55 protein-coding genes (2 of these 55 running past the window's edge) are annotated in these 55577 nt (G+C 72.4%); 28 read left to right on the top strand and 27 right to left on the bottom strand.

The annotated features are described in order from the left end of the window. Positions 1 to 389, bottom strand: partial view of an NAD-dependent succinate-semialdehyde dehydrogenase gene (locus tag WFK95_RS14895; protein WP_224649454.1) — the beginning only. 964 nt of this gene lie to the left of the window's left edge; the window shows 389 of its 1353 coding nt (coding positions 1-389); its start codon is at positions 387 to 389; its stop codon lies beyond the left edge, outside the window. An 81-nt stretch (positions 390 to 470) separates the two neighbouring features. Continuing rightward, a complete protein-coding gene (locus WFK95_RS14890) occupies positions 471 to 863 on the bottom strand; it encodes a VOC family protein (RefSeq protein ID WP_336671143.1) in 393 nt (130 codons plus the stop codon). 59 nt (positions 864 to 922) lie between these two features. On the opposite strand from WFK95_RS14890, the gene WFK95_RS14885 reads away from it, so the two are divergent. Beyond that, the gene (locus WFK95_RS14885) at positions 923 to 1585 is read left to right on the top strand and encodes a helix-turn-helix domain-containing protein (protein WP_336671142.1); all 663 of its coding nucleotides are present in this window, start codon (positions 923 to 925) and stop codon (positions 1583 to 1585) included. 64 nt (positions 1586 to 1649) lie between these two features. On the opposite strand, the gene WFK95_RS14880 is transcribed toward WFK95_RS14885, so the two are convergent. Together WFK95_RS14880 and ybaK are read right to left on the bottom strand one after the other, a co-directional pair. Next, entirely contained in the window at positions 1650 to 3761 is a 2112-nt protein-coding gene (locus WFK95_RS14880; protein WP_336671141.1) for an SDR family oxidoreductase, read from the bottom strand. 66 nt (positions 3762 to 3827) lie between these two features. Beyond that, on the bottom strand, positions 3828 to 4316 hold the full coding sequence (ybaK, locus tag WFK95_RS14875; RefSeq protein ID WP_336671304.1) for a Cys-tRNA(Pro) deacylase: 489 nt from the start codon (positions 4314 to 4316) through the stop codon (positions 3828 to 3830). A gap of 354 nt (positions 4317 to 4670) precedes the next feature. Between ybaK and WFK95_RS14870 the strand changes: the two genes are divergently transcribed. Together WFK95_RS14870 and rsrA are read left to right on the top strand one after the other, a co-directional pair. Next, positions 4671 to 5345 carry a sigma-70 family RNA polymerase sigma factor gene (locus tag WFK95_RS14870; RefSeq protein WP_224649466.1) on the top strand — a complete coding sequence of 225 codons (675 nt, stop codon included), beginning with the start codon at positions 4671 to 4673 and terminating at the stop codon, positions 5343 to 5345. Continuing rightward, positions 5342 to 5623: a mycothiol system anti-sigma-R factor gene (gene rsrA / locus WFK95_RS14865; protein WP_259142387.1), complete on the top strand. Its 282-nt coding sequence runs from the start codon at positions 5342 to 5344 to the stop codon at positions 5621 to 5623. The genes WFK95_RS14870 and rsrA overlap by 4 nt, the downstream gene beginning before the upstream one ends. An 86-nt stretch (positions 5624 to 5709) precedes the next feature. Here the strand turns inward: rsrA and WFK95_RS24765 are convergent, their stop codons facing one another. After that, positions 5710 to 5784, bottom strand: coding sequence for a 50S ribosomal protein bL37 (locus WFK95_RS24765; RefSeq protein WP_370452957.1), 75 nt, complete (start codon positions 5782 to 5784; stop codon positions 5710 to 5712). Between the two features lie 85 nt (positions 5785 to 5869). Between WFK95_RS24765 and WFK95_RS14860 the strand changes: the two genes are divergently transcribed. Then, positions 5870 to 7363: a sensor histidine kinase gene (locus WFK95_RS14860; RefSeq protein WP_224649468.1), complete on the top strand. Its 1494-nt coding sequence runs from the start codon at positions 5870 to 5872 to the stop codon at positions 7361 to 7363. Between the two features lie 61 nt (positions 7364 to 7424). Here the strand turns inward: WFK95_RS14860 and WFK95_RS14855 are convergent, their stop codons facing one another. Further along, positions 7425 to 7679 carry a WhiB family transcriptional regulator gene (locus tag WFK95_RS14855; RefSeq protein WP_013125780.1) on the bottom strand — a complete coding sequence of 85 codons (255 nt, stop codon included), beginning with the start codon at positions 7677 to 7679 and terminating at the stop codon, positions 7425 to 7427. 384 nt (positions 7680 to 8063) lie between these two features. After that, positions 8064 to 9059: a diacylglycerol/lipid kinase family protein gene (locus WFK95_RS14850; RefSeq protein ID WP_336671140.1), complete on the bottom strand. Its 996-nt coding sequence runs from the start codon at positions 9057 to 9059 to the stop codon at positions 8064 to 8066. A 40-nt stretch (positions 9060 to 9099) separates the two neighbouring features. On the opposite strand from WFK95_RS14850, the gene WFK95_RS14845 reads away from it, so the two are divergent. Beyond that, entirely contained in the window at positions 9100 to 9570 is a 471-nt protein-coding gene (locus WFK95_RS14845; RefSeq protein ID WP_224647903.1) for a hypothetical protein, read from the top strand. A gap of 6 nt (positions 9571 to 9576) precedes the next feature. On the opposite strand, the gene WFK95_RS14840 is transcribed toward WFK95_RS14845, so the two are convergent. Further along, positions 9577 to 10191 carry an acid phosphatase gene (locus WFK95_RS14840; protein WP_224647904.1) on the bottom strand — a complete coding sequence of 205 codons (615 nt, stop codon included), beginning with the start codon at positions 10189 to 10191 and terminating at the stop codon, positions 9577 to 9579. 37 nt (positions 10192 to 10228) lie between these two features. Here WFK95_RS14840 and WFK95_RS14835 point away from each other — a divergent pair, with 37 nt between their 5' ends. Beyond that, a complete protein-coding gene (locus WFK95_RS14835) occupies positions 10229 to 11032 on the top strand; it encodes a ParA family protein (RefSeq protein ID WP_224647905.1) in 804 nt (267 codons plus the stop codon). Between the two features lie 3 nt (positions 11033 to 11035). Here WFK95_RS14835 and WFK95_RS14830 read toward each other — a convergent pair whose 3' ends face one another. Continuing rightward, complete coding sequence (locus tag WFK95_RS14830; protein WP_224647906.1) at positions 11036 to 12274, bottom strand: Rv3212 family protein; 1239 nt, start codon at positions 12272 to 12274, stop codon at positions 11036 to 11038. 53 nt (positions 12275 to 12327) lie between these two features. Between WFK95_RS14830 and WFK95_RS14825 the strand changes: the two genes are divergently transcribed. After that, complete coding sequence (locus WFK95_RS14825; protein ID WP_224647907.1) at positions 12328 to 13191, top strand: DUF817 domain-containing protein; 864 nt, start codon at positions 12328 to 12330, stop codon at positions 13189 to 13191. Positions 13192 to 13200: 9 nt separating this feature from the next. Here WFK95_RS14825 and WFK95_RS14820 read toward each other — a convergent pair whose 3' ends face one another. Both WFK95_RS14820 and WFK95_RS14815 read right to left on the bottom strand, forming a co-directional pair. After that, entirely contained in the window at positions 13201 to 13428 is a 228-nt protein-coding gene (locus WFK95_RS14820; protein ID WP_224647908.1) for a DUF3107 domain-containing protein, read from the bottom strand. Between the two features lie 65 nt (positions 13429 to 13493). Next, entirely contained in the window at positions 13494 to 14165 is a 672-nt protein-coding gene (locus WFK95_RS14815; RefSeq protein ID WP_224647909.1) for a ferritin-like fold-containing protein, read from the bottom strand. Positions 14166 to 14369: 204 nt separating this feature from the next. Between WFK95_RS14815 and WFK95_RS14810 the strand changes: the two genes are divergently transcribed. Next, entirely contained in the window at positions 14370 to 15989 is a 1620-nt protein-coding gene (locus tag WFK95_RS14810) for a DEAD/DEAH box helicase (RefSeq protein ID WP_224647910.1), read from the top strand. A gap of 74 nt (positions 15990 to 16063) precedes the next feature. After that, entirely contained in the window at positions 16064 to 17227 is a 1164-nt protein-coding gene (locus tag WFK95_RS14805) for a DUF418 domain-containing protein (protein ID WP_224647911.1), read from the top strand. A gap of 64 nt (positions 17228 to 17291) precedes the next feature. Here WFK95_RS14805 and WFK95_RS14800 read toward each other — a convergent pair whose 3' ends face one another. Continuing rightward, on the bottom strand, positions 17292 to 17963 hold the full coding sequence (locus WFK95_RS14800) for a TetR/AcrR family transcriptional regulator (RefSeq protein ID WP_224647912.1): 672 nt from the start codon (positions 17961 to 17963) through the stop codon (positions 17292 to 17294). A gap of 103 nt (positions 17964 to 18066) precedes the next feature. Between WFK95_RS14800 and WFK95_RS14795 the strand changes: the two genes are divergently transcribed. The 3 genes from WFK95_RS14795 (at position 18067) to moeZ (ending at position 21401) form a co-directional block, all read left to right on the top strand. Beyond that, positions 18067 to 19050 carry an alpha/beta fold hydrolase gene (locus WFK95_RS14795; RefSeq protein ID WP_336671139.1) on the top strand — a complete coding sequence of 328 codons (984 nt, stop codon included), beginning with the start codon at positions 18067 to 18069 and terminating at the stop codon, positions 19048 to 19050. Positions 19051 to 19110: 60 nt separating this feature from the next. Further along, positions 19111 to 20124, top strand: coding sequence for a DUF3152 domain-containing protein (locus tag WFK95_RS14790; protein WP_224647914.1), 1014 nt, complete (start codon positions 19111 to 19113; stop codon positions 20122 to 20124). A 95-nt stretch (positions 20125 to 20219) separates the two neighbouring features. Continuing rightward, complete coding sequence (gene moeZ / locus WFK95_RS14785) at positions 20220 to 21401, top strand: adenylyltransferase/sulfurtransferase MoeZ (protein WP_336671303.1); 1182 nt, start codon at positions 20220 to 20222, stop codon at positions 21399 to 21401. On the opposite strand, the gene WFK95_RS14780 is transcribed toward moeZ, so the two are convergent. Together WFK95_RS14780 and WFK95_RS14775 are read right to left on the bottom strand one after the other, a co-directional pair. Continuing rightward, positions 21402 to 22928 carry an acyl-CoA synthetase gene (locus WFK95_RS14780; RefSeq protein ID WP_336671138.1) on the bottom strand — a complete coding sequence of 509 codons (1527 nt, stop codon included), beginning with the start codon at positions 22926 to 22928 and terminating at the stop codon, positions 21402 to 21404. Between the two features lie 121 nt (positions 22929 to 23049). Next, positions 23050 to 23640 carry a hypothetical protein gene (locus WFK95_RS14775; protein ID WP_336671137.1) on the bottom strand — a complete coding sequence of 197 codons (591 nt, stop codon included), beginning with the start codon at positions 23638 to 23640 and terminating at the stop codon, positions 23050 to 23052. Positions 23641 to 23678: 38 nt separating this feature from the next. On the opposite strand from WFK95_RS14775, the gene WFK95_RS14770 reads away from it, so the two are divergent. From WFK95_RS14770 to WFK95_RS14760, 3 genes are read left to right on the top strand one after another with little or no spacing between them, the layout of a single operon-like run. After that, on the top strand, positions 23679 to 24119 hold the full coding sequence (locus WFK95_RS14770) for a nitroreductase/quinone reductase family protein (protein WP_224647917.1): 441 nt from the start codon (positions 23679 to 23681) through the stop codon (positions 24117 to 24119). Positions 24120 to 24155: 36 nt separating this feature from the next. Then, positions 24156 to 25010 (top strand): TIGR02569 family protein, encoded by an 855-nt coding sequence (locus WFK95_RS14765; RefSeq protein ID WP_336671136.1) that lies wholly within the window; start codon positions 24156 to 24158, stop codon positions 25008 to 25010. Continuing rightward, positions 25007 to 25684 carry a sirohydrochlorin chelatase gene (locus WFK95_RS14760; protein WP_443081565.1) on the top strand — a complete coding sequence of 226 codons (678 nt, stop codon included), beginning with the start codon at positions 25007 to 25009 and terminating at the stop codon, positions 25682 to 25684. The genes WFK95_RS14765 and WFK95_RS14760 overlap by 4 nt, the downstream gene beginning before the upstream one ends. Here the strand turns inward: WFK95_RS14760 and WFK95_RS14755 are convergent. Both WFK95_RS14755 and WFK95_RS14750 read right to left on the bottom strand, forming a co-directional pair. Next, positions 25672 to 25962, bottom strand: a complete 291-nt coding sequence (locus WFK95_RS14755) for an MGMT family protein (protein ID WP_224647920.1) — start codon at positions 25960 to 25962, stop codon at positions 25672 to 25674. The two genes, WFK95_RS14760 and WFK95_RS14755, sit on opposite strands and share 13 nt — an antisense overlap. 4 nt (positions 25963 to 25966) lie before the next feature. Then, positions 25967 to 26728: an alpha/beta hydrolase gene (locus WFK95_RS14750; protein ID WP_224647921.1), complete on the bottom strand. Its 762-nt coding sequence runs from the start codon at positions 26726 to 26728 to the stop codon at positions 25967 to 25969. Positions 26729 to 26816: 88 nt separating this feature from the next. Here WFK95_RS14750 and WFK95_RS14745 point away from each other — a divergent pair, with 88 nt between their 5' ends. Continuing rightward, the gene (locus tag WFK95_RS14745) at positions 26817 to 30113 is read left to right on the top strand and encodes an ATP-dependent helicase (protein WP_224647922.1); all 3297 of its coding nucleotides are present in this window, start codon (positions 26817 to 26819) and stop codon (positions 30111 to 30113) included. Continuing rightward, positions 30106 to 33408 carry an ATP-dependent DNA helicase gene (locus tag WFK95_RS14740; protein ID WP_224647923.1) on the top strand — a complete coding sequence of 1101 codons (3303 nt, stop codon included), beginning with the start codon at positions 30106 to 30108 and terminating at the stop codon, positions 33406 to 33408. Before WFK95_RS14745 ends, WFK95_RS14740 begins: the two co-directional genes overlap by 8 nt. Here WFK95_RS14740 and WFK95_RS14735 read toward each other — a convergent pair. Continuing rightward, on the bottom strand, positions 33405 to 33812 hold the full coding sequence (locus tag WFK95_RS14735; RefSeq protein WP_224647924.1) for a DoxX family protein: 408 nt from the start codon (positions 33810 to 33812) through the stop codon (positions 33405 to 33407). The genes WFK95_RS14740 and WFK95_RS14735 overlap by 4 nt on opposite strands. A gap of 96 nt (positions 33813 to 33908) precedes the next feature. Between WFK95_RS14735 and WFK95_RS14730 the strand changes: the two genes are divergently transcribed. Beyond that, the gene (locus WFK95_RS14730; RefSeq protein ID WP_224647925.1) at positions 33909 to 35012 is read left to right on the top strand and encodes a potassium channel family protein; all 1104 of its coding nucleotides are present in this window, start codon (positions 33909 to 33911) and stop codon (positions 35010 to 35012) included. Here WFK95_RS14730 and WFK95_RS14725 read toward each other — a convergent pair. Next, positions 35009 to 35878, bottom strand: coding sequence for a TIGR03621 family F420-dependent LLM class oxidoreductase (locus tag WFK95_RS14725; protein WP_336671134.1), 870 nt, complete (start codon positions 35876 to 35878; stop codon positions 35009 to 35011). The two genes, WFK95_RS14730 and WFK95_RS14725, sit on opposite strands and share 4 nt — an antisense overlap. Before the next feature lie 84 nt (positions 35879 to 35962). On the opposite strand from WFK95_RS14725, the gene WFK95_RS14720 reads away from it, so the two are divergent. Further along, entirely contained in the window at positions 35963 to 36556 is a 594-nt protein-coding gene (locus tag WFK95_RS14720) for a TetR/AcrR family transcriptional regulator (protein ID WP_336671133.1), read from the top strand. A gap of 38 nt (positions 36557 to 36594) precedes the next feature. Continuing rightward, positions 36595 to 37362, top strand: coding sequence for an SDR family oxidoreductase (locus tag WFK95_RS14715; RefSeq protein ID WP_336671132.1), 768 nt, complete (start codon positions 36595 to 36597; stop codon positions 37360 to 37362). 4 nt (positions 37363 to 37366) lie between these two features. On the opposite strand, the gene WFK95_RS14710 is transcribed toward WFK95_RS14715, so the two are convergent. Next, entirely contained in the window at positions 37367 to 38161 is a 795-nt protein-coding gene (locus tag WFK95_RS14710; protein ID WP_336671131.1) for a sulfurtransferase, read from the bottom strand. A 23-nt stretch (positions 38162 to 38184) separates the two neighbouring features. On the opposite strand from WFK95_RS14710, the gene nudC reads away from it, so the two are divergent. Further along, the gene (gene nudC / locus WFK95_RS14705) at positions 38185 to 39078 is read left to right on the top strand and encodes an NAD(+) diphosphatase (RefSeq protein ID WP_443081551.1); all 894 of its coding nucleotides are present in this window, start codon (positions 38185 to 38187) and stop codon (positions 39076 to 39078) included. Positions 39079 to 39144: 66 nt separating this feature from the next. Next, positions 39145 to 39702, top strand: coding sequence for a hypothetical protein (locus tag WFK95_RS14700; RefSeq protein ID WP_336671129.1), 558 nt, complete (start codon positions 39145 to 39147; stop codon positions 39700 to 39702). 78 nt (positions 39703 to 39780) lie between these two features. Here the strand turns inward: WFK95_RS14700 and WFK95_RS14695 are convergent, their stop codons facing one another. Beyond that, positions 39781 to 40020, bottom strand: coding sequence for a mycoredoxin (locus WFK95_RS14695; RefSeq protein ID WP_068522052.1), 240 nt, complete (start codon positions 40018 to 40020; stop codon positions 39781 to 39783). Between the two features lie 77 nt (positions 40021 to 40097). Here WFK95_RS14695 and WFK95_RS14690 point away from each other — a divergent pair, with 77 nt between their 5' ends. Next, the gene (locus WFK95_RS14690; RefSeq protein WP_336671128.1) at positions 40098 to 42188 is read left to right on the top strand and encodes an ATP-dependent DNA helicase UvrD2; all 2091 of its coding nucleotides are present in this window, start codon (positions 40098 to 40100) and stop codon (positions 42186 to 42188) included. 3 nt (positions 42189 to 42191) lie between these two features. Here WFK95_RS14690 and WFK95_RS14685 read toward each other — a convergent pair whose 3' ends face one another. Next, positions 42192 to 43034, bottom strand: a complete 843-nt coding sequence (locus tag WFK95_RS14685) for a siderophore-interacting protein (RefSeq protein WP_336671127.1) — start codon at positions 43032 to 43034, stop codon at positions 42192 to 42194. Between the two features lie 647 nt (positions 43035 to 43681). On the opposite strand from WFK95_RS14685, the gene WFK95_RS14680 reads away from it, so the two are divergent. The 3 genes from WFK95_RS14680 (at position 43682) to WFK95_RS14670 (ending at position 47490) form a co-directional block, all read left to right on the top strand. After that, the gene (locus WFK95_RS14680; protein ID WP_224647934.1) at positions 43682 to 43978 is read left to right on the top strand and encodes a WhiB family transcriptional regulator; all 297 of its coding nucleotides are present in this window, start codon (positions 43682 to 43684) and stop codon (positions 43976 to 43978) included. Between the two features lie 213 nt (positions 43979 to 44191). Continuing rightward, the gene (locus WFK95_RS14675; protein WP_224647935.1) at positions 44192 to 45400 is read left to right on the top strand and encodes an acyl-CoA dehydrogenase family protein; all 1209 of its coding nucleotides are present in this window, start codon (positions 44192 to 44194) and stop codon (positions 45398 to 45400) included. A 107-nt stretch (positions 45401 to 45507) separates the two neighbouring features. Beyond that, the gene (locus WFK95_RS14670; protein WP_224647936.1) at positions 45508 to 47490 is read left to right on the top strand and encodes an acyl CoA:acetate/3-ketoacid CoA transferase; all 1983 of its coding nucleotides are present in this window, start codon (positions 45508 to 45510) and stop codon (positions 47488 to 47490) included. 4 nt (positions 47491 to 47494) lie between these two features. On the opposite strand, the gene WFK95_RS14665 is transcribed toward WFK95_RS14670, so the two are convergent. The 5 genes from WFK95_RS14665 to WFK95_RS14645 form a co-directional block, all read right to left on the bottom strand. Next, on the bottom strand, positions 47495 to 47845 hold the full coding sequence (locus WFK95_RS14665; RefSeq protein ID WP_224647937.1) for a VOC family protein: 351 nt from the start codon (positions 47843 to 47845) through the stop codon (positions 47495 to 47497). A gap of 75 nt (positions 47846 to 47920) precedes the next feature. After that, positions 47921 to 49237 carry an ABC1 kinase family protein gene (locus tag WFK95_RS14660; protein ID WP_224647938.1) on the bottom strand — a complete coding sequence of 439 codons (1317 nt, stop codon included), beginning with the start codon at positions 49235 to 49237 and terminating at the stop codon, positions 47921 to 47923. A gap of 14 nt (positions 49238 to 49251) precedes the next feature. Further along, positions 49252 to 50097 carry a hypothetical protein gene (locus tag WFK95_RS14655; RefSeq protein ID WP_224647939.1) on the bottom strand — a complete coding sequence of 282 codons (846 nt, stop codon included), beginning with the start codon at positions 50095 to 50097 and terminating at the stop codon, positions 49252 to 49254. 76 nt (positions 50098 to 50173) lie between these two features. Continuing rightward, complete coding sequence (locus WFK95_RS14650; protein WP_336671126.1) at positions 50174 to 50899, bottom strand: ferritin-like domain-containing protein; 726 nt, start codon at positions 50897 to 50899, stop codon at positions 50174 to 50176. A 48-nt stretch (positions 50900 to 50947) separates the two neighbouring features. Further along, the gene (locus tag WFK95_RS14645; protein WP_336671125.1) at positions 50948 to 52306 is read right to left on the bottom strand and encodes a zinc-dependent metalloprotease; all 1359 of its coding nucleotides are present in this window, start codon (positions 52304 to 52306) and stop codon (positions 50948 to 50950) included. A 96-nt stretch (positions 52307 to 52402) separates the two neighbouring features. Here WFK95_RS14645 and WFK95_RS14640 point away from each other — a divergent pair, with 96 nt between their 5' ends. Further along, the gene (locus WFK95_RS14640; RefSeq protein ID WP_336671124.1) at positions 52403 to 53446 is read left to right on the top strand and encodes a YlbL family protein; all 1044 of its coding nucleotides are present in this window, start codon (positions 52403 to 52405) and stop codon (positions 53444 to 53446) included. A gap of 25 nt (positions 53447 to 53471) precedes the next feature. On the opposite strand, the gene WFK95_RS14635 is transcribed toward WFK95_RS14640, so the two are convergent. Then, positions 53472 to 54068, bottom strand: a complete 597-nt coding sequence (locus WFK95_RS14635; RefSeq protein WP_224647943.1) for a PPA1309 family protein — start codon at positions 54066 to 54068, stop codon at positions 53472 to 53474. Positions 54069 to 54157: 89 nt separating this feature from the next. On the opposite strand from WFK95_RS14635, the gene WFK95_RS14630 reads away from it, so the two are divergent. Beyond that, on the top strand, positions 54158 to 55577 hold the beginning of the coding sequence (locus WFK95_RS14630) for a UPF0182 family membrane protein (RefSeq protein ID WP_336671123.1). Its footprint extends 1547 nt past the window's final position; only the first 1420 of its 2967 coding nucleotides appear in the window; it begins with the start codon at positions 54158 to 54160; the stop codon falls past the right edge of the window.

Here is a 55577-nt window from a genome sequence, read left to right as displayed (position 1 = left end):
AGCACGCCGATGGGGGAGCGGCGGATCACCGCGGTGCCGTCACCCTCGAGCAGATCCAGCGGCTGGTCGGCGAGGAACTTCTCCGCGTTGTCGGCGTAGTAGGTGTAGATCGCGGCGGAGAAGTCGACCTCGCCGAGCGCGTCCTCGAGCGGCTTGCCCATCTCCCGCTGGATGATCCCGGCGAGCATCTCGCGGCGCTCGGTGTGCAGCTCCGCGACGCGGCGCACCAGGGCGGCCCGCTCGGAGACCGTCGACTGCTGCGGCCACGTCCGCGCGGCGCGCGACGCCGCGTCGATCGCCGCCTCGACCTCGGCGGGCTCCGCGGTGGGGTACGTCTGCAGCACCTCGCCGGTGGCGGGGTCGGTCACGGCGTACTGGATGTCGGGCATCGTCGGATCTCCTTGTGGGGGACGGGAACGGTTCGCCTCCCACGATAGGCACCTTCGACGGCGCCCGCGCCCGGTCCGCGACTACTGCCAGGCGAAGAGCTGAACCTGGTAGCCGTCGGGGTCGAGGACGCCCGCGTAGCGCTGCCCCCACGGCGCGTCGAACGGGTCCATGGCGCTCGGGCTGCCCGCGGCGACGAGCTCGGCGTGCACCTCGTCGACCACGGCGGGCGACGCGCACTTGACGCACAGCGTCGCATTCTGTCCCGGCTGCTTGACCCAGCCGGGCTCCATCGTGCGGATCACCGCGACGGAGTCCCACATCAGCCGCATCCCGCCGGGCAGCTCCGCCTCCACGTGCGGCTGCTCCTCGGCGCCGTCGGGGATGTCGAGTCCGAGCCTCCGGTAGAAGGCGAGGGATGCGGGCAGGTCCTCGGCAACCATGCCGATCGCGTCGAAACGCAGTCGCTCTGTCATGCCGCCACGGTATGTCGCGCCGCGGCCCGCGTCTTGAACGTTTCGGACATACTCGAACGGTGTACAGCGAGTGGCCGTCGTCGGTCCCCGGGGCTATCCGGTGGACCTCGGTGGGCAGCGCGGCGCCGGCGCTGATCCTGCCGGACGGGTGCATGGACGTCATCGTCGTCGACGGTGCGCCGATCGTCGCGGGCCCGGACGCCGTCGCCGCCCGGACGACCGGATACGACGGTGCGCGGCTCGACGGCCTGCGCTTCCCCTCCGGGATGCTGCCGCAGCTGTTGGGGATCGCCGCCGACGAGCTCACCGGGCGGCGCGTCGACCTCGCGGACATCCTGTCGCCCAGGCGGATTCCGCGCACCGTCGATCCGGAGGCGATCGCGGCCGCGCTCCTCGACGGGGTCGAGTTGGACCGGCGGATCGGCGCGGTCGCGGTCCGGCTGCGGGCGGGCCGCACCGTCGGGGATGTCGCGGCGGAGACGGGGCTCGACGAGCGGGCGCTGCACCGCCTGGCCCGGCGGTCCTTCGGCTACGGCCCCAAGACCCTCGCGCGGATCCAGCGCTTCCAGCGGGCCGTCGGGCCGATCCGCGCGGGCCGCGCGCTGGCCGAGGTGGCGGCCGCGTCGGGCTACGCCGACCAGGCCCACCTGACCCGGGAGGTCCGCGCCCTCGCGGGCTGCACGCCGCGGGCGTTGGTGGCTCCTGACCGTGTGCACCGTTGACCACCTCACGTGTGGTCGACGGTGCACACGCGCCGGTGCGCAGCCGCTGTCGGCCGCGGAGCGTCTACCAGTTGATGCCGGGGATCCGATTGAGCGTCTTGCGCGCGATCCGGCGCAGGCCCTGATCGCCCGAGATGCCGAACAGGGGACTGACGGCGGCGGTGGAGATGTCCTTCGAGAGGTCCTTGGTCGCCGCGCCGGCCGCGGCGAGCCGGCCCCGCGGCGTGTCCACCTCGGCCACATCGACTTCGACGACCTTGGCCGCCCCCTCCGTGTCGCCCTCGGGCTCCGGAAACAGGAGGTACCCCTGGTGTTGCGCCGCGGCGGCGATGCGCGGGGAGAGGAACTGGCCGAACTGGGCCAACGTGCCGAGCGGGGTGTCGATGCGGCGGGGCCGCTCGACGATGGCGCGCACCACGATCTGGCCGGCCTTCTCCACCGACAGCGCCATCGCGTTGTCGTAGGCGTCGGTCGGCTCGATCATGCGCGTGCGGGTGAGCGGCATGTGGATGTTGGTGAAGGTCACGTGGTCCGACATCGTCTCGGCCGCCGTGATATCGCTGAACGCCTCCAGCGCCGATTTCGAGGCGATGTACGCCGCGAACCGGGGGCCGCGCACCTGCACGCCGATGGAGGAGACGTTGACCACGTGCCCCGACTTGCGGGCGACCATGTGCGGCAACAGTTCCAGGATCAGGTACACGGCGCCGAAGTAGTTCACGGCCATGGTGCGCTGGTAGTCGTGCGCGCGGTCCACGGAATCGACGGTGGCCCGCCGGATGGACCGGCCGGCGCTGTTGACGAGCACGTCCACGTGGCCGTGCTCGGCGAGGATCTGGGCGACGGTGGTGCGCACGGCCTCCGGATCGGTGACGTCGCACTGGTACGCCCGGACGATGCCCTTGGGTACGCCGGGCATCCCGGGTTCGGCCTCGATCCGCAGCACCGCGTCGGCGAGGTCCTCGGGCTTGCGCGCGACGATGAAGACGTTGGCGCCCTTCAGGACCGCCTGCTTGGCCGCCTCGCGGCCGATGCCGGAGGAGCCGCCGGTGAGCAGGATGTGCTTGCCCACGAGCGGGCCGCGCGGGTCGTCGCGGCGGTTGCGCGACGGGTCCAGGTGCTCCGCCCAGTAGCGGAACAGCCGCGGCCCGTAGGATTTCAGGCGCGGCAGTGCCACGCCGTACCGGCTCAGCGCGCGGTGCGTGGCCTCCGAGTCGAACCGGGTGTTGTAGAACGGGTGGTCCAGGATCATCGGCGGCAGCCCCAACTGGCGCGCGATCGTGTCGCGGAGCGCCCGCACCTCGCCCCGGCGGCCGATCCGCGCCGCGAACTCGCCCAGCGGCGCGCTGGGGACCGGCAGTGTCTTCGGGCCGGAGAAGGCGGGGGCGATCGCGTCGTAGATCGTGGCCATGCTCTGGCCCTTGGGGTCCGCCAGGTGGTAGACGGTGCCGGGCGCCGGCGGCGCGGTGACCAGCGCGGCGATGCCCGCCGCGACGAAGTCCACGGGCACGATGTTCGTGTATCCGAGGTTGGCGAAGGGCACGTGCAGGTGGTGCGGGATGGTGCCCATCAGGCGCAGGAACGGGAAGAAGTAGTACGGCCCGTCGATCTTGTCGATCGCGCCCGTCATCGAATCGCCCACCACGATGGACGGCCGGTAGATCTGCCACGGCACCGCCGACTCGCGGACCAGGCGCTCGGCCTCGTACTTGGTGCGGTGGTACGGGGTGGGGAAGAACTGCGCGACGTCGAAGTCGGCCTCCGAGAACCACCCCTCGTGGTTGCCGGCGACGGCCAGCGAGGAGACGTGGTGCATCGTGGCGCCGAGCCGGCCCGCCAGCTCCAGGACGTTCCGCGTGCCCCCGACGTTGGTCAGCTCCTGCAGCTCCTCGGGGGCCTCCATGTCGTAGACGGCCGCGAGGTGGATCACGTGGTCGACGTGCTCGGGCAGGTCGCCCGGCGTGATGCCCAGGCCCGGCTCCACGACGTCGCCCGCGACCGGCACGACCTGGGGGGCGAGCTGGTGGCCCAGATCGGCGATGAGCCGCTCGAACCGGGGGAGGGAGGCGTCGCGCACCAGCAGATAGATGGTGGCGTCCCGGTCCGCGGCGGCGAGCCGCGCCACGACGGCACGGCCGATGAAGCCCGTCCCGCCCGTGACGAAGTAGCTGGCCATACCACGAACCTACTTTCCGCTGCGTCCGCCGCCAAACCCGGGCGGGCCGCTAGTCACCCCTGATTATCACGGCGCGGCGAGCGGCGCCACCGTCGCCGAGGTCGCGGCGACCAGGTCCGACGGTGCCAACTCGACCTCCAGGCCCCGTCGGCCCGCGGAGCAGAAGACGGTCTCGAAGCCGAGCGCGGACTCGTCGATCGCGGTCGGCAGGCGCTTGCGCTGCCCCAACGGGGAGACGCCGCCGAGCACGTAGCCGGTCACGCGCCGCACGTCGGCCGGGTCGGCCATCGCCGGGCGGTGCAGGCCCAGCGCGGCGCCCGCAGCCTTGAGGCTGAGCTTGCCCGACGTGGGCACGATCGCCACGGCGAGCTGCTTCCCGTCGTCGATGACCAGCGTCTTGAACACCCGCGCCGGGTCGTGCCCCAGCGCCTCCGCGGCCTCGCCGCCGAAGGACTCCGCCCGCGGGTCGTGCGCGTACTCGTGGATCCGGAACTCGATCCCCGCGGCTTGCAGCGCCGCGATCGCCGGCGTCGCCGCGGCGTTCTTCTTCCCCATCCGTTCAGTCAAGCAGGTCCCCCTCGGGTTCAGCGCGATGCGCGCGGACCAGCGGCGCGACCCGATTTCGCTCGAGCAGCACCCAATACCGACTCGGGTATGCGAGAACCGCATGACCCGATTCCCCTGCGGGGCTTCTACCTGGTGTTTCGAGGGTATGCGTCGCCCGCATACCCTCGCGGGAAGGTCACCCGCCCCGCCGGTCCGGCGACGGCCCGGATCGCGGCGCCCTCGCGACACGGCCCGCGGCCCTCAGCGCGACCTGGGAACAAGCCGACGCATCGCGCTGTTGCAGAGGTCGTGAGTACAGGTAGCGGCGCAGCGGTCCTCGAGCGACCGGTAGCCTTCGACGGTATGACGGACGGGGACATCACGCACGTAGCGGATCTGGACTCGGCCCCCGACGAGGTGACCGAGACGCCGGAGCAGCTCACGGCACGGTTCGAGGCCGAGGCGCTGCCGCTGCTCGACCAGCTGTACGGCGCCGCGCTGCGGATGACCCGCAACCCCGCCGACGCGGAGGACCTGGTCCAGGAGACCTACGTGAAGGCCTACAGCGCCTTCCGCAGCTTCAAGAAGGGCACCAACCTCAAGGCCTGGCTGTACCGGATCCTCACCAACACCTACATCAACGGCTACCGCAAGAAGCAGCGGCAGCCCGCGCAGTACCCCACCGACGAGATCACCGACTGGCAGCTCGCGGCCACGGCGGAGCACAGCTCCACCGGCCTGCGCTCCGCGGAGATCGAGGCACTGGACGCACTGCCGGACGACGAGATCAAGCAGGCTCTCGCGAAGCTCCCCGAGGAGTTCCGCATGGCGGTGTACTACGCCGACGTGGAGGGATTCCCCTACAAGGAGATCGCCGAGATCATGGGTACCCCCATCGGCACGGTCATGTCGCGGCTGCATCGCGGCCGGCGGCAGCTCCGCGCCGAGCTCGAGGGCGTGGCGCGCGAGCGCGGCTTCCTCCGGGGGCAGGATTCCGACGGTGCCGAGGGCGCCGCGGCTCAGGAGGTCGAGAAGTGACGTACTCGTCGGACGGTAACCCGGACCTGGAGCTCGACTGCTCCGCGGTGATGGCGGACATCTGGCTGCTCCTGGACAACGAGTGCGACTCGGCGGCCAAGGAGCGCCTCAAGGCCCACATCGACGGCTGTTCGCAGTGCCTGTCGCATTACGGCATCGAGCAGCAGATCAAGTCGCTGGTGAACCGCAAGTGCGGCGGCGATCGTGCGCCCGAGGGGCTGCGGGAGCGGTTGACCATCAGCATCCGGCACACCGAGGTGCGCTTCCGCCCCGAGTAGCCGGTGCGGCGCAGCGCGAACATGACGAGGGCCCGTCGACGTGATGTCGACGGGCCCTCGTGCGCAAGTCACGTGAAACCTGAAGGTCAGGAGTTCGGGCGCTTGCCGTGGTTCGCGGCGTTCTTCTTCCGCGCGCGCTTCTTACGTCCACGCTTTCCCATGGCGGTCTCCTTCCTGTCCTGAAGCTTCTTCGCAGTACCGGCTATTGTTTCACGACGGCACCGACGACGACAAAAAGGCGGTCCCATGGCCTCCCTCGCCGACCTCCTGGCGATCCACACGGACCTCCCGGGGCGCGCCGCTCGGCACCTGCAGCGGATCGCCGGCGAGTGGCAGCTCCTCGCCGACCTCTCGTTCGCCGACCTGCGCCTCTGGGTCCGCAACGACCCCGAGGGCGACACCACCGATCCCGCGTACATCTGCATCGCGCAGTGCCGGCCCAACACCACCCCCACCGTGTACGACTCCGACGGCGTCGGCGTCGTCGTGCCGCCCTGGGAGGCGCCCACCCTGCACGCCGCGTTCGAGGGCGCCGACGTGGTCAAGGGCGTCACCCCGGCCTGGACCGGTCCCGCACGCGTGCGCCGCGAGGCCGTCCCGGTGCCGTCGAACGGCGAGGTGATCGCCGTGCTGACCCGCGATTTCAACGTCACACACCCGCGCACGCCGAGCCCGCTCGAGGTGGCCTACAAGGAGTGCGCGGACGACCTGTGCACGATGGTCGCCGAGGGCGCCTTCCCCGAGCCGGAGGACCTGCCCACGGGCGAGGCCGAGCCCCGCGCGGGCGACGGCTTCATCCGCCTCGACGCCCAGGGGCGCGTGGTGTTCGCCAGCCCGAACGCGCAGTCGGCGTACCGCCGGATGGGTGCTCCCACCGACCTCGAGGGCAGCATCCTGTCCGAGGTGACCGCCGAGCTGGTGGGCGACACCTTCGAGTCCGAGGACCTCACGATCGCGCTCGACGGTGCGCTCGAGCGCGGCGAGGGCTCCCGGATCGAGCTCACCAAGGGCGGCGTCACCGTCGTGCTCCGCGTGCTCGGCCTGCATCCGGGCGGGCGTCCCGGGGGTGCAGCGGTGCTGCTGCGCGACGTCACCGAGCTCAAGCGCCGCGACCGCGCCCTCATCTCCAAGGACGCGACGATCCGCGAGATCCATCACCGGGTGAAGAACAACCTGCAGTCGGTCTCCGCGCTGCTGCGGCTGCAGGCCCGGCGCACGCGCAACGACGAGGCCAAGCGCGCGCTCAACGAGTCGGTCCGCCGGGTCGCGTCGATCGCGCTGGTCCACGAGACCCTGTCGATGAGCGTCGACGAGCACGTCGACATCGACGAGGTGATCGACCGGCTGATCCCGATCATGGCCGACGTGGCCCCGGCGGGCGGTTCAGCGGCGGTCACCGTCGTCCGACGGGGCGACGTGGGCCTGCTCGACGCGGACCGGGCGATGCCGCTGGTCATGGTCGTCACCGAACTGATCCAGAACGCGGTTGAGCACGCCTACGAGCCGGGGGAGTCGGGCACCATCGAACTGCTGGCGCACCGGTCCACCCGGATGCTCGAGGTCACCGTCCGGGACGACGGCGCAGGCCTGCCCCCCGGGTTCAGCCTCGAGGGCTCGGACCGCCTGGGGCTGCAGATCGTGCAGACGCTCGTGAAGTCGGAGCTGGCCGGCGAGCTGAGCCTGACCTCGCGCGACGGTGGCACCGACGCGGTGGTGCGGGTTCCGCTGCAGCCCGTCTAGGCCCGCGCACGACGAAGGCCCGGTGGAGGATCCACCGGGCCTTCGACGAAAGCGGAACGTGTTACACAGCGGTGCGCGTGCGGGTGCGCGCGTTGCGGCGCTTCAGCGCGCGACGCTCGTCCTCGCTCATGCCGCCCCACACGCCGGCGTCCTGACCCGACTCGAGGGCCCAGGACAGGCACTCGGCGGTCACGGGGCAGCGGTTGCAGACCAGCTTGGCGTCCGCGATCTGCGCGATGGCCGGACCACTGTTGCCCACGGGGAAGAACAGCTCGGGATCCTCGTCGCGACAGATGGCCTTGTGGCGCCAATCCATGTCAGTACACTCCTTCAGGCGCGCTCGCGCGCCACTCATCGCAGGCGCCGATCCGGCACCGAATTTCCAGGCTGTTAACGCGGAGGGAACCGAACTGTTTCCGCGCTGTTACGTCATGAATATTTCCACGTTCCCAGCAGGAGTCAATAGATTCCGACTCAGAGGTGGGGGATCTCACAGCGGGGGCGGTGAGAACCCTCTTCCGAGGGGTGTACTACACTGCTGCCGGTTCAGCGGCGTGCCCGCAAATATATCCGCACACGCTGCAGGTTTGCAATAGGTTTCTGCGCGGTCGTGACGAATCGCTCACTTCGCCCATCCGAGCGGGTCACGCCGAGTCGGCGGGAATCGGCCCGGCGGAGGGGCCCCAGCGGGCGGCGGGGATCAGCGCACGCGAGGCAGCGGCGGCAGGTCGGCCAGCACGCGGATCCGCTCCGGCGAGTACCAGAACCGCACCTCCGTGCGGTCGCCGAGGTGGTCGCCGTCGACCTGCGCGGGCACCGGGACCGCGCTGCTCACGCGCAGCTCGGGCAGGTCGTCGTGCCGGACGAGGTGGCGCACCGTCGGGCCCTTGGTGCGGCGGGCCGAGAGCATCTGCCGCACCAGCATGAGGTTCGGGATCGTGCGCATGGAGCGCGACGCGAACACGCCCAGCCCGGTGCCGTAATCCGTCCCCGGGTTGGTGAACACCGCGCGATTGTTGAGGAAGGTCCACGGGCTTGCGTTCGAGACGAAGGCGAAGTGCACCCCGTCGATGTCCTGCCACGTTCCCGGCTCCTCGCCGGGCAGGTGGACGGTGAGCTGCGGCTCGCGCCGCGCGGCGGAGAAGAAGGTGCGGACGGCGGTGCGCACGTACCGCGACGGGGTGGCGGCCTTGCCCTTGTCGCGCAGCGCCTCCATGTTGGCGATCACCTCGGCGTCCACGCCGACGCCGGCGTTGAAGAGGAAGTAGCGCTCGTCGGCGCAGCCGAGGCCGATGGTGCGGAAACTGCGGCGCGCCAACAGGTCCGTGAGGTGCACGGTGGCCTGCAGCGGGTCGCGGGGGACCGCGAGTGAGCGCGCGAAGACGTTCGCGCTGCCGCCGGGGATCACGGCGACGGCGGGCAGGGTGTCGGGGTGGACGGGGTCGGGGCCGCCCGGCAGCCCCTCCTGGCCGAGGATGCCGCACACCACCTCGTTGACGGTGCCGTCGCCGCCGTGGACGATCACCAGCTCGGTGCCTTCGTCGCGGGCCGCGGCGGCGAGCTCGGCCGCGTGGCCGCGCCGTTCGGTCTGCGCCAGGGTGACGTCGAGCGTGGACGCCAACGCCATCGCCACGAGGTCTCGGCCCGCTGCGGTGATGGACGTGGCGTTGGGGTTGACGATCAACAGGGCGCGCACACCGAGCAGCCTACCCAGGCCGCCCCGATACCCTGGGGTCGTGACATCGACCAACGGAAGCGGCGGCGAATCCCGCCCGGCCGCCACCCGCTCCCGCAGCAAGCGCTCCGGCGACACCCGCACCGCCGCCCCCGGCACCGTCCGGGCCGCGGGCGTGATCGTCGCGCTCGAGGGCCTCGCGGCCCTGGTCCTCGGCGTGGTGGAGCTGATCCGCGGCATCACCGGCTCGGCCGACACCACGACCGGCGCCTACGGCATGGCCTTCTGGATGATCCCGATGGGCCTCGGCGTGCTCGCGGGCGGCATCGCGCTGCTCCGCGGCTTGCGCTGGGGGCGCACCGTCGGCGTGCTGACGAACCTCCTGCTCGGCTTCGCGGGCATCAGCGGCGCGGTCTCGCAGGGCCGCCCCGAGTTGTTCATCCCGCTCATCGTGGTCTCGGTCGCGGCGCTCGGACTGCTGTTCGCCCCGCCGACGGTGGCCTGGCTCGAGGGCGAGTACCGCCGGGACTGATCGGGCCTACCGCCCGGAGTAGTGCGCGGCCGCGTAGCCGGTCAGACCGAATCGGCTGATCTGCGGGACGTCGTCGCGGTCGAATCCGAATACGGCGGCCGAGGCGGGCAGGATCATCATGTGCCGCCCGAACTCCGGCGCCTGGCCCAGGAACCGCGCGGTGAGCACCCGGCCCAGGTGGCCGTGCGCGACGAGGACGACGTCACCGTCGGCCATCGCGGCCCGCGCCCGGGCCAGCACCCGGTCGGCCCGCTCCGCCACCTGCGCCAGCGTCTCGCCGCCGGGGGAGCCGGACTCCCACACCGTCCACCCCGGATCGTCGACGCGGATCTCCGCGCTGGTGCGGCCCTCGTAGTCGCCGTAGTCCCATTCGGCGAGGTCGGGATCGACCGCCGTCACCGTCAGGCCCGCGAGCTCCGCGGTCGCCGCCGCCCGCGCCCGCGGGCTCACGAGCACCGTGGGGTCCGCGAGCGCGAGGTCCGCGAGGACGGGGCCCAGCGCCTTCGCCTGCTCGACGCCCGTCTCCGTCAGCGGCACGTCGGTGGCGCCGGTGTGGCGTCCCGAGCGCGACCAGGCGGTCTCGCCGTGGCGGATGTACACGAGGCGGTGTCCGGTGCTCATCCGTCCATCGTTCCGTATCGGTGGGTACCCTCGCACCATGACCGGTGACACGCCCTTCGTCCTCGCCGTCGCCAATCAGAAGGGCGGCGTCGCGAAGACCACCACCGTCGCCAGCCTGGGGGCGGCACTCGTCGAACTCGGCGCGCGCGTGCTCGTCGTCGACCTCGACCCGCAGGGCTGCCTGACCTTCTCGCTCGGCCACAACCCCGACCGCATCGAGCGCAGCGTGCACGATGTGCTGTTGGGGGACAAGACGATCGACGAGGTGCTGCTCGAGACCGAGGACGGCGTCACGGTGCTGCCCGCCACCCTCGACCTGGCCGGCGCCGAGGCGCTCCTGCTCATGCGGGCGGGCCGCGAGTACGCGCTCAAGCGGGCGCTCGCCGACGTCGCGGACCGGTTCGACGTGGTGATCATCGACTGCCCGCCCAGCCTGGGCGTGCTCACCCTCAACGGCCTCACCGCGGCCGACGCCGTCGCCATCCCGCTGCAGTGCGAGACGCTCGCGCACCGCGGCGTGGGGCAGCTGCTCAAGACCGTCCGCGACGTGCAGGCGATCACCAATCCGGAGCTGGGCATGCTCGGCGCCATCGCGACCCTCTACGACGCGCGGACCACGCACAGCCGCGACATCCTCTCCGACGTCGCCGACCGCTACGACCTCGCCGTGCTGTCGCCGCCGATCCCGCGCACCGTCCGCTTCGCCGAGGCGAACGCCGCCGGCCGCACCGTGCTCGCGGGCCGGAAGAACAAGGGCGCCACCGCCTACCGCGAGCTCGCGCAGAGCATCAAGGCCCACGTGTCCGACGGTGCGCCGCTGGTCACCTGGGCGGCCGACTAGCGGTCAGGCCGCGCGGTACGCCTGGACCGTCGAACCCCACTGCGCGATCAGCGTCGTGCCCGCCTCGGCGAGCAGCACGGGACCGTCGGTGTAGCCGGGCCGGGTGACCGGCGTCGACCGGGTCCGGGCGCGCGTGGTCAGGTCGTACGCGTTGAGCGAGGTGGGTCCGGGCACCACGAGCTGTCCGCCGACGACTGCGCCGGGACCGAGCGTCCCCGGGATCACCATCTCCGCGGCCAGTGAGGAGGCGTCGATCACCACGGTCGCGGTGCCGGTGTAGAACGAGGCGATGCCGGCCTCGGTCACGACGGGGACGTCGCGCGGCGCGCCGCCCGGGCCGGTGGTCACGTCCACGGAGAACAGCGCGCGGCCCTGCGGGTCGACGGTGGTCACCCGCGCGGAGCGTCCCTGCTGGGCGGGCACGTAGACCACCGCGCCGTGCGCGGTCGCGGTGATGAGCCGGGCGCGCTCGCCGCCCTCGGGCGCCGCGTCCCCGAGGTCCTGGCTGACGGCCGAGGAGGTCTCCTGCGGCTCGGACGCCTCCTTCGGGGAGGCGCCGATCACGGTGAGCCGGGGGAAGGGCTCGGTGGGGCACGCCTCGAGGATCGCGATCGACGCGCCGGCCGGCAGCGCGGAGCCGATCGTGCACCCGGACCGCGGCTGGACGCCCGGGTTCACGGGCACGTCGGGCTTGCCGTACTCGACGGTGCGGACGAGGTCCGAGCGGAAGACGTCGACCCGCGTGGGTCCCTGCGCGACGGCGTAGTTGCCGTCGCCGGTGAGGGTGATGTCGTGGTCCTCGCGGCTGGTGCGGCTGGCGCGCCGCTGCCCGGTGCCGGGGTCGAGCGCCATCACCTCGCCGCAGCCGCGGACGTCGCGGTAGAACGCGAGCACGAGGCCGGCGTTGTCCGTGAGCCCGCACACGTCGGTCTCGCGCTGGTACCGCCACGTGCGCTGCCCGGTCGCGGGGTCGTGCCCGGCGACCTCGCCTCCGCGGGTGAGGACGAGGGCGCCGTTGAGCGTCAGGGCGGGGCGGTCGGACGTCGCGGTCCACGCCTCGGCCAGCGCGGCCGGCAGCTCGACGAGCGAGCTCGGCACCGTCGACGGGGCCGGCGCCGTCTCGCTGACCGCCTTGCTCGCGGAGCCGACGTTCCAGGCCACGAAGCCCGCGACGACGACCGCGACCAGGATCGCGGCCGAGACCGCGAGATCGACGCGGGTCCTGCGTTCGGGTTTCACCACGCGCCCGAGCCTAGCGGCGACGGCGCCGGGCCGGCCGCATGCATACTCGGGGCATGTCGACGGCGCGCCTCCCGCTGACCCGCGCGCAGGGCTTCCTCGGGCAGCTGCTGCGGTTCGCGTGGATCGAGCTGCAGTGCTGCGCGTTCGCGATCGCCGTCTTCGTGGGGCTGGCCGGGTCGGCGCTGATCTGGTCGCGCTGGGACCCGCCGCTCGCGCGCTACGACGCGCTGCTGCTCTACGTCATCGCGGTGCAGGTGCTGTTCGTCGCCACGAAGCGGGAGTCGTGGCGGGAGTTGGGGGTGGTCTGCGCCTTCCACCTGGCGGGCTTCGCCCTGGAGGTGTTCAAGGTCGCGGTCGGGTCGTGGGAGTACCCCGACGCGGCGCTGACGAAGATCGCGGGGGTGCCGCTCTACGCGGGTTTCATGTACGCCGCGGTGGGCTCGTACGTCTGCCAGGCGTTCCGGCGCTTCGACCTGACGGTGAGCCGCTACCGGACCGGGGCGGTGCTCGTCCTCGCGCTGGCGGCGTACGCGAACTTCTTCACCCACCACTTCCTGCCCGACCTGCGGGTCGTCATCGCGCTGGGCTTCCTGGTGGTCACCGTGCGCAGCCGGGTGTGGTTCACGGTGGGCGCGCAGCGCTACTGGATGCCGCTGCCGCTGTCGTTCGTGCTGATCGGGTTCTTCCTGTGGATCGCCGAGAACCTGGCGACCTTCCTCGGCGCGTGGCGCTACCCGGACCAGGGTGAGGCGTGGCGGATGGTGCACGCGGGGAAGTTCGGCTCCTGGGTTCTGCTGGTGAGCCTCAGCTTCGTGCTGGTGTCGCTGCTCGACCGCCGCGCGGCCGCGGGGACGTCCCCCGTCGCTGCGGGGATGCCAGACCCGCGGGCCGCGGCGGCGGAGCGAGCGGCGCCGTGACGGGCTGCGTCAGCTGGCGTTGAAGCCGACGGAGCGGCTCTCGTTCGTGCCGACCTCGACGTAGGAGACGCGGGCGGCGGGCACCAGGTACTGCTTGCCCTTCTCGTCCGTCAGCTCCAGCAGCTCCGTGCGGCCGGCCAGCGCGTCGGCGACGGCCTTCTTCACGTCCTCCGACGAGTCCTTGCTCTGCACCACGAGTTCGCGGTTCGAGTCCGCGATACCGATCTTGATCTCCATGACACGAGGCTATCCGCAGGGGCCGCGGTCGTGCGGGCCGAGGCCGTCGATTCTGCTGAGGGCAGTCAGCCCAGGCCGAGCGTCGCCATCCGCTCGGCGTGCCGGGTCTGCAGCGATTCGAAGAACTGCGCCACGCCCGGCAGGTCCCCCGAATGCTCGAAGAGCAGGGCGGCCAGCTCGTCGCGCGTCGCGAGCACCTCCTGCGCCTGCGTGATGGCCTCCGACAGCAGCCGCCGGCCCCACAGCGTGAGCGGGGAGCGCAGCGCGGGGTTCGCGGTGACCGCCGCGCGCACCCGCTCGACGGCGAAGTCGGACTCGCGAGTGTCGGAGAGCACCGCCGCGACCACCGCGGCCGGTTCGGCGGGGAGCGCGCGGGCCACCTCGGAGTAGAAGTCGGCGGCGAGCCCGTCGCCGATGTAGGCCTTGACCAGCGACTCGTTCCAATTCCGGGGCGCCGTCCGCTCGTGGTAGCGGGTGATCACCGGCACGAAAGGCGCGGTCGCCGTCGCCACGTCCTGCCCGCGACGGTCGAGCTCGGTCTCCAGCAGCTCGAAGTTGCGCATCTGCGCTGCGGCCATCGACGAGACGGCGATCCGGCCGCGGAGGTCCGGCGCCATCTCGGCCTCCTTGGCGAGCCGCTCGAACGCGGCGAGCTCGCCGTACGCCAGCACCGCGAACAGGGCCGCGACGCCCGGGTGCTCGGCGGTGATTCCCCGGTCCTGCGACTGTTCGCTCATGGTGCACATGCTAGTGCGGGCCGCCGCGCGGGGTACGATGGTCGGTAGCGATCGACTTCGGTCGCCGGTAGTTGTGCGCGCACTCCGCCCCACCGCCTGACGGCGAGGGCGTCGAGGCGACGATGACGGTCCGAGAAACGGGCCGGGGATTCATTGGCCGGAACAGTGCGCGCGTGAGAAATGAACGCGACGCATTCGCCGCCGATGAAAGGCAGAACCATCACCACCGCGAACAACGACATCCACACCGAGCCCGCCGCCGCTGAGGGCCTGCCCGACGTCCACGTGATCGGCGACGATCACGTCTCGCCCAGCTTCGCCGAGCTCGGCGTCGACCAGGGCATCGTCGACGCCCTCGGCAAGCGGGGCATCGAGCGCACCTTCGCCATCCAGGAGCTGACACTCCCGCTCGCGCTCGCCGGCAACGACCTGATCGGCCAGGCCCGCACGGGCATGGGCAAGACCTACGGCTTCGGCGTCCCGCTGCTCAACCGCCTGGTCACGCAGGCCCGCGCCGACGTCGGCGAGGACGGCCTCCGCGCGCTCGACGGCACGCCGCGCGCCCTCATCATCGTCCCCACCCGCGAGCTGTGCGTGCAGGTCACCGACGACCTGGAGCAGGCCTCCGACGGCGTCCGCGTCCAGACCACCAAGGGCGAGCGCGACCTGCGGATCACCTCCATCTACGGCGGCCGCCCCTACGAGGCGCAGATCGAGGCGCTGCAGAAGGGCGTCGACGTCGTCGTCGGCACCCCCGGCCGCCTGCTCGACCTGGCCAAGCAGGGCCACCTCGTGCTCGGCAAGATCCAGATCCTGGTGCTCGACGAAGCCGACGAGATGCTCGACCTGGGCTTCCTGCCCGACATCGAGCGCATCCTCACGATGGTCCCCACCGACCGGCAGACGATGCTGTTCTCGGCCACCATGCCCGGCCCGATCATCACGCTGGCCCGCACCTTCCTGCGGCAGCCCACGCACGTGCGCGCCGAGCACCACGACGACTCCGCGGTGCACGAGCGCACCACGCAGTACGTGTACCGCGCCCACGCCCTCGACAAGGTCGAGCTCGTCGCGAAGGTGCTGCAGGCCGAGGGCCGCGGCGCGACCATGATCTTCACCCGCACCAAGCGCACCGCGCAGAAGGTGGCCGACGAGCTGGCCGAGCGCGGCTTCAAGGTCGGCGCCGTGCACGGCGACCTGGGCCAGGTCGCGCGCGAGAAGGCGCTCGGCAAGTTCCGCGACGGCTCGATCGACGTGCTGGTCGCGACCGACGTCGCCGCCCGCGGCATCGACATCGACGACGTCACGCACGTCATCAACTTCCAGTGCCCCGAGGATGACAAGACCTACGTGCACCGCATCGGCCGCACCGGCCGCGCGGGCAAGACCGGCATCGCCGTCACCCTCGTCGACTGGGACGAGCTGCACCGCTGGCAGCTCATCGACAAGGCGCTCGGACTCGGCCAGCCCGAGCCCGCGGAGACCTACAGCTCCAGCGAGCACCTCTTCACCGACCTGGGCATCGACCCCAAGGTCAAGGGCAGCCTGCCCGGCGTGCGCAAGCGCGCCGAGGGCGAGGTCGTCGAGCGCAAGCCCCGCGAGAAGCGCGAGAGCACCCGCACCCGGTCGCGCACGCGAACCCGCGGCGGTCAGAAGTCCGACGGTGCCCCCGGCGAGGCGAAGCCCGCCACCGCCGCGCCGGAGTCGCAGGCACCGTCGAACGACGGTGCCGAGGGCGACGCCCCGGCCCGCAAGCGCCGCCGTCGCCGCCGTTCCGGCGCCGCTAAGGCGGAGGGTGCCGTGGCGGAGACCTCCGCCGAGTAGTCCCCCGAACGATGGACCCCGCTCCCGCCGGATGGCGGTCGCGGGGTCCTCGTGCGTTCGGGAGGGTAGTGGGCATGACCTCGACTCCCGCCCCGGCCGGCACCGTCGGCACCTCGGCGCCCACGACGCGCCGCATCGCCGCGCTCGATGTGGCCCGCGGCATCGCGATCCTCGGCACGTTCGGTACGAACGTGTGGATCTTCACCGAGCCCCACGGCATGGTGGGCTACCTCGACTCCGTCGGTGCGGAATCGCTGCCGATCCGGGTGCTCCAGACCCTCGCGCAGGGCAAGTTCCTCGGACTGCTCAGCCTGATGTTCGGTGTGGGCCTGGCGATCCAGCAGGCCTCGGCGGCGCGGCACGACCGGCCGTGGCCGGGCAGGTACTGGCGCCGCGCGCTGGTGCTGTTCCTCGACGGCCTGGTGCACTTCCTGCTCGTCGCCGAGTTCGACGTGCTCATGGGCTACGCCCTGGTGTCCTTCGTGGTCTCGGCGATGCTGATCCTGCGGCCGCGCGTGCGGCTGCGCTGGGCCGTGGGCTGCGCCGCGCTGCACCTGTCGGTCGTCGCGCTGGTGTCGGTCGGGATGATGCTGGAGGGGTCCGGCGTGGGCACCGGCCCGGCGACGGCGCGGGCGAACCCGTACGCCGACGGCTCGTTCTGGGACCTGGTGCTCTTCCGCGCCGACCACGCGTTGCTGTTCCGCGCGGAGACGATCTTCATGATCCCGCTGACGATCGCGATGTTCCTCACGGGTGCAGCCCTGTTCCAGGGCGGGCTCTTCGGACCCGACGGTGCCGCCCTCCGGCGCCGGATGATGTGGGTCGGCGGGATCGCGGCGCCGATCGACCTCGCGATCGGGATCGCCGGTGCGCCACTGGGACTCGCGGGCCCGGCGGTCTTCGTCGGACGGTACGCGGTGGCCCCGCTGGTGGCGCTGGGCCTGCTGGCGCTGATCGCGGAGTTCTACCAGCGACGGACGGTGGGCCGGGTCGGCGGCGCGTTGAGCAACGTGGGGAAGACGGCGCTGAGCTGCTACGTGCTGCAGAACGTGATCGCCTCGGCGCTCTGCTACGGCTGGGGCCTCGGGCTCGCCGCGCGGTACGGCGCGGAGCACCGGCTGGCCTTCACGGTGGCCGTGTACGTCGCGGTGATGGCGTGCCTGCTCGCGGCCTCGGCGCTGTGGACCCGCCGCTTCTCCCGCGGGCCGATCGAGATGCTGATGCACCGCGCGGCGTGAACGCGCGTGTGGTCGGTCTCCTGCGCTATCCGTGGGAGACCGACCGCACTGGCGGCGGACTGCGCTACTGCGCGCGGCGCTGGGCCTGCAGGGGCACGTGGCTGAGCCCGCCCCACAGCAGCTCGACGGTGGTCGCCACCGCCTCGTCCTTGGGGATGGGGCGGTCGGCGTAGAGCCAGTACCGGGCGCTGACCTGGCTGGCGCCCACGAGCCCCACGGCGAGCATCCGCGCGCGGTACGGGTCGAGGCCCGAGTCCTCGGAGACCAGGTCGTAGACGGCGTCGACACACGCGTCGACGGCGCCCTCGACCCGCTCCTGCACGACGGGCTCGAGCACGTCGGACTCGAAGATCAGCTTGTAGCCCATGCTGTCCCGGTCGACGAAGTCGAAGAAGGAGCGGACCGCACCGATCACACGCTCGTGGTTGTCGGTGGAGCTGGTCAGCGCCTCGCGGACGCCGGTGACCAGCGCCTCGCTGTGCGCGGCCAGGACGGCGATGTAGAGCTCGAGCTTGCCGGGGAAGTGCTGGTAGAGCACCGGCTTGCTGACGCCGGCCCGCACGGCGATCTCGTCCATGCCGGCGGAGTGGTAACCGAGGTCGACGAAGACGCTGCTCGCGGCCTCCAGCAGCTGGATCCGCCGCGCGCTCCGCGGCAGGCGGGCCGTGCGGCGCGGCGCAGGATTCGGCCCGCCGCGGGTATCGCCCGCCGCGGTCGTCGCGCCCAGGTCCGCCATGTGCTCCACCTCATCGTTTCCCAGGGCCGTGAGCGGCCCTGACCCGTCGACAATACTCCCGACCGTCGCGCCGACCCCCGCTTGCTCTGGCAAGCTGCCCGGTGTGTCGGTACTCGCAGAGGTGAATCGGACCAGTGAAGTCTGGCCCGGGGAATTCCTCACCCTCCGCGGGCGGCGGGTGTTCGCGCGCCACGTCGACGCGGCGGCGGCGATCACGGCGCAGCCGGATCCGCGGCCCACGGCGGTGATGATCCACGGACTCGGCGGCTCGTCGATCAATTGGACCGACCTCGGGCAGGTGCTGGCCCCGGTCGCCGCGTCCTACGCCCTGGACCTGCCCGGCTTCGGGCTCTCGGATCCTCCGGTCGACGGCGACTACTCCATCGAGGAGTTCGCGCAGACCGTGATCGCCTACCTGGAGACCCTCGTCGCGGTGCGCGGCGGGGGAGTGCACCTGCTCGGCAACTCGCTCGGCGGCGCGATCGCGGTGCGGGTCGCGATGCTCCGGCCCGACCTGCTGCGGTCGCTGACGCTGATCTCCCCGGCGTTCCCCGACCTGCGGCCGCGGGTGCGGCGGCTGCAGTTCCTCCCGCTCTCGCTGGTGCGGCTCCCCGGGATCGGTCCGGCGGGGTTCCGGCTGATCGCGAGCGCCTACCCCGAGCGGCAGGTCGACCAGACCTTCCGCGAGATCCTCGTCGATCCGCGGGTGATGGGGCCGGTGCGACGGCAGCAGGCCGTCGACCAGGCCGCGGCGCGCGCGTCGATGACGTGGGCCCCGGACGCGCTCGCGGCGAGCTTCAACGCGCTGGTCCGCAGCTGGATCGTCGATTTCGGCGCGACGCACTGGGCGGCGGCCCGGTCGGTGTCGGTGCCCACCGCGGTGGTGTGGGGCGCGCGGGACCTGCTGGTGAGCGTCGGCGTCGCGCCGAAGGTGGTGCGCCACATCCGGGGCAGCACGCTGACGGTGTTCGAGGACGTGGGCCACGTGGCGCAGATGGAGAAGCCCGCCGAGACCGCGCGGATCGTCGCCGACCTCATCGCCGCCGCGGAACGTCGGGACACCCCACCGGCCCGATCGCCCCGCTGACCGGGTCCGGGGGCGTGTCGGTTCCACTCCGACCGCGCCGATCGTGGAATTGTTGACGACGTGAGTAGTCCTTCGAACCCGAGGCGTCCCCGTCCGGACGGGCGTGCGCCGCTGCGGGCCGAGTGGGACCCCATCAACTCCTCCGCTGCGACCTCGGGCGATCACCGCAACCGTCCGCCGCGCGAGCGGGTCTACGCGAAGCAGGGGCGCCTGGGCCGGCTGCTGCGCACCTACGGCTGGCGCGCCTACGCGGTGCCGGTCCTCGCGGTGCTCACGGTGGTCGCCCTGGTGCTGACCTTCGGCGGCGACACCTTCGGGACCAAGAACACCGCCGAGACCTCGCCGGAGGGGCAGCTCTCCCGCAACCCGACGCCGGGCAAGACCATCGTCGGCGCACCGTCGAAGACGGTGCCGGGCCCCGTGCCCCCGGCCGGCGTGCTGCCCGAGGGCGGGCCGTTCACGGAGAAGGGGCAGGGCATCTGGCACGTCGTCCCCGGCGCCACGCCCCGCATCGGCAAGCAGGACGAGGGCAAGCAGCAGCTCTTCACCTACATGATCGCCGTCGAGGACGGCGTCGACATGGGCGCGCTGGGCGGCGACCAGCCCTTCGCGACGATGATCGACCGCACCCTGGCGGACCCCCGCAGCTGGATCCACGACCCCGCCGTCGCCTTCCAGCGGATCGACAAGGGCACGCCCACCTTCACCATCTCGCTGACCTCGCCGATGACCACCCGCTCGGCCTGCGGCTACACCATCCAGCTGGAGTCGTCCTGCTACAACGGCGAGCTGGGGCGCGTCGTCCTGAACCTGGCCCGCTGGGTGCGTGGCGCCACCGCCTTCGAGGGTGACCTCACCGGCTACCGGCAGTACGCCATCAACCACGAGGTCGGCCACGCCATCGGCTACCCGCAGCACGTCCCGTGCCCCGCGCAGGGCGCACTCGCGCCGATCATGATGCAGCAGTCCTTCGGCGTGAAGAATCGCGACATCTTCGATCTCGACAAGTCCGAGGGCTTCGGCAACGACCTCGCCTGCCGGCCCAACGCCTGGGTCGCGCCCGTCCTCAAGTGACGGCCCCTCCCGCCCGACGGTGACCGCCCGCCCGGGCGCCACGTGCCCTCGGGAATGGTGGCGGGCGCACCGTCGTTGAGCAGGAGGTGAGCACCCTGCCCCCGCTTGTGGAACCCGCCGCCGAACTGACCCGCGACGAGGTCGCGCGCTACTCGCGGCACCTCATCATCCCCGAGATGGGGGTCACGGGGCAGAAACGCCTCAAGAACGCGAAGGTGCTGGTCATCGGTGCCGGCGGGCTCGGCAGCCCCGCGCTGCTGTACCTCGCCGCCGCGGGCGTCGGCACCATCGGCATCGTCGAGTTCGACGAGGTCGACGAGTCCAACCTGCAGCGTCAGGTGATCCACGGCGTCTCCGACCTGGGCCGGCCGAAGGGCGAGAGCGCGCGCGACTCCATCGCCGAGATCAATCCGCTGGTCACCGTGAACCTGCACCCGATCCGGCTGGAGCCCGAGAACGCGGTCGAGCTCTTCGAGCAGTACGACCTCATCCTCGACGGCACCGACAACTTCGCCACCCGCTATCTCGTCAACGACGCCGCGGTGCTGGCGCACAAGCCCTACGTGTGGGGCTCGATCTTCCGGTTCGAGGGTCAGGCGTCCGTCTTCTGGGAGGACGCGCCCGACGGCCCGAACGGCGAGAAGCAGGGCCTGAACTACCGCGACCTGTACCCCGTGGCGCCTCCGCCCGGCATGGTGCCCTCGTGCGCTGAGGGCGGCGTGCTCGGCATCCTGTGCGCCTCGATCGGCGCGATCATGGGCACCGAGGCGGTCAAGCTGATCACCGGCGTCGGTGAGTCCCTGCTCGGCCGGCTCATGGTCTACGACGCCCTCGAGATGAGCTACCGCACCCTGTCGATCCGCAAGGATCCCGCCGCCCCGCGCATCACCGGGCTCATCGACTACGACGAGTTCTGCGGCGTGGTCTCCGACGAGGCCGAGCGCGCCGCTGCGGGCAGCACCATCACGCCCAAGGAACTGGTGGAGATGGGTTCCGCCGGTGTCGATTACGAGTTGGTGGACGTCCGTGAACCCGTCGAATGGGAGATCGTGCACCTCGACGGCGCGAAGCTGGTGCCCAAGGGCTCCTTCGAGACCGGCGAGGGGCTGGCCCAGGTCTCCGCCGACAAGAAGCTGGTCCTGTACTGCAAGACGGGGATCCGCTCCGCGGAGGTGCTCGCCGCCGTGCAGGGTGCGGGGTATCGCGACGCCGTGCACCTGCAGGGCGGCATCACCGCCTACGCGAAGCAGGTCGATCCGTCGCTGCCGGTGTACTGATCACACCTCGATCAGGCGCTTGACCAGCTTGCCGGTCGGCGTGCGGGGCAGGCTGTCGACGAAGCGCACGGCGCGGGGGAGCTTGTAGCGGGCCAGTTCCCGTCCGGCGTAGTCGATCAGCTCCTGCGCCAGCGCGTCCGACGGCTCCGTGCCAGGGGCGAGCTGCACGCACGCCAGCGCGGTCTCGCCGAGCTCGTCGTCCGGCACCCCGATCACCGCGACGTCGGCGACGGCGGGGTGCATGATCAGCGCGCTCTCGGACTCCTGCGGGTAGACGTTCACCCCGCCGGTGATGATCATGAAGTCCTTGCGGTCGGTGAGGTACAGGTAGCCGTCCTCGTCGAGGTAGCCGACATCGCCCGTGGTGGCCCAGTTCTCGTGGTCCGGATGCTGTGCGGCGCGGGTCTTCTCGGGCGCGTTGTGGTAGGCGAAGGGCATCTGCTCGCGCTCGAAGTAGATCGTGCCCACCTCGCCCGTGGGGAGGACGGCACCGTCGTCGGCGCAGATCCGGGCGACGCCCAGCCCGGCGCGCCCCACGGATCCGGGGCGCTCCAGCGCCTCCTGCGGGCTGATGAAGGTGGCTCCCGCCGCCTCGGTCGAGGCGTAGTACTCGTGGATCACCGGCCCCCACCAGGCGAGCATCGACTGCTTGACCTCGGCGGGGCACGGCGCCGCGGCGTGGATCGCGACCTTGAGGCTGCTCGAGTCGTAGTGCGCCCGCGTGGCCTCCGGGAGCTTGAGCATCCGCACGAACATCGTGGGCACCCACTGGCTGTGGGTCACGCGGTACTTCTCGATGAGCGCGAGCGCCTCCTCCGGATCGAAGCGGTGCATCATGATGACCGTGCCGCCGACCGACATGGTCACGCCGCAGAAGCGTAGCGGCGCAGCGTGGTACAGCGGCGCGGGGGAGAGGTACACGGTATCGGCGTCCATGCCGTACATCGGCGCGAAGATCGCGGTGTAGGCGTCGGGGGCCTCGTCCACCTGCCCCTCCGGCAGCGGGATCCGGATGCCCTTCGGGCGGCCCGTGGTGCCGGAGGAGTAGAGCATGTCGGTGCCGCGGGGCTGGTCGGTGAGCGGGGCGGAATCGGCCGCGGCGAGCACCGCGTCGTAGTCCTCGAAGCCGGCGATCGGGCCGCCCCACGCGATCGCGTGCCCCGGCTCGGCGAGGGCGGGGAGCTGCAGTGCCTCCGAGACCGCCTCCGTGACATCGGCGCCCGCGAACAGGGCCTTGGCCTCGCAGTCGGCGAGGATGTAGTTCACCTCGCCCGGGGTGAGGTGGACGTTCACCGCCGTCACGTAGAAGCCGCTGCGGATCGCGGCCGCGTACGCCGAGAAGATGCGCAGATCGTTCCCCGCCACGATCGCCACGGTGTCGCCGGGGCGGAGGCCCAGCGCGCGCAGGTGGTGCGCGAGCCGGGTGGACTCGTCGTTCAGGCGGGAGTGGCTCAGGATCTCGCCGGTGGCGGCGTCGATCGCTGCGGGCTTGCCGGGGGAGAGCTCTGCGAAGGCTCCTGGGAACATGAGAACCGCCTTTAACTTCGAGGTGGTCTCACGGTAGCGCCGGGAGCGGGGCGTCCGAAGGGCTTCAAGCGAAGTCGCCGGTCCGCGGGCGCCGGACGTCGTTGCGATCCCGAACGGGGGCCTAGCCGGCGTCGTCGACGGCCGACAGCCAGGCCGCGTAGTCGTCGAGCAGCGCCACCAGCGGCTGGGCGTCGACGGTGCCGAGCGGCTCGCCCCGCAACGCCGCGCGGATCCCCGGCACGCGGGCGGCGATGCGGGAACGCTCGGACAGCTCGTGATGGCTCAGGCCCCGCTGCTCGCCCAGCACGATCCGCCGCGAGTGCGCGCCGCGCAGCGAATCGGCGAGCGCGGCGAACTCCTCCCGGTCCAGCGCCGGCAGGTGCACCGAGAAGCTCATGACCGGGCCGGGATCGGCGTCGTCGCGGTCCTCCGACTCCTCCAGCCAGTCCGCGTACTCCTGGCTCAGGTCGTCCAGGGCCTCCTCGTCGTCGAAGGAGAGCTTCCGGTCCTCGACCGCGGCCCGCAGCGCCGAGACCAGCGCGCGGACCGTCTCCGGATCCGACGACGCCGCGTACCAGCGGTGCGCCTCGTGCGGCACCACGATCCGGCCGGGGCGCCCGGCCGTGAGGCGGGCGCGGACACCGTCGAACTCGGCGACGGTAAGGTCGGGGAACTGAACGGAAACGGTCACGACGGGGCGGGAGTCTGGCACGCCCTCCATTGTCCCGGAGTTCGTTCTAGGGTGGGGGCATGGCCCTCGAAGGTGAATACGCAACCGAGAAGGCCGGCTGGGTCGCGGACCAGCTGGCGAAGATCGACGAGACCGGGACCACCGATTCGGTGTCGGTCGCGGGGATGGCGGTGGTGGTCTTCACCTATCGCGGCCCCAAGTCCGGCAAGCTCTACCGCCGCCCGCTGATGCGGGTCGAGCACGACGGCGCGTACGCCGCGTTCGCGTCGAAGGGCGGCGCGCCCGACAACCCCGTCTGGTACGCATCGCTGCTCGCCAACGACGAGGTCGACGTCCAGGACGGCACCACCGTGGTCTCCGGTCCGGTGCGCGAGATCCACGGCGCCGAGCGCGACGAATGGTGGGCGCGCGGCGTCGCCGCCTACCCGCCCTACGCCGAGTACCAGGAGAAGACGGACCGTGTGATCCCCGTCCTCCTGGTCGAGCCTGGCCGCGCCTAGCGGCCCCATCGCCCGCGCGCGGGTAGATTTCATGAGGTGAGCCCCGTCGAACCTCCCGCGCACGTCCTGTCCACCTTCGGCCTGGACGAGACCGAGCCGATCGCACTCGGCGCCGAGTGGGACGGCGGTTGGCGCTGCGGCGAAGTGGTGCTCTCGCTCATCGCCGACCACGCCCGCGCCGCGTGGTCGGCGCAGGTGCGCGAGGACCTGTACGTCGAGGGCATGCGCCTGGCCCGGCCCTTCCGCGCCACCGACGGCCGGTACGTGGTCTCGAGCTGGCGGGCCGACACGTTCATCGCCGGTTCGGCCGAGCCGCGCTTCGACGAGATCATCTCCATGGCGAACCGCCTGCACGAGGTGACGGCGAAGCTCGAGCGGCCGCGCTTCCTCGCCTCGCCCACCGTGGCACCGTTCACGGACGTCGACTACTTCGGCTTCGCCGACCGCGCCGCGTGGGAGGACAAGCCGCTCGCCATGGCCCGCAAGCTCGGCGCGCTCGACGAGACCGTCGAACACCGGCAGCGCGCGGTCGAACTGGTGATGGAGCTCGCCGCGCTGCGCACGCCGGTGCAGGAGGCGCCGCAGCTGGTCCACGGCGACCTCGCCAGTTCTGTGCTCTTCGCGGGCGCCGCCGCGCCGGGCATCACCGACTTCACGCCGTACTGGCGCCCGCCCACGTGGGCCGCGGCGGTCGTCGCCGTCGACGGGCTCTCGTGGGGCGGCGCCGACGACGGCCTCCTCATGCGCTGGGCCGATCTGCCCGAGTGGCCGCAGATGGTGCTGCGCGCCCTCATCTTCCGGCTCGCGGTGCACGCCGTGCACCCGCGCTCCGAAGCCGAGGCGCTGCCCGGCTTCGAGCACATCGTCGAGATCGGCCGGTGGCTGCTCTGACCGGTGCCCCGGCGGAGCGGCGGATCCTCGTCGCCCACGGCACCCGCTCGGCGTCCGGCATCGCCACGGCCCACGCGATCGCCGAGGCCGTCGCCGCGCGTACCGGCCCGGTCGACGTCGCCTTCGTCGACGTGCGGGGCCCGTCACCGTCCGACCTGCTGCGCGTGTCGGACCGCCCGACGGTGCTCGTGCCCGCCTTCCTCGCCGTCGGCTACCACGTGCGCACCGACGTGCCCCGGCACGTCGCGACGAGTGGGCACCCAGCGGTCACCGTCGCACCGGCGCTGGGCCCGGACCGCGCGCTGGTCGGGGCGCTGCTGCGCCGGCTCCGCGAGGCCGGGTGGCGGCCCGGCGACACCGTCGTGCTCGGCGCCACCGGCTCGTCGGACCCGCACGCGCGCGCAGATGTGCGCACGATGGCCGGGTACCTCGGCGAGGCCGTGGGCGGCGCGGTCCCGGTGGGCTTCCTCGCCGCAGGCAGCCCGACGGTGGCCGACGCGGTCGCGGCCGCGGGGGCTCCGGCGCGGCGGATCTTCCTCGCCGCCTACCAGCTGGCGGAGGGACTGTTCCACGACCGGCTCGCGGAGGCGGGCGCCGACGGGGTGGCCGCGCCGCTCGGCACCGCGCCCGAGGTGATCGACCTGCTCGTCGAGAGATTCGCTCAGAGTCGGTAGTCGCGCAGGGGGATCCGGTCGCCGTCGGCGAGCACGCCCTCGGCGCGCAGTCGCTCCAATTGCTCCGTAGCGATGTGTGCCGCGGGCCGGCCGCTGGCCGGTACCACCCGGTGCCACGGCAGGTCGGAGGCGTCGGTGCGCATCACCCAGCCCACGATCCGCGGCGAGCTCAGGTCCAGTTCCCCGGCGATGTCGCCGTAGGTGCGCACCCGGCCGGGCGGGATCGCCTCGATCAGCGCCCGCACCGCCTCGACCTGCTCCTCGGTGACCTTCGCCATCGTCCTATCCGATCAGGCGGCGCGCGTATTCGCCGACGGTCGCCGGGATCTCCTGCGCCACCATGTGGTCCGACGGCACCGCGATCACCTCGACGCCGCCCGGCATCGCCGCCAGCTGCGCGTCGGTGACGAAGTGGGCGCGCTCGGCGCGCAGCAGCACCGTCGGGATCGACGACGGTGCGCCGACGGCCGGGCGGGCCAGCTCGCCCCACAGCGCCGCGACCGCGGCGCAGCTGATGTCCCACTCCCAGCGGCCGGAGTCGCGGCGCACCAGGTGCTCGGCGATCTCGTCGTCGATCACCGGCTCGGGCACCTGCGCCCAGGCGCCGGACCGCTTCTCCTGCTTCGCCTCCTCGGGCGAGGTGAAGTCGAAGAACTCGATGGTCTGCGCGGCGATCGTGCCGCACATCTCGGGGTCGAGCTCCTGCGCCGGGTCGATGAGAAGGAGGGCGCGCACCAGGTCGGGCCGGGAGACAGCCAGCCGGCAGGCGAGCGCGCCGCCGAGGGAGTGCCCGATCACCGTGACGGGTCCGCCGCCGTTGCGCTCGATCACCTCGGCCAGGTCGGCCACGTGCTGCTCCAGGTGCCAGGGCGGCGCCCACGTCGAGCGGGCGTGGCCGCGCAGGTCCGGGGCCAACACGCGCACGTCCGGAAGCTCGTCGTCCGCGAACCGGCGCCAGCGCGCACCGTGGCCGGTGACGCCGTGGATCGCGAGCACGGTGGGCGCGCCCGGCGCGTCCGGGCCGTAGACGTGGGTGTTGAGCATGCCCTCGATCATGCCCTGTGCGGTGCCGCCGCGAAGCTGTCGGTGGGCTGTGATGTGATCGACGGACGCGGTCGGAGAGGGGGTGCGCGTGAACGCCGGAACCGGGAATCGAGGGACCGACGGTGCGGGGAAGCACCGTCGGCCGCGCCTGCGGCTGCAGTACACGCCCCCGGAGCCGCCCACCGTCCGCGAGTGGGGCGGCACGATCGCCGCGCTCGCATCGCCCGCCACCGGCGAGCTGCCCCTGGACGTGGGCGGCTGGGCGCCGTACCGGATCCGCGGCGGGCCCGGCACGGGCAAGACGTCGGCGCTGGTCGACATCGCGGTGGCGAAGCTCACCGACCCGTTCGTCGAGCCCGAGTCCGTGCTGCTCCTCACCGGCAACAAGCGGGCCGCCGGCGCGCTGCGGCGCGAACTCTCCGCCCGGGTACTCGCGGGCAACGAGGGCGTGCACGCATCGGGCGAGCCGCTGGTGCGCACCGTGCACTCGCTCGCCTTCGCGGTGCTGCGGCTGCAGGCGTCCAGCACCGGCAGCCCGCCGCCCCGCCTCATCACCGGCTCGGAGCAGGACGCGGTGGTGCGGGAGCTGCTGCGCGGCAACGTGGACGACGGCGGCGCCTTCTGGCCGGAGCGGCTGCGGCCGGCGCTCGTCACCCACGGCTTCGCGGGCGCGCTCCGCGACCTGTTCGCCCAGGCCGCGCAGCGCGGCGCCGGCCCGGACGAGATCGAGGACCTCGCGCGGCGGTACAACCGCGGGGAGTGGCTCGCGGCGGCGAACGCGCTGCGCGAGTACCAGGAGACCACGCTGCTGCGCGGCTCCGTCGGCCTCGCCGGCCCGCAGGCCGTCGCCCCCGCGGTGGACGCGGCCGAGCTCATCGACGCCGCCGTCACGGCGCTCGCCTCCGACGATGCGCTGCTGGCCCAGCAGCGCGAGCGCATCCGGTTCCTGCTGGTCGACGACGCCCACAACCTCGATCCCCTGGCGTCGGCGCTGATCCGGCTGCTCGGCACGGGCACCGAGCTCACCGTGATCGCGGGCGATCCCGACCAGGCGGTCAACTCCTTCCGCGGCGCCAGCACCCGCTTCCTGCAGAACCTCGACGTCACGCTCGAGCGGGACGTCCTGCTCGAGCGGAGCTTCCGCTTCGGGGACGAGGTCGCGGGCGCCGTGAACCGCATCTCCGCGCGGCTGCCGAACCGCTTCGGGGCGGTCGCACCCGAACGCCCGAGGCCCGGCACCGCGGCCGTCCGGCTGTTCTCCACCCCCGCGAAGGAGGCCGACGCGATCGCCGCGATGCTGCGGCGCGAGCACGTCCTGGGCGGCGTCCCGTGGGAGGACATGGCCGTCGTCGTGCGGTCCGTCTCGGCGTCGATCGCGCCGCTGCGCCGCGCGCTGGCCTACGCCGGCGTGCCGGTCACCGTGCCCGCCGACGATGTGCCGCTCGCGCGGCAGCGCGCCGTGCACGCACTCCTCCTTGTGTTGCGCGCCGCCGTCGCGCCCGAGGGGCTCGATCCGGCGGAGGCCGTCACCCTGCTGTCGGGCCCCGTGGGCGGCGGCGACCCGCTCACCCTGCGCCGCGTCCGGCGCGCGGTGCGCCGCGCCGACCCGGCGGAGGATCGCGGCTCCGCCGAGATCCTCACCGCGGTGCTCACCGGCGCGGCCGAGTTCGCGCCGTACAAGGCCGTGCTCACCGAGCTCGAGGCGGAGCCGGTGGAGCGCGTGCTCGCCGCGGTCCGGGCCGCGGGCGCCGCTGCCGAGCACGGCACGGTCGAGGAGGTGCTGTGGGCGGCGTGGGCGGCCACCGGCCTCGCGGCCCGGTGGGGCGCGCTCGCCCTGCGCGGCGGCACCCTCGGCGGGCAGGCCGACCGCGACCTCGACGCGGTGATGGGCCTGTTCGACTCCGCCGCCGACTTCACCGACACCCTGCCCACGGCCTCCGTGAGTGCCTTCGTCGAATACCTGGAGCAGCTGCAGATCCCGCGGTCCGACCGCGCCCGGGGGCGCAGCGGGCAGGCCACTGTCCCCGGCGTCACGCTGCTGTCGGCGCACAGCACCGTCGGGCGCGAGTGGGAGGTCGTCGCCGTGGCGGGCGTGCAGGAGGGGCGCTGGCCCAACCTGCGGCGCCGTGGCGGACTGCTCGGCACCGACGAGCTGCTGGACGCGCTCGACGGGATGGATCCGGCGGCGCTGCCCACGGTCTCGCGGTCGCTGCCGCTGCTCGCGGAGGAGCGGCGGCTGCTGCTCGTGGCCTGCTCGCGGGCCCGGCGCACGCTGCTCATCACGGCCGTCGACACCGCCGACGGCGACGGCGACCTGGTGCCCTCGCGGTTCCTGCAGGGCATCGCGCCGTCGGGGGGAGACGACCCGGAGACCTACACGCCGGCGGTGGAGAGCGCACCGTCGGCCTCGTTGGACCTGCGCACCCTCGTGGCCGTGCTGCGCACCGCCGCCTGCGATCCCGCGCGCGAACCGGAGGAGCGCGCCCACGCGGCGCGACAGCTCGCCCGGCTCGCGGCCGACCGCGTCCCCGGAGCGCACCCGGACAGCTGGTACGGCGTGGCCGGCGCCAGCACCGACGATCCGCTGTGGTCGCCCGAGGACGGGCCGGTGGCGCTCTCCCCGTCGAACGTGGAGTCCCTCTCGGCGTGCGCGCTGCGCTGGATGCTGGAGCGCTTCGGCGGCAGCGACGGCGACTCCGCCAAACAGGCCACGGGCAACCTGGTGCACACGCTGGTGCAGGCGGTGGCGGGCCGGATCCCCAAGGACGAGGTGACCCGCTCGCTGGAGAAGGTCTGGGACCGCGTGGATCTGGAGGCCGATTGGTTCGCGCAGCGAGAGCTGGCGCGCACCGAGGAGATGCTGGAGTCCTTCCGGTCCTGGCTCGCGGGCAGCCGTGGCGAGCTCACCGAGGCGGGCGTGGAGATCGGCGTCGACGCGGTGATCGAGGGCGCGGGGGAGGATCCCGACGTGCGGATCCGCGGCCGGATCGACCGTCTCGAGCGTGACCCGCTCGGGCGGGCCGTCGTGGTGGACGTCAAGACCGGCCGCACCCTGCCCACGCAGGCCGAGGGACAGGCCCAGGCGCAGCTGCGCACCTACCAGGTGGCCCTCGCGCACGGCGGGATCGGCGGCGTCCCGGAGACCCCGGGCGGCGGCAAGCTGGTGTACGTCGCGAAGGCGCACAACAAGACCGGCGCCACCGTCCGCGAGCAGGACGCGCTCACTCCGGCCGACGTGGACGAGTGGCTCGGCGTGATCCGCGAGGCGGCGCGCCGCACCCGCGGGCCGCAGTTCCCCGCAACGTTGAACGCGTCGTGCCAGTACTGCGCGGTCGCGTCGTGCTGCCCGGTGGTGGACAAGGGGAGGAGCGTCGTCGATGACTGAAGGATTCCCACACGCGCCGCTGATCTCGGCGGTCGACCTGGCGCACGAGCTGGGCCAGGCCTTCGCGCCCACGGACGAGCAGCGCGCCGTCATCGAAGCGCCCCTCGGGCCGTGCCTCGTCGTCGCCGGCGCGGGCGCGGGCAAGACGGAGACGATGGCCGGCCGCGTGGTGTGGCTCATCGCCAACCGCTACGTCACGCCCGACCAGGTACTCGGCCTCACCTTCACCCGGAAGGCCGCGCAGCAGCTGATGATCCGCGTGCGCAAGCGGCTCGCACGCCTCGCTGGAGCGCCCGTCGTCGACCGGATCGACCCCTCGGGGGAGCTGCGGGCGTCGCTGCGCACCGTCGAGCCCGAGATCAGCACGTACCACGCCTACGCGGGGCGACTGCTCGGCGACTACGGCATGCTGTTGCCGGTCGAGCCGTCGGTGCGCCTCGTCTCCGAGACCGAGCGGTGGCAGATCGCGTACGACGTGGTCACCGGGTGGGACGAGGCGCTGGAGCTGGACCGGAACCCGGCGAACCTCACGGAGTGGGTGCTCGGGCTCTCCGGGGCGCTCGCCGACCACCTCGTCACGCCCGATCAGCTGGAGGCCGACGACGACGAGCTGGAGCGCCTGATCGGGCTGCTGCCGCCCGGGCCGCGGCAGCGGGCCGCGCCGAACGCGGCGCTGCTCAAGGCCGCCGAGGTGCAGGAGCAGCGGCGCCGGCTGATCCCGTTGGTGCGGGCCGTCGCCGCGGAGATGCGGGCCCGCGAGGTGCTCGACTTCGGCAGCCAGATGGGGCTCGCCGCGCAGCTCGCGCTCGCCAACCCCGACGTCGCGGGCCTCGAGCGGGCGAGGTTCGGCGCCGTCCTGCTCGACGAGTATCAGGACACCGGGCACGCGCAGCGCATGCTGCTGGCGTCCCTGTTTGGCGGACCGTCGGGCGCCGCGGCCGTGACCGCCGTGGGCGATCCGATCCAGTCGATCTACGGCTGGCGCGGCGCGTCGGCCGCGAACCTGCCCCGCTTCGCCACGGACTTCCCGCAGGCCGACGGCACCCCCGCCCCGCGCCGCGAACTGCTCACCAGCTGGCGCAATCCGACCGGCGCGCTGGACCTCGCCAACGCCGTCTCCGAGGACCTGCGCAGCCGGGGCGTCCCTGTCTCCGAGCTGAAGGCCCGGCCGGACGCGCCCGAGGGCGACCTGCGGATCTCCCTGCACTCCACCGTGATCGACGAGCGCGACTGGGCCGCCGACGCGATCGCCGAGCAATGGCGCGGCCGCATCGAGGCGGGGCAGGAGCCACCGACGGTGGCGGTGCTCGTCCGTCGCAACGCCGACTCCGCGGGGATCGCCGCCGCCCTCGGCGAGCGCGGCGTGCCCGTCGAGGTCGTCGGCCTCGGCGGGTTGCTGAGCACGCCCGAGGTGCAGGACGTGGTCGCGCTGCTCCGGCTCGCCGTCGAACCGCTCGCCGGCACCGCCGCGATGCGGCTGCTCACCGGCCCGCGCTGGCAGCTCGGCGCCGCTGACCTGCGGGCCCTGTGGAACCGCGCCCGCCGGATCGCGCACACCACCGGCCGCGCGGCCGCGGGCGCCGTCGCCACGGCCGAGCAACTCGACGCCGCCCTCGACGCCACGCTGCCCTCGGAGAGTCTCGACGCCGCGGGCCTGGGCGACGCGATCGCCGATCCGGGGCCGGACGCCGACTACTCGGCCGCGGGTCTGGCGAAGATCCGCTCGCTCGACCGCGAGGTGCGGCACGTCCGGGAACGCCTGGGCCACCCGCTGCCCGAGGTCGTGGCCGAGGCCGAACGGGTTCTGGGCGTGAGCATCGAGACCCGTATCCGCGCGTCCCGGCAGCTCGGCGGCCGCGCGACCGGCCGCGAGCACCTCGACGCCTTCGCCGACGTGGTCGTCTCCTACGCCGAACGGCCCACCGCCACCCTGCCGGGCCTGCTCGCCTTCCTCGCCGCCGCCGAGAAGGTGGAGGGCGGCCTCACCCCGGGCGACGTGGAGGTCGCCACCGACCGGGTGCAGGTGCTCACGGTGCACTCCGCCAAGGGCCTTGAGTGGGACGTGGTGGCGGTGCCGCACCTGTCGGAGGGCATCTTCCCGTCCAACCGGGCGCTGCCCACCTGGCTCTCGACGCCCGCCGAGCTGCAGCCGAACCTGCGCGGCGATCTCGCCGAGCCGGGCGAGACCGACGGCGTGCCCCGCCTCGACCTCGACGGCTGCAACAACCGCAAGGACCTCGAGGACGCCCTCGACGCGCACCGCAAGGCGCTCAAGGGCATGAACATGCACGAGGACGAGCGCCTGTTCTACGTCGCCGTCACGCGCACCCAGTCGGTGCTCCTGCTCTCCGGGCACTACTGGAGCGAGGACGTGAAGACGCCGAAGGCACCGTCGCGCTTCCTCGTCGCGGCGCGCGACCACGCGCCCGACGCCGTCGCCGAGTGGGCCGCCGAGCCCCTCGAGGACGCGCCGAACCCCTTGGAGACCGAGCCGATCCGGCTGCCCTGGCCGCGCGACTTCCTCGGCGCCCACCGCGCCGACGTGGACGCCGGCGCGGAGCTGGTGCTCGCCGAGCTCGGCCGCGGCGCCGACGAGCCCGATCCGGACGAGGCCGACCCGTACGGCTGGGCCGCCGAGGTCACCGCCCTCCTCGCCGAGCGCGCCCGGCAGGCGCAACTGGAGCTGGAAGTCGCCGTGCCCCGGGAGGTCTCGGTGAGCCAGCTGGTGGAGCTGCGGCGCAGCCCGGCGACGTTCGCGAGCCGCCTGCGCCGGCCCGTGCCGTTCAAGCCGAACCCGTACGCACGGCGCGGCACCGCCTTCCACGCCTGGCTGGAGCGCCGGTACGGGGCGTCGCGGCTGCTCGACCTCGACGAGCTGCCCGGCGCGGCCGACGGCGACGCCGGCGCCGACGAGAACCTCGCGCTGCTGCAGCGGCGGTTCGAGGAGAGCGAGTGGGCGGCGCGCACCCCCGTCGACATCGAGGTGCCCTTCGAGATCGCCGCCGCGGGCACCGTCGTGCGCGGGCGGATGGACGCCGTCTTCCGCGATCCGGGCGGCGGCTTCACCGTGGTCGACTGGAAGACGGGCGTGCGGCCCACCGAGCCGGCCGACGAACGCGCCGCCGCGGTGCAGCTCGCGGCGTACCGGCTGGCGTGGGCCCGGCTGCGCGACGTGCCCGTCGACGACGTGCGGGCGGCGTTCTTCTACGTGCGCTCAGGGGAGACGGTGGCACCGTCGGACCTGATCGAGCACCAGGGCCTCGCGGACCTGATCACGAGCGCGGGGGAGGGCTAGGCGGGTTCGCCCTTGTCGCGGGCGATCTTCACGGCGGAGACGACCATCGGCAGCTGCAGCGGCAGCCGGGCGTACGCGCCCAGCTTGAGCGGCAGCGGCTTGTCGGACCACTGCTGCGCCATGTGCACGTTGGCGGGGAAGACCGCGGCGAACAGGGCGGCCGCGGCGACGCCGCCGAGCCGGCGGGTCTTGGGGGCGGCCAGCAGAGCGGCGGTGGTCAGCTCCGCGACGCCCGAGAGCTGCGTCGCGCGGCGGGGCGTCAGTCCCAGCGGAAGGTTCGGCGGCACGATCGAATCGAAGGGCTTCGGCGCGACGAAGTGCAGGGCGCCCATCCCGGCGAGGGACAGGGCCATTCCGCGGGCGAGCTTGTCGGTGCGACGGGCGGGGCCGTGTGTGGACAGCATCTGAAGATTGTGGCAGATTGCTCGTCGGTTCCGCCGGACGTGCTAGACCGGACGGGTAACGACCAGCAATTCTCGCGAGGAATCGTCCAGGTAGGTATGTCCGCACGCACCACGTTCCGCAGACGGAGTAAGTCCGAGCTGACGGATCTCCCCGACCATGCGCTGGTCAGTGTCCTCCGCATCCCCGCGGGCGACTCCACCAACCCGTGGCGCGCCATCGGCGCCAGGATCCTCGTCGCGCTCGGCGCCTTGTTCCTCGCCGTGATCGTGGTCTACCTCGAACGCGACGGCTACCGGGACGCTGCGATCGAGGGCAAGTACAGCGACGAGACGCAGCTCAGCTTCCTCGACTGCCTCTACTACGCCACCGTCTCCCTCTCGACCACGGGCTACGGCGACATCACCCCGGTCACCCAATCCGCGCGCCTGATCAACGTCCTGCTGATCACCCCGCTGCGCATTCTCTTCCTCATCGTCTTGGTCGGAACCACGCTCCAGGTGCTCACGGAGCGGTCCCGCCAGGCGTTCAAGATCCAACGTTGGAGGTCAGCGGTGCACAACCACACGATCGTCGTGGGCTACGGCACGAAGGGCCGCACGGCGGTGAGCGCGATGATCAACGACGGCATCGAGCCCGGCAAGATCGTCGTCGTCGACACCGACCAGGCCGCGCTCGAGGTCGCCGAGATCGATGGACTCGTCACGGTCCGCGGCGACGCCACGAAGGCCGACGTGCTGCGGCTCGCCGGTGCGCCGCGGGCCGCGTCGATCATCATCGGCGCCAACCGCGACGACGCCGCGGTGATGGTCACGCTGACCGCCCGCGAGCTCGCGCCGCGCGCGAAGATCGTCGCCTCGATCCGCGAGTCCGAGAACACCCACCTGCTGCGCCAGTCCGGCGCGGACTCGGTGGTCGTCTCCTCGGAGACGGCCGGCCGCCTGCTCGGCATGGCGACCACCACGCCGTCGGTGGTGGAGATGATCGAGGACCTGCTCTCGCCCGGCGACGGTTTCAACATCGCCGAGCGTGAGGTGACCCGCGTCGAGGTGGGCCGCTCGCCGCGGCACCTGCCGAACATCGTGTTGGGCGTGGTCCGCAAGGGCAACCTGTACCGCGTCGACTCGCCCGCCGTCTCGGTCGTCGAGGCCGGCGACCGGCTGCTGTTCGTCCGCAACGCCGACGTGAAGGCCTCCGGCTAGCTCCGCAGCAGTGCGATGACCGGCGCCATCGCCTCGAGGTTGTGGTCGATCACCGTGACATAGCCGATGCCGAGCCGCTCGCGGAGCTCCCGCAGGCGGTCCGCCATCGCGCCAGGGGAACCGACGAGCACGCTGATGTAGTCCGCGGGTGCGTCCTCGTCCCACGTCACGCGCGGGGTGAGTCCCTCCGGCCGGCCGGTGCCGGTCGGCAGGAGGGCCTGGATCACCGTGTTGATCTCGACAGTGCCGGCGCGCTCGCCCAGCAGGCCGTTCAGCCGCGCGATCCGACTCGCCGCCTCGGCCTCCGTGGTCAGCCGCAGGCGGCCCGCGTCGTCCGTGCGCGCGCCCGACAGCCCGACGACGTCGGCGTGCCGCGCGGCCACGCCCAGCAGCCGGTCGCCCCACCCGGCGATGAACAGCGGCGGCCCGCCGGGTCGCGCCGGGCGCGGCGTCTGCTTCTCGTCCGCGAAGGCGGCGCGCAGCGCGGCCGCCGTGGCGTCCAGCAGGTCGACGCGCTCGCGCGCCGTGGGGAAGGGGATGCCGGCCCGCTCGAACTCGGCGGCGGCGTAGCCCGCGCCGAGCCCGAGCTCCACCCGTCCGTCGGTGAGCAGGTCGACGGTGGCGGCGTCGCGCGCGAGGAGTGCCGGGCTGTAGAAGGGCGCGTTGAGCACGAAGGTGTTGAGGCGAACCCGCTCCGTCGCCTCGGCGGCGAGCATCATGGCGGGGAAGGGCGCGAGCATGCCGAGGTGGTCGGGGACGCCGATCACGTCGAAGCCGAGCTCCTCCGCGCGGCGGCACCGCTCCACCCAACTCGCGCGTGACGTCGCGGCGCCGAGCGCCACGCCGAACCGGAAGTCCTGGACCATGCGGCTCAGTCAACCAGCCGAATCCCGGAGGCGACGGATCCCGTAGTTTTAGACCTGCAGGTACAGAACTGCTACCGTGTGCACATGCCCCGCCCGATGACGTTCGACCCGGATGCCGCGACCGACGCTGCGATGCAGGTGTTCTGGCGCCAGGGATACGCGGGCGCGACGCCCGCGACCCTCGAGGCCGCGATGGGGATCGGCCGCAGCAGCCTCTACAACTCCTTCGGCAGCAAACAGCAGCTGTACCTGCGTGCCCTCGACCACTACGTCCGCGAGGAGTCGCGGCAGGTGGTCGACATCCTCGCGGCGCAGGGCCCGGTCCTGCCCCGGTTGCGCGCCGTCATCGACCACGTCGTCGCGCTCTCGCTGCGCGATGCGGAACACCGCGGATGCCTCGTCACGAACGCCGCGATCGACCGCGCGCGCGACGACGACGCCGTGCGCGCGCTCCTGCAGCGCGTCGTGGACGAGCAGACCGCGGCGTTCGCCGACGCGATCGAAGCCGGCAGGCGCACGGGGGAGATCGCGGCCGGCGTCGATGCCGCCGCGACGGCGGGCCTCCTCGTTGCGGCCCTCAACGGGATCCGGGTGCTCGCCCGGATCGATCCGTCCGAGGAGCGCCTCGCGGCGCTCGCGGACGCCGCGCTGCGCGGGCTCGCCTCCGACGCGCCCTGAATCCGCCCGACCCGAACCGACGACACGAAGGACGAAACATGGACCTGCAGCTCACGGGCAAGACCGCGGTGGTCACCGGCGCCAGCAAGGGGATCGGGCTCGAGACCGCGCGGCTCCTCGCGCAGGAGGGGGCGATCGTCCACGGCGTCGCCCGCACCGTCCCCGAGCCGGTGCCGGGCGTGACCTTCCTGGCGCGCGACCTCACCGACCCGTCCGCCGCTGCCAGCCTGGCGGAGGCCGTGGGCCCGGTCGACATCCTGATCAACAACGTCGGCGCCGCGCTCCCGGCCAGCATGCACGCGGAGGGCTTCCTCGGGATCGACGATGCGACCTGGCTCGGCACGTTCGAGCTCAACCTGTTCGCCACCGTGCGCGTCACCCGCGCCCTGCTGCCGTCCCTGCTGGACCGCCGGGGCGTGATCGTCAATGTCTCGTCGATCGGCGCCCGCGCCCCGTACCAACCGGTCGACTACGGTGCGGCGAAGGCAGCTCTCACGAATCTGAGCAAGGCGCTCGCGGAGGAGTTCGGCCCCGTCGGGCTCCGCTCCCTGACGGTCTCGCCCGGGCCGACGCGCACCGCCAACTGGGGCGATCCGCATGGCTACGCGGCGCACCTCGCCGCGCAGGCGGGCGTCCCCCTCGACGACTTCCTCGCCGGCGTGCCCGACGCGATGTCCATCGTGCTCGGCAGGCTCAGCGAGCCGGAGGAGACCGCGGCTCTGATCACCTACCTCGCCTCGCCGCGCGCGGCGAACCTCACCGGCGCCGACGTCGTCGCCGACGGCGGCACACTCAAGGCGGTGTAGCGCGTCAGTCGCCCGTCGCGGCGGGCCGGTCGGTGGCCGCGTACTGCGACCACGAGCCGGGGTAGAGACGGCCTCCCGGGAAGCCCGCGTGCTCCGAGGTGAGCAGGTCGTGGCACGCCGTGACGCCGGAGCCGCAGTAGGCGATGAAGTCCGCGCCCGGCCGCAGGCCGGCCTCCTCGAATCGCGCGCGGAGGGTCGCGCGGGGGAGCAGCGCACCGTCGGACACGTTCTCCCGGCACGGCACGCTGACAGCGCCGGGGATGTGGCCCGCGCGCGGGTCGACGGTCTCGTTCTCGCCGCGGAACCGGTCCGCGGGGCGCGCGTCGATCACGGGGACCGCGCCGCCGGCCGCCTCGTCGATCGACGCCAGCCGGTCCGCGGGCCACGGTCGCGGGGTGAAGCGCGCGGGCACGGGGTCGACGGTGCCGGTGTCGTCGAGGGGGCCGAGCGGACCGTCGAGCAGCGCGGCGGATTCGCCGAGCGCCCGCAGCAGCCACACGAGGCGCGCGGCCATGACGCCGCCCGCGTCGTCGTAGGCGACCACCGTCGCACCGTCGCCGATGCCCGCCGCGGAGAGCCCGGCGGCGAAGGCCTCCGGCGTGGGCAACGGGTGCCGGCCCTCGGCGGACGACGGGGGAGCGGCGAGGTAGCCGTCGAGGTCGACGAACACCGCGCCCGGCAGATGGCCGGCGTCGTAGGCCTCGCGGGTGGAGCGCCCGTCGAGGTAGCAGCGGGTGTCGGCCAGTATCACGCCGGGGTTGGCCCGCACCCACGCGGCGTCCACGAACGGTTCGATCATGCCGTCAGCCTACGATGATGAGCGTGGCGAAGCTCAGTCTGACCGTGCCCCCGCTCCTCTCCCGCTATCACGTCGACCGCGCCGACGAACTGCGCGCCGACGAGACCGCGCTCGACGCTGCCTGGGCGACCGCGAAGGTGCTGCGCATCGACCCGCGCGGCCGCTTCGACCTCGACGACACCGACCTCGTCTTCGCCCGCGGGCACGAGGTCGCGCCGTCGCGCCCGGCTGACGCGGTGCTGCTCGGCCGGGTCGACGGGGCGGTCGTCTTCGCGCTGCGCGTGGACGTCTTCGACGGCGCCGACCTGCGCATGCGCGGGCACCTGCTCTCCGCGGTGGACTCGGCGCTGCTCGCGCAGGCCCTCGGCATCCTCAATTGGCACGCCACCGCCGGCTTCTCGCCCGTCGACGGTGCGCCGACGCTCCCCGGGAAGGCCGGCTGGGTGCGCACCACCGCCGACGGCCGCGAGGAGTTCCCCCGCACCGACGGCGCGATGATCACTCTGGTGCACGACGGCGGCGATCACGTCCTGCTCGGCCGCCAGCACCAGTGGCCGGAGAGGCTGTTCTCGCTGTTCGCCGGGTTCGTCGAGCCGGGCGAATCGCTGGAGCAGTGCGTCGCGCGGGAGCTGCACGAGGAGGCGGGGATCGAGGTCGACGAGATCACCTACGTCGCCAGCCAGCCCTGGCCCTTCCCGCGCTCGCTGATGCTCGGCTTCACCGCCCGCGCCTCCCGCGACGCGGTGCTCGACTTCCGCGACGGCGAGATCGCCGAGGCGCGGTGGTTCAGCCGCCGGGAGGTGCGCGACGCGCTCGCCGCCGGCGACTGGAGCACCGACGCCCCCGACGCCCCGCTGCTCCTGCCCAACTCCATCTCGATCGCGCGCGCGATCACCGAGGCCTGGGCGGCGCAGTAGGTCTCCACCCGGATCTCCACCCGCGGGCCGAGGCCCTCGGGCCGCCGCGCTCGTAGCGTCCTTCTCATGAGCTACGTACGCGGATTCCTTCCCTGGATCGTCCTGGCGATCGCCTCGTCGACCGTCGGCTGGCAGTGGGGCGCCGTGACCGCGCTGGCGGTCACCGTCGCGCTGCTGGTGCAGGATCGGTGCGCCGGGCGGCCGGCCGGCGCGCTCGAGCTCGGCGGCGCCGGCTACTTCGTCGCGCTCGCGGCGATCGCGTTCGTCGCGCCGCACTCGCCGCTCGAGGCCTACGACGGCGCGCTCTCGTCGGCGTGGCTCGCCGTGATCGCGGGGATCGGGCTCGCGACGGGCCGTCCGTTCACGCTGGCGATCGCCCGGCGGTCCGTCGACGAGGAGACCGCGGAGCACCCGCTGTTCCTGCACGTCAACGCGGTCATCACCGCGGCGTGGGCGGGATCCTTCGCCGCGACCGCCCTGCTGGGCGCGGCGTGCGTCGCGCTGAGCGAGCCCGAGCCGGTGCGGATCGCGGTCCAGGCGCTGGGCTTCGCCCTGCCGGCGGTGTTCACGCGGGCGTACGTCGCGCGGGTCGGCGAGCGGCGGGCCGTGCTCGTGGCGGCGTGAGCGCGGAACGAGAAAGTCCGGTCATCCGTCTCAGGGATCGCCGAGACGAAGGACCGGACTCTCGTCGGATCGGACGGGTCAGACGCCGAGCTTGCGCTTGACGTCGGCGAGGGACGGGTTGGTCGCGGTGGAACCGTCCTCGTACTTCACGGTGGGCACCGTCTGATTGCCACCGTTGACGCCCTCCACGAACTGGGCGGCCGCGGGATCCTCTTCGATGTTGATCTCGGTCCACTCGATCCCGTTGGCCTTGAGGCCCGTCTTGAGGCGGTTGCAGTAACCGCACCACGTGGTGGTGTACATCGTCAGCTGGCTCATGCCTTGACTCAACCACGCCGCGCCCGCACTGCTTCCCCGGCCCCGACCTGTCGGACCGGGCTGGAATACTCGACGGTGTGATCGAAGCACTGGACCCGGAACAGCAGGAGGCGGTTCTCGCGCCGCGCGGACCGGTGTGCGTGCTGGCGGGCGCGGGCACGGGCAAGACCCGCACCATCACCCACCGCATCGCGCACCAGGTGTCCACGGGGCACGTCGCCGCAGGTCAGGTCCTCGCCGTCACGTTCACATCGCGGGCGGCGGGGGAGATGCGGGCGCGGCTGCGCGGGCTCGGTATCGGCGGTGGCGACGGGAACCCGGGCGTGCAGGCCGTCACCTTCCACGCGGCTGCGATGCGGCAGCTGCGGTACTTCTGGCCCCGCGCGATCGGCGACACCCGCTGGGAGCTGCTCGACAACAAGTTCCCGGTGATCGGCCGCGCCGCCCGCGACTGCGACCTCCGGCCCGAGACCGACACCATCCGCGACCTGCTCAGCGAGATCGACTGGGCGAAGGCCTCCCTCGTCACCCCCGAGACGTACGCGAAGGCCGTCGAGGATGCGGGCCGCACCGCGCCCATGGCGCCCGGCACCGTCGCGGACGTCTACGCGGCCTACGAGCGACGCAAGACCGATCAGGACGGCAACCGCCTACTCGACTTCGACGACCTGATCCTGGTCACGGCCGCGATCCTCGAGGACAACCACATGATCGCGGAGGAGTTCCGCGACCGCTACCGCAGCTTCGTCGTCGACGAGTACCAGGACGTCACGCCGCTGCAGCAGCAGCTGCTCAACGCCTGGCTCGGCGAGCGCGACGACCTCACCGTGGTGGGCGACGCGAACCAGACCATCTACTCCTTCACCGGCGCCACCCCGAACTACCTACTCGACTTCACCCGCCGCTTCGAGGACGCCACGATCGTCCGGCTGCAGCGCGACTACCGCTCGACCCCGCAGGTCGTGGCGCTCGCCAACAAGGTGATCGGCGCGGCGCAGGGCCGCGTCGCCGGCACCCGCCTCGAACTGATCGGCCAGCGCCCCGAGGGGCCGGCGCCGATCTACGCCGAGGTCGACGACGAGCCCGCCGAGGCGAAGCTCGTCGCGAAGCGGATCCGCGAGTTGCTCGCCCGCGGCGTCCCCGCCAGCGAGATCGCCATCCTCTACCGCATCAACGCCCACTCGGCCGTCCACGAAGCCGCGCTCACCGAGGCCGGCATCCCGTACCAGGTGCGCGGCGGAAGCGCCTTCTTCGAGCGGCCCGAGATCGGCCAGGCCGTGCGGGCGCTCATGGAGCGCGCGGGCCAGTTCGGCGGCGTCGCGGGCGAGGAACTGCTCGCCCTCGTGAAGGGCGCGCTCGAGCCGCTGGGCCTCACCCCGGAGGCGCCCGACGGTGCCCGCGCCCTCGAGCGCTGGCAGGCGCTCGGCGCGCTGGTCGAGCTGACGGCCGATCTCGCCAAGGAGCGGCCGGGCCTCACGCTGGCCGAGCTGATCGGCGAGCTCCGCGCCCGCGCCGAGGCCAAGCATCCGCCCACGATGCAGGGGGTCACGCTCTCATCGCTGCACGCGGCGAAGGGCCTGGAGTGGGACGCGGTCTTCCTCGTCGGCCTCACCGAGGGCTCGGTGCCGATCTCGCAGGCCATCGCCAAGGGCGATCCCGAGCCGATCGAGGAGGAGCGCCGCCTGCTCTACGTCGGCGTCACCCGCGCCCGGGAGCACCTGCACCTCTCGTGGGCGCTCGCCCGCAACGAGGGCGGGCGCAAGACCCGCAAGCGCACCCGCTTCCTCGACGTGGTCGCCGGGCAGGCCGACGCGGGCCGGCCGCGGGTCGAGTCCGGGCCGAGCAAGGGCAAGCGCCGCACCTCGGACGTCTGCCGCGTGTGCGGCGGCATCCTCGACACTCGCGAGGAGAAGCTGCGCTCGCGCTGCGAGGACTGCCCGTCCGACCTCAACGACGCCCTCGTGGAGGCGCTGAAGATCTGGCGCACCGGCCAGGCCCGCGACCAGCAGGTGCCGCCGTACACGATCTTCTCCAACGCCACCCTGTTCGCGATCGCCGAGCACCAGCCGCGCACCCGCGCCCAGCTGGTGCGGATCAACGGCATCGGGTCGACGAAGATCGACAAGTACGGCGACGAGGTGCTCGCGCTCGTCTCCGAGCACGCGTAGCGCTCAGATGTCGAGGTCGTCGACCTCGGCGAAGGACTCGCCACGCTCCATGAGCACGCCGAAGTGTGCGAGCCGCCGCTTGTCGACCGCCGTCGAATCGGTCGCGGCCTGCCAGTAGCCGTACGGGCGCACCTCCCCGCGCGGCAGGCCGCGCTCGCGCCGGAAGTGGTCGCGAACGGCCCGCATCTCGGTCCGCTCGCCGGCCGCCCACAGCGTCGTGCCCGACGGTGCCTCCCGCGCCGCGTCGAGCAGCGGGCCGTCGACGCGGATCACCTCGACGCCCGCGGGCGCGTCGAGCTCGTCGATGACCTCCTGGTCCGCGGTGCGCACGTACGCGACGCCGCGGGCACCGTCGGGCCAGTGCCGGAAGACGGAGTGGAGCGCCGCGACGGCGGAGTCGTCGGCGAGGAGTAGGGCGGGACGCCCGGATTCGTGATCGGGGACGAAGTGCGGCCGCGGCCCGACGAGCGGCACCTGCTCGCCCGGCCGGACCGCCTCGATCCAGCGCATCATGGGGGAGTCGTGGCCGTGCCGCAGCACGTCGAGCTCGATCGTCTCGGTGGCGGGGTCGAAGGTGCGGACCGTGTAGATGCGCGACGCGGGCTCGCCGCCGTCGAGCGCGGGCACGCTCAGCCGCACCGCGAGATTGGGCAGCGCCCAGTCCGAGTGGACGACGGTGCCGCGCAGCGCGCCCCGGACCCGGACGAACGGGCCGGTGGCCTCGGAGACGGCGAGGACCGTCAGCGTCAGCGCCTGGATCTCGCGCGTGGCGTGGCCCTCGCTGGCGAGGACGGCGCGGGCGCGTTCCTCGGTCGGCTCGGCGGCGTCCGTGGGGCGGTCCGTCATCGGGGGTCCTCTCGTCGTGATCCAGGAGCTTGAGCAAAGGCTACCCTAATTCATTTCGATAGTCCGCACACTAGTCGCGTGGAATCCGGAAACGCGCAGGTCAAAAATAACTTGTGCGAATAGTTTCGTGCGCATACTGTGGAACACGACCGCACGGGATGACGCGCGAGGTACTGCCTCGCCGCCGGAACGTGATTGACCAGCGCGCGAAAGGAGGCAAACGAAATGAACAACGCAATCATCAACGCAAGCAAGCAGTTCACCGCAGCAGAGGGTGGAGTGTTCGCAGCAGTAGCGGTTCGTATCGAGGCCTCCCACGCCCTGCCCGGCATGTCGCCACGTCTGTGGCGACTGCGCCAGGAGCAGGCGACGTACGCCGTCGATCACGAACCGCTCACGCGCCCCGTGTGTCTCTCGCGACGAGGTTAGGTCCTTAGACCCACCTCTTCACATTCACCACGGGCCCCGCAGCAGCGCGGAACCCGTGGATTCACGGTCTCTCGTCACCCCCGCCCCGTCGGGGATCGAGGACCGCCACACACGGTTCGCGCACCCACCCGGAAGAAACATCCCGTGCGCCTGACCGGGCGCCGCTACCGAGGCCACCTGAACCACAGGTGGAATGGTGACCAGAAGTGCCGACCATCATGGACGAACGACCAGTCGTCCGCACCATCGATTCGATCAGTATCACCCGGACGACCAGTATCGAGAGCCGCGTGCCCTGCCGGGCCGGGGATCCCGACCTGTGGTTCGCCGAGGCCCCGTCGGACCTCGAGCGGGCCAAGACCCTCTGCGAGACCTGCCCCCTCCAGCGCGCCTGCCTGGCCGCCGCCCTCGAGCGCGGCGAGCCCTGGGGCGTGTGGGGAGGCCAGATCTTCGAGCAGGGCGTCGTGATCGCGCGCAAGCGCCCGCGCGGCCGGCCGCGGAAGAATGCGGCCTGATCGCAGTGAGCCCCGATCCGAGAGGATCGGGGCTCACTCGTTTCCGGGGCGGGGTGGCGTCGCCGCCCCCGATGATCCCCGAGGGCCCGACGTCCGCCGCTGTGACGGACGTGCGGAAAGTCGCTCCGGCGTTGTCCGCGAAACCATTGCGACCGCACAGTGATGCGGCGCACAGTGGATCCACGCCGATTCGACTGACAGTGAGGACGCCCGATGACGGACCAGACCACCGAGGCCCTGGCGGAGGGCATCGCCCGCTCCCGCGACACCGACTACCTCGACATGGAGGCGCTGCTCTCCGATGAGGAGAAGGACCTGCTGGTCAAGGTCCGCAAGTTCGGCGACAAGGAGCTCCTGCCGATCGTCAACGACTACTGGGAGCGCGGTGAGTTCCCGTTCGAGATTCTGCCGAAGCTGCGCGAGCTGAAGGTCGTCGGCGACACCATGACCGGATACGGCATCACGCCGATGACCGCGGTCGGGCAGGGGCTCGTGTCGTACGAGCTGGGCCGGATCGACGGCAGTATCGCCACGTTCCTCGGCGTGCACGTCGGCCTCGCCATGCAGTCGATTTACATCCTCGGATCCGAGGAACAGCGGCAGCGATGGCTGCCGGCGATGGCGAACCTCGACAAGATCGGCGCCTTCGCGCTCACCGAGCCCGACCACGGCTCCGATTCCGTGGCGCTGGAGGCCACCGCGACCCGCGACGGGAGCGACTGGATCCTCAACGGCCTCAAGCGCTGGCCCGGCAACGCGACGTGGTGCGACGTCATCGTCGTCTTCGCCCGCGACACCGGCGACGGCAAGGTCAAGGCCTTCGTCGTGGAGAAGGACGACCCCGGCTACAGCGCCACCAAGATCGGAGGCAAGGTCTCGCTGCGGATGGTGCAGAACGCCGACATCGTGCTCGACGACGTGCGCGTCCCCGACGACCGCCGCCTCGTCAACTGCAACGGCTTCCCCGACGTCTCCAAGGTCCTCATGGGCACGCGCAACGCGGTCGCCTGGTCGTCGACGGGGCACGCCGTCGCCGCGTACGAGATCGCGCTGACCTACGCCCAGCGGCGCACCCAGTTCGGCAAGCCGATCGCCGCCACGCAGAGCGTGCAGGGCAAGCTCGTCGAGATGCTCGCCGACGTGACCTCGATGCAGCTCTACTGCATCCGCCTCGGGCGCCTGCTCGACGAGGGAGCGGTCACCGACACCATGGCCGCGCTCGCCAAGTACTACTGCAGCGTCAAGGCGCGGCACGTCTGTCGGATGGCCCGCGATGTGCTGGGCGGCAACGGGATCACCCTCGACTTCCACGTGATGCGGCACCTCTGCGACATGGAGGCGCTGGTCACCTACGAGGGCACCGCCGAGATCCAGTCGCTGCTCGTGGGGCGGGAGGTCACGGGGAAGAGCGCCTTCGTCTGATCGCTGTCGCGGAATCGCGCGAACGCCGCCGCGCCGCGTGATACACATCACAGTGCGATCGCATACTGCGATCGCAGCCCCGCGGGGCGAGTGAGAGGCGGCACGCGATGTCCATCGATCCGGTCCTGATGCCCACGGCCACATCACCGATCCGCGACAAGGTGGTCACGGCGAAGGAGGCGGTGCGCCTCGTCCGCGACGGCGACCACCTCGTGCTCGAGGGCTTCGCCGGGCAGGGCTTCGCGGAGGAGCTCGTGCTGGCGCTCGAGGAACGCTTCCTCGCGACGGGTTCGCCGAAGGACCTGTCGCTGGTGTTCACGGTGGCGCAGGGCGATCGGGGCGAGCGCGGCACCGTCCACCTGTGCCACGACGGGATGATCAAGCGCGCGATGGGTGGCCACTACGGCATGGCCCCCGCGCTGCAGAAGCTCGCGCTCTCCGGTGAGATCGAGGCGTACAACCTGCCGCAGGGTGTGATCGCGCAGTTGCTGCGCGACACCGGCGCCGGCAAGCCGGGGCTGATCACCCACGTCGGCCTGGGGACCTTCGCCGACCCGCGGCTCGGCGGCGGCAAGGTCAACGACGCAACCACCGAGGACCGCGTCCGGCTGATGGAGATCGACGGCCGCGAGTACCTCTTCTACAAGGCCTTCGACCGGCTCGATGTCGCCTTCCTCCGCGGTACCACCGCGGACCCGAGCGGCAACATCACCATGGAGAAGGAGGCGCTCACGCTCGAGGCGCTCGAGACGGCGATCGCCGTGCACAATAAGGGCGGCCTCGTGATCGTGCAGGTCGAGCGGATCGCCGAGCGCGGATCGCTGAATCCGCGGGACGTGAAGATCCCGGGCGCCCTCGTCGACTGCGTCGTCGTCGCGACCAGCCCCGCGCACCACACCCAGTCGTGGGGTTCGCAGTACAACCCGGCGATGAGCGGCGAGATCCGCCAGCCCATGAGCTGGATCCGCCCGATGCCGCTCGACCCACGCAAGGTCATCGCCCGGCGCGCCGCGCTGGAACTGCGCCCGAACTCGGTGGTCAACCTCGGCATCGGCGTCCCCGAGGGGGTCGCGGCCGTCGCCGCCGAGGAGGGCGTCCTCGAGTACCTCACGCTCACCGCCGAGCCCGGCGTCATCGGCGGCATGCCAGCGGGCGGAACGGATTTCGGTTCCGCGATCAACGCCGACGCGATTCTCGCGCAGCCCTCCCAGTTCGACTTCTACGACGGTGGCGGGCTCGACGCGGCCTTCCTCGGCATGGCCCAGGCCGATGTCGACGGCAACGTCAACGTCAGCCGGTTCGGCCCGCGCCTCGCGGGCGCCGGCGGGTTCATCAACATCAGCCAGAACGCCAAGGCGGTCTACTTCCTGGGCACCTTCCTCGCGCCGGCGCGCACGGAGGTCTCCGACGGTGCCATCGTGACCTCGGACGGCCCGGCCGCGCCGAAGTTCGTCGCGTCCGTCGACCAGCGCACCTTCTCCGGCGAGTACGCGCTCAAGGCGGGGCAACCGGTCATGTACATCACCGAGCGGTGCGTCTTCCGGCTCTCCGAGCGCGGCATGGAGCTCATCGAGATCGCGCCCGGCGTCGACCTGCAGCGCGACGTGCTGGACCTGCTGGGCTTCGAGCCCGTCATGGACGGCCCGCCCGCGATCATGGATCCACGGATCTTCCGGGACGACCCGATGGGGCTGCGCGACGACCTGCTGTCCGTGCCGCTCGAGGCGCGGTTCACCTACGACGAGAAGCGGAACCTGTTCTTCATGAACTTCGAGGGCGTCGCGGTGCGCACCGAGGAGGAGGTGGAGCGCGCCGGGGTGGAGATCGAGCGGCGGCTCGCGGAGATCGGGCGGCCCGTCAACGTTGTGATCAACTACGACAACTTCGTGCTCGGCCCGGACCTCGTCGACGAGTTCGCCACCCGCGTCCGCCGGATGAGCAAGTACTACGAGTCGGTGACCCGATACACCACATCGGCGTTCCTGCGGCTCAAGCTCGCCGACCACCTCGCCGATCGCGGCCTCGCGCCGCACCTGTACGAGAGCCGCACGGAGGCCGTCGCCGCGTCGAAGCCGGCGGACGGGGACTGAGCGACTACGCCGCGGCCTGGGACAGGCACACGAGGTGCCCGTCGGGATCGCGCACGACGGCCATCCGCTCGCCCCACGGTCGCTCCTCGGGTGGGTCCACGACGGCGCCGCCGCGCGCCGTCCACGCGCCGACGACGCCGTCCAGGTCCGCAACGGCGAATCCGAGGGCGACGGCGGTGTCGCTGGGCGTCGCCGGGCGCTCGTGCAGCATGATCTCGACGCCGTCGGCGGTGGCGAGCCACGCCAGCTCGTCGGCGGCGGCGGTGCGGCGCAGGCCGAGAAGGCCCGCGTAGAAGGCCAGCGCCGGGTCCAGCGCGGAGACGGAGACGACGAGGCGGGAGATCGACGCGGTCATGCGCCCGACACTACGCCCGGCGGCGCGGACCTCGCGGCGGCGCTGCGTGTGCTCGGGCGCCTGCGCGAGGGATGGTCATTCGTCGCCGTCGAGCAGCGGCACCCAATGCTCGACGATCGCGCGGTACGGCGCCTCGGCCTCCATCTGCGAGCAGATGCCGACCATGCCGAGCAGGACGCGGAAGAGCATCACGTACTCGGGCGGCAGGGCCAGCTTGCGGCCCGTCTGGAACTGCTCGCCGCGCACGTCGGTCGCGGTGTACGCGGCCTTCATCAGCCACTTGCGGGTGAAGTGGAAGCTCTCGGACCGCAGCGGATCCACGTACGGCGCGAGGTAGCCGCGGATGTCCTCGGGCGTGATCTCCAGCCGAGGCGGGATGAAGCCCTGGCTGCGCAGCAGAGGGAACAGGGCGTCGTAGTCCTCGTCGCGTGCGAGTCGCAGGATCTTGCCGACCGCCGGCGGTATGCCGCCCGGGTACTCGGCGACGGCGCCGAAGTCGAGGGCGACGAGCCGCCCGTCGGGCGCGATCATGAAGTTCCCGGGGTGCGGGTCGCCGTGCAACAGGCCCGTCCTGGCGGGCGCGCTCACCTCGAACTCGGTGAGCTTCGAGGCGGCGTCGTTCCGCTCCTCCTGGGTGCCGTTCGCGATGACGTCGCGCAGCGGCCGCCCGGTGACCCACTCGCTGATGATCACGGTGGGCGCGCTGGCGAAGACCTTGGGCACCTGGACGTTCGGGTCACCGTCGAAGGCCTTGGCGAACTTGCGCTGGTTGGTGGCCTCGTACCGGTAGTCGAGCTCGGCCTCGGTGCGGTCGGTGAGCTCCTGCACCAGCGACTTCACGTCGGCGCCCGGCGTGAGCGGCTTGAGCACGGAGCTGAGCCGGCCGAGGGCCTTGAGATCGGCGCGCAGGGCCTCGTCGGCGCCCGGGTACTGGACCTTGACCGCTACCTCCCGACCGTCGGACCACACACCGCGGTGCACCTGACCGATGGACGCGGACGCAGCGGCCTCGTCGTCGAAGGAGCTGAACCGGTCCCGCCAGCCCGTGCCCAGCTGCTGGTCGAGCACCTTGTGCACGGTGGCCGCCGGCATGGGCGGCGCCTCGTTCTGCAGCTTCGCGAGGGCGTCGCGGTAGGGGGCCGCGTACTCCGGCGGCACGGCCGCCTCCATCACGCTCATGGCCTGGCCGAGCTTCATCGCGCCGCCCTTGAGCTGCCCCAGGACCTCGAAGAGCTGCTCCGCGGCCTTGGCCTGCAGCTCCGCGTTCACCTCGTCCTTGTCGGCGCCGGCGAGACGCTTTCCCCAGCCCACCGCGGTGCGGCTGGCCATGCCCAACGGCAGCCCCGCCAGCTTGGCCGTGCGCTTCGCACTGCCACGGGTGATCTCGGACATCTGGCCCCCTGGAGTCAGCCTGCCGCCTCGGCCGCGGGAGCGGGGACCCCGCATCCGCACCCGGGGTGCATGAACCATCGTCGGACGGCGATCGCGCTGCCCTCGACCTCCAACGTACAGCCGAGGGCGTCCGGCGGGTCCGCCGAGTCCCACCGCCCGGCGGCGACGGCCGCCACCTGGTGCGCGGCCACCGCACCCGTGATCCGCAGGATCTGCGCCGAGGCCCGCCCCGCGCGGCCGAACAGCTGGCAGGCGAGCGTGGGCCACCCGGGATCGGCGTCGGCCCGGGCGCGGTCCAGGCACCGCAGGCACGGGCCCGCGCCGGGCAGCACGAGCGGCCCGACGATCCCGGCACCGTCGCGCAGCACCACGGGCAGGTGCGGCACCCGTTCCCGCATCAGCCGCGCCACCAGCACGGGATCGGGGGAGAGGGCGTCCGCGAGCACGACGAGGTCGACGCCGCGGCCGGCGGGCGTCCAGCTCCGCGCGGTCCCGGCGGTCACCCGGACCTCGTCGAGGGCGGCGAGCTCGCCGAGCACCGTGTCGGAGACCGGGCCCCGCCCGTGCAGGTGGACCTGCAGGGGCGCGTGCGGCGGTTCCGCCTCCAGCAGCCCGTGGCCGCGGAGCGCGTCCAGCAGCTCGGTGACGTCGGACGGGGTCATGCCCAGGTCGGCGGCGCGGCGCTCCAGCTCGCGGGCGGTGCGGAAGGACTGCAGCCAGCGCAGCAGCCCCGCCGTCGCGTCCGGAGCCAGCCACGGCGGCGGTTGCAGCACGGGCGCGCCGGTCGCCGAGGCGCCCAGCTGGACCAGCGTGGGCGGCCGGACCACCACGGTGAGATACGGGTTCAGACGGTGCCGCATGGCTCCAGTCGAGCACGCCGGCGCACCGTGAACCGTCCGGAATCAGCGGTTATCCACAGGCGGATACCGGTGTTGATCAGGGGCGACGCGGCGCGGCGGAGATCTCTCGCGCGGTCACCGGTGGCGCGGCGACGAAGACCTCGCGCCGGAACCGGCCGAACAGAGCGGCGCTCTCCCGCAGCAGTGCCCGCCGCGAGCCGCCGACCGCCGCCAACGCGCGACCGTGGTCTGCGGCGACCACGATCGACACCGCGCAGGCGAAGCCCTGCCAGAGGGCCCCGATCGCTCGCCGCCGAGCGGGCGGGGTGGCCGCGAAGCCCTCGCTGAGGCGGTCGCGCTGGAACCGGATGTGGTACTGCTCGTCGTCGAGGATGCGGCGGCTGACCTCGGCGAGGAGCGGATCGGGCGACTGCGCGAGCGCCCCGTAGTAGCTGACCGCGATGAGTTCCGCGACGGTCAGCACGAGCAGCTCGCAGCGCAGGCCGAGGGCGCGACGGGCGCGCACGAAAACCGCGTCCGACCAGTGCCCGTCGAGCAGTTCGCCGCCGCCCGCGCGGATCAGCTCCGCGAGGAGTCGTGCGTGCTCGTTCTCCTCGGCGACGAACAGCCGGACCGCCGCGGCGTACGCCGGGTCGCCCGCGGCGTCGGCGTGCGCGGCCAGCGTCGCGCCGTCGCCGCTCTCACCGACCTGGAAGCGCTGCAGGCTCGCGATCACCGCCGGCGGCAACTCCGCGCCGAGGGACCACGCCGGGTCCGGTCCGCGTCGTCGTGCCCGTTCTTCGAAGTGTTCGACCCATTCCATCCCTCCTTCATAGCCCAGTAAAGCTGAGATGAAGGTGAGTGGATTCGGTCAGTTCCCGTCGGAAGCGCCGCCGGACTCGCGTCCCAGCCGCTCGATCGCGGCGATCGGATCGTCGAGGTCCGAGGCCTCCGCGCTGGACGAGTCGCCCAGCAGTCGGTCGATGAAGGCCGCGGGCGCGTCCAGGTCGGCGGCGTCGGGGATCAGGTCGGGGTGGGCCCAGATGCCGTCGCGCTCCTCCATCGAGGTGGCGTTCAGGATCCGCTCCCACAGGTCGGCCGCCTCGCGCACCTTGCGGGGGCGCAGCTCCAGGCCGACGAGCGTGGCGAAGGTCTGCTCGGCCGGGCCGCCCGATGCGCGCCGGCGGCGCATCGTCTCGCGCAGCGCGGCGGCGCTGGGCAGCCGGTCGGCGATCGCCGCGTGCACGACGTCCTCGACCCAGCCCTCGATGAGGGCCAGCAGCGTCTCGAGGCGCTCGAGCGCGGCGGTCTGCTCCGGCGTGGCCTTGGGCTGCAGCGCGGCGCCCTGCGCGGCCATCAGCTCCTCGAGCTTCGACGGGTCCTGCAGCGCGGTCGGGTCCAGGTTGCGGGAGAGCTCCTCGATGCCCGACATGTCGATCGTGATGCCGCGGGCGTACTGCTCGACGGTGTCGAGCACCCGGGCGCGCAGCCACGGCACGTGCGAGAACAACCGCTGGTGCGCGGCCTCGCGCGCCGCGAGGAAGACGAGGATCTCCTGGTCCTTGACGTCGAGGTCCTTGCTGAACGCCTCGATCGCCTCGGGCAGCAGCGCCGCGGTGTCCTCGGGGCCGAGCGGCAGGCCGATGTCGGTGCTGGTGAGCACCTCCTTCGACAGCGAGCCGAGCGCCTGGCCGAGCTGCGTGCCGAAGGACATCGAGCCGATCTGGCTGAACATCCCCATCATCGGCGCCGCCATCTCGCGCGCCTCCTCGGGCATGCTCTGCATCCACGAGCCGGAGATCTTCTCCGCGACGGGGTTCACCAGCCGCTTCCACGTGGGCAGGGTCTTCTCCTGCCAGTCGACGGGGGTCCACGCCGCCGTCTTCTGCGGGCCCGCCGGGAGCACGGTGGCACCGTCGAGCCAGAGCTGCGCGAGGTGCATCGACTCCTCGACCGCCTTGCGCTGGCCCTCGGAGACGGGCTCGTGCTTGCCGAGGGTCTGGCGCGCGAGCTGCGCCGCGAGGGTGTAGTTGACGGGCTCGCCGGTGCCGGCACCCGGGCCGGTCATGCCGGTGCCCATGCCGGAGATCATCTGGCCGAGCTGGCTCAGCATGTCGCCCAGCTGCGACATGTCGAAGGGCTGACCGGCGCCGAACGGCTGGTCCCGTCGGCCTTTGCCGTCGTCACCGCCGTCGTCGCCGGAGGAGAATCCGAAGGGCAGGTCATTCATGACTCCACGGTACTGCCCCGGTCCACCCCGGGCCGCTCCGTCCGTCACGCTCTGCGCGAACATCCCGCGCGAACGGCGGCGGCTACGCTGTGGCCCGTGACGGAACGCAGGATCACGACAGCTCTCGCCGCCCTGGTACCGCTTCTGGTGCTCGTGTTGCTGGGGATGTTCGTGACGGTGCCCTACGTCGCCGTCGGCCCGGGGGACACCGCCGACACGCTCACCACGTACGCCGAGCGCGACGCCGACGGCAAGGTCGTCGACCGCAGGGTCATCACCATCGACGGTCTGCCCGTGCATCAGCCCGCCGGTCAGTTGCGCTTCACGACCATCGCCGTGACCGACGGCCTCAACCTCTACGGCGCGCTCGCCAAGTGGGCGAGCGGCGCGCAGATCGCGCCCCGCGACGCCTACTACCCGCCCGGCGCCACCCGCGAGCAGATCGAGGCGGGCAACCGCGAGCAGTTCACCGGCTCCGAATCCTCCGCGACCGTCGCGGCGCTGCGGTACCTGAAGATCCCGACGGCCGTCGGCGTCGTCGGCCTCAGCGAGGGCGGACCGTCGCAGGGCAAGCTGCGCGAGGGCGACGTCGTCGAGGCGGTCGACGGTGCGCCCGTCGCCGCCCCCGACCAGGTCGCCAAGGGCCTCGAGGGCAAGAAGAAGGGCGACGTCGTCACCGTCACGGTCCGGCGCGCCGACGGTGCCGCGCAGGTCCCCGTCACGCTCGCCGAGTCCGAGGGCAAGCCGCGCCTGGGGATCGTCGTGGGGCAGGTCCCCGCGGACCCGAAGATCCGCATCGGCTTCGGCGTGCAGCAGGTCGGCGGGCCGTCGGCCGGGCTGATGCTCTCGCTCGGCATCGTCGACCTGGTCGAACCGGGCGACCTCACGGGCGGGAAGAACGTCGCCGGGACCGGCGAGATCGCCTCGGACGGCAAGGTCGGGCCCATCGGCGGTATCGAGCACAAGCTCCAGGGCGCCAAGCGCGACGGTGCCTCGGTCTTCCTCGTGCCCGCCGCCAACTGCGACGCCGCGAAGTCCTCGCCGCCCGCGGACCTGCAGCTGGTGAAGGTCGAGACGCTCGACGGCGCGATCCAGGCGCTCGCGGACGTCCGCGAGGGTCGCCCCGCGCCGTCCTGCTGAGCGCCCCGCGGGTCGCGGAGCGGGGTCAGTCCTCGTCGAAGGTGGCGAGCAGTCCCTGGATCAGGCCCGGCGCGAGCTGGTCGGCGCGCAGCAGGTCGGAGTCCGCGAAGGGATCGTCGTCGTCGGGCTGCAGCGTGAGCAGGGTGATCCGGTGGCCGTCGCGCAGCACCGCCGCGACCATCCGCGCCGTGCGCCGGCCCGGGTGGCTCTCGGCGGCGGCGCGGCCGGCCCGGTCGGCGGCGTCCACATCGGCCAGATGGGGCTCGAGCGCGCCGTCGAGATCCGCCTCCGCGGTCGGCGGCAGCACGATGATCTCCTGCACCAGCGCGCACCCGACGACCTCGTCGGGCCAGGTGGTGGTGGCGAGCACGTGGTTGAGCTCGGTGCTGCCGCCCCGCGGGTCGCCGGGCAGCGGCTCCTGCTCGATCACGGTGAGCGAGGCACCGTCGTCGAGGATGTCGGCCCACTCGGGCTGACTGGTGGCGAGCAGCGAGGTCGGGACGAGCCCAAACAACTGGGGCGGCTGGCCCCAGCCCTGCGGTTCCACGAACTCGATGGCCTCGCGGGCCGCGCGGCCCAGGGCCGCCTCGTCGAATACCTGCTCCGGCTCGTCGTAGGTCACGCGCCCATGATCGCATCCCGGGGCGCGCGCGGTACCACGTCGGTGAGCACGCGCGGATCCCATCTCGGGCAATCCGTACAGTGGTTGTCGTGACGACACCTCGTGCCGCGGGCATTCCCACGCTGTCCCGCCGGGCAAAGATCCTCATCGCGATCGCCGTGGTCCTCCTGGCGCTGCTGCTCATCGGGCCCCGGGTGGTGGACGTGATCACCGCCTTCCTCTGGTACGGCTCGCTCGGCCATGCCGGCGTGCTCCGGACCGTGCTGCTCTCGCGCCTCGGCCTGTTCGTGGTGACGGGCGTGGTGCTGGCGCTGTTCACGTTCGCCGGGATGTGGCTGGCGTACCGCGTGCGGCCGGCCTTCCTGCCCTCGCCGACGGACGATCCGGTGGTGCGGTACCGCGCCGTGGTGACGAGCAAGCTGAAGACCTTCGCGATCGTGCCCTCCCTGCTGATCGGGCTCATCGCCGGCATCTTCGGGCAGTCGGCGTGGCAGCAGGTGCTGCTGTTCTTCAACCGCCAGCCCTTCGGCGACACCGACGCCGAGTTCGGCATGGACATCGGCTTCTACGCCTTCACGCTGCCCTTCATCGAGTTCGTCCTCGGCTTCCTGTTCGCAGGCCTGATCGTCATGTTCCTGGCGAACCTGGTCGCGCACTACGTCTTCGGCGGCATCCGCCTGGCGGGCCGCGAGGGCTCTCTGTCGCGCGGCGCGCGCATCCAGCTCGCCGCGATCGCCGGCGTCTTCCTGCTGACCAAGGCCGTCGCCTACTGGTTCGACCGGTACGCCCTGGTCTACTCGAACCGGTCGCCGATGTTCACCGGCGCGAACTACACCGACATCCACGCGATGCTCCCGGCGAAGGCGATCCTCACGGGCATCGCGATCATCTGCGCCGCCGCCTTCTTCTTCGGCATCGTGCTGCGCGACCTGCGGGTCCCCGCGATCGCGACCGTGCTCATGCTGTTCTCCTCGCTGGTGGTCGGCGTCGGCTGGCCCACCGCGGTGCAGACCTTCTCCGTCGGCCCCAACGCGGAGAAGGAGCTGCCCTACATCGCGCGGAACATCGCGGCGACGCAGGAGGCCTACGGGCTCGCGAGCGCGAAGTACGAGAAATCCGATCCCAAGGCCTCACCCGAGGCCCTGCAGACGCTCACCGCCAAGGACGCCCCCTCGCTGCAGAACGTGCGTCTGCTCGACCCGAACGTGGTCTCGCAGGCCTTCTCGAACTTCGGCGGCCTCAAGGACTACTACCGGCTCTCGGGCAAGCTCTCGGTGGACCGCTACGACGTGGGCGGCAATCAGACCAACGTGCTGCTCGCGCCGATCGAGCTGGACCCCGGCAAGACCCCGTCGGACTGGACCTCGCGGCACATGGTCTACACCCACGGCAACGGCCTGATCACCGCGCCGGCCGGCCAGGTCGACCAGGTGGTCAGCGAGAGCGGCCGCGACGCCGTGAACAACAACAACGCGGGCGGCCAGCCCGTGTTCACGCGCAACGGCGTGG

Source organism: Tsukamurella sp. USMM236 (assembly GCF_037148755.1).
Classification (GTDB): Bacteria; Actinomycetota; Actinomycetes; order Mycobacteriales; family Mycobacteriaceae; genus Tsukamurella.
This window is presented reverse-complemented; position numbering and strand designations above follow the sequence as displayed.

Bases quoted from the DNA above. Each gene is read 5' to 3' on its own strand.
- WFK95_RS14800 (WP_224647912.1), bottom strand. From the start codon at position 17,963: ATGGCGGACCTGGGCGCGACGACCGCGGCGGGCGATACCCGCGGCGGG.
- WFK95_RS14660 (WP_224647938.1), bottom strand. From the start codon at position 49,237: ATGTCCGAGATCACCCGTGGCAGTGCGAAGCGCACGGCCAAGCTGGCG.
- WFK95_RS14730 (WP_224647925.1), top strand. From the start codon at position 33,909: ATGTCCGCACGCACCACGTTCCGCAGACGGAGTAAGTCCGAGCTGACG.
- WFK95_RS14805 (WP_224647911.1), top strand. From the start codon at position 16,064: ATGACCTCGACTCCCGCCCCGGCCGGCACCGTCGGCACCTCGGCGCCC.
- WFK95_RS14655 (WP_224647939.1), bottom strand. From the start codon at position 50,097: ATGCGGCACCGTCTGAACCCGTATCTCACCGTGGTGGTCCGGCCGCCC.
- WFK95_RS14665 (WP_224647937.1), bottom strand. From the start codon at position 47,845: ATGACCGCGTCGATCTCCCGCCTCGTCGTCTCCGTCTCCGCGCTGGAC.
- WFK95_RS14720 (WP_336671133.1), top strand. From the start codon at position 35,963: ATGCCCCGCCCGATGACGTTCGACCCGGATGCCGCGACCGACGCTGCG.
- WFK95_RS14890 (WP_336671143.1), bottom strand. From the start codon at position 863: ATGACAGAGCGACTGCGTTTCGACGCGATCGGCATGGTTGCCGAGGAC.
- WFK95_RS14770 (WP_224647917.1), top strand. From the start codon at position 23,679: ATGGCCCTCGAAGGTGAATACGCAACCGAGAAGGCCGGCTGGGTCGCG.
- WFK95_RS14735 (WP_224647924.1), bottom strand. From the start codon at position 33,812: ATGCTGTCCACACACGGCCCCGCCCGTCGCACCGACAAGCTCGCCCGC.
- WFK95_RS14675 (WP_224647935.1), top strand. From the start codon at position 44,192: ATGACGGACCAGACCACCGAGGCCCTGGCGGAGGGCATCGCCCGCTCC.
- WFK95_RS14840 (WP_224647904.1), bottom strand. From the start codon at position 10,191: ATGAGCACCGGACACCGCCTCGTGTACATCCGCCACGGCGAGACCGCC.
- WFK95_RS14670 (WP_224647936.1), top strand. From the start codon at position 45,508: ATGTCCATCGATCCGGTCCTGATGCCCACGGCCACATCACCGATCCGC.
- WFK95_RS14835 (WP_224647905.1), top strand. From the start codon at position 10,229: ATGACCGGTGACACGCCCTTCGTCCTCGCCGTCGCCAATCAGAAGGGC.
- WFK95_RS14710 (WP_336671131.1), bottom strand. From the start codon at position 38,161: ATGATCGAACCGTTCGTGGACGCCGCGTGGGTGCGGGCCAACCCCGGC.
- WFK95_RS14680 (WP_224647934.1), top strand. From the start codon at position 43,682: ATGGACGAACGACCAGTCGTCCGCACCATCGATTCGATCAGTATCACC.
- WFK95_RS14810 (WP_224647910.1), top strand. From the start codon at position 14,370: ATGAAAGGCAGAACCATCACCACCGCGAACAACGACATCCACACCGAG.
- WFK95_RS14700 (WP_336671129.1), top strand. From the start codon at position 39,145: ATGAGCTACGTACGCGGATTCCTTCCCTGGATCGTCCTGGCGATCGCC.
- WFK95_RS14715 (WP_336671132.1), top strand. From the start codon at position 36,595: ATGGACCTGCAGCTCACGGGCAAGACCGCGGTGGTCACCGGCGCCAGC.
- WFK95_RS14750 (WP_224647921.1), bottom strand. From the start codon at position 26,728: ATGCTCAACACCCACGTCTACGGCCCGGACGCGCCGGGCGCGCCCACC.
- WFK95_RS14825 (WP_224647907.1), top strand. From the start codon at position 12,328: ATGTCGACGGCGCGCCTCCCGCTGACCCGCGCGCAGGGCTTCCTCGGG.
- WFK95_RS14755 (WP_224647920.1), bottom strand. From the start codon at position 25,962: ATGGCGAAGGTCACCGAGGAGCAGGTCGAGGCGGTGCGGGCGCTGATC.
- WFK95_RS14695 (WP_068522052.1), bottom strand. From the start codon at position 40,020: ATGAGCCAGCTGACGATGTACACCACCACGTGGTGCGGTTACTGCAAC.
- WFK95_RS14740 (WP_224647923.1), top strand. From the start codon at position 30,106: ATGACTGAAGGATTCCCACACGCGCCGCTGATCTCGGCGGTCGACCTG.
- WFK95_RS14685 (WP_336671127.1), bottom strand. From the start codon at position 43,034: ATGACGGACCGCCCCACGGACGCCGCCGAGCCGACCGAGGAACGCGCC.
- WFK95_RS14815 (WP_224647909.1), bottom strand. From the start codon at position 14,165: ATGAGCGAACAGTCGCAGGACCGGGGAATCACCGCCGAGCACCCGGGC.
- WFK95_RS14650 (WP_336671126.1), bottom strand. From the start codon at position 50,899: ATGGAATGGGTCGAACACTTCGAAGAACGGGCACGACGACGCGGACCG.
- WFK95_RS14725 (WP_336671134.1), bottom strand. From the start codon at position 35,878: ATGGTCCAGGACTTCCGGTTCGGCGTGGCGCTCGGCGCCGCGACGTCA.
- WFK95_RS14780 (WP_336671138.1), bottom strand. From the start codon at position 22,928: ATGTTCCCAGGAGCCTTCGCAGAGCTCTCCCCCGGCAAGCCCGCAGCG.
- WFK95_RS14880 (WP_336671141.1), bottom strand. From the start codon at position 3,761: ATGGCCAGCTACTTCGTCACGGGCGGGACGGGCTTCATCGGCCGTGCC.
- WFK95_RS14645 (WP_336671125.1), bottom strand. From the start codon at position 52,306: ATGAATGACCTGCCCTTCGGATTCTCCTCCGGCGACGACGGCGGTGAC.
- WFK95_RS14860 (WP_224649468.1), top strand. From the start codon at position 5,870: ATGGCCTCCCTCGCCGACCTCCTGGCGATCCACACGGACCTCCCGGGG.
- WFK95_RS14820 (WP_224647908.1), bottom strand. From the start codon at position 13,428: ATGGAGATCAAGATCGGTATCGCGGACTCGAACCGCGAACTCGTGGTG.
- WFK95_RS14855 (WP_013125780.1), bottom strand. From the start codon at position 7,679: ATGGATTGGCGCCACAAGGCCATCTGTCGCGACGAGGATCCCGAGCTG.
- WFK95_RS14870 (WP_224649466.1), top strand. From the start codon at position 4,671: ATGACGGACGGGGACATCACGCACGTAGCGGATCTGGACTCGGCCCCC.
- ybaK (WP_336671304.1), bottom strand. From the start codon at position 4,316: ATGGGGAAGAAGAACGCCGCGGCGACGCCGGCGATCGCGGCGCTGCAA.